General features: G+C 44.7%; 62 protein-coding genes and 1 tRNA gene (2 of these 63 only partly in view). 54 read left to right on the forward strand and 9 right to left on the reverse strand.

Features of this window, described 5'->3' with window-relative positions:
* The 25 genes from HMPREF9389_RS07530 to HMPREF9389_RS07415 form a co-directional block, all read left to right on the forward strand.
* Positions 1 to 858: the 3' portion of a zinc-dependent alcohol dehydrogenase family protein gene (locus tag HMPREF9389_RS07530; RefSeq protein ID WP_002928916.1), read on the forward strand. It extends 204 nt beyond the left edge of the window; only the last 858 of its 1,062 coding nucleotides appear in the window; its start codon lies off the left edge, out of view; its stop codon occupies positions 856 to 858.
* Between the two features lie 138 nt (positions 859 to 996).
* On the forward strand, positions 997 to 1,377 hold the full coding sequence (locus HMPREF9389_RS07525; protein ID WP_002928917.1) for a DUF1033 family protein: 381 nt from the start codon (positions 997 to 999) through the stop codon (positions 1,375 to 1,377).
* Between the two features lie 129 nt (positions 1,378 to 1,506).
* Positions 1,507 to 2,448, forward strand: coding sequence for a competence type IV pilus ATPase ComGA (gene comGA, locus HMPREF9389_RS07520; RefSeq protein ID WP_002928918.1), 942 nt, complete (start codon positions 1,507 to 1,509; stop codon positions 2,446 to 2,448).
* The gene (comGB, locus tag HMPREF9389_RS07515; RefSeq protein ID WP_268869287.1) at positions 2,378 to 3,412 is read left to right on the forward strand and encodes a competence type IV pilus assembly protein ComGB; all 1,035 of its coding nucleotides are present in this window, start codon (positions 2,378 to 2,380) and stop codon (positions 3,410 to 3,412) included. Before comGA ends, comGB begins: the two co-directional genes overlap by 71 nt.
* Complete coding sequence (gene comGC, locus HMPREF9389_RS07510) at positions 3,412 to 3,729, forward strand: competence type IV pilus major pilin ComGC (protein WP_002896769.1); 318 nt, start codon at positions 3,412 to 3,414, stop codon at positions 3,727 to 3,729. Before comGB ends, comGC begins: the two co-directional genes overlap by 1 nt.
* Positions 3,689 to 4,123 carry a competence type IV pilus minor pilin ComGD gene (comGD, locus tag HMPREF9389_RS07505; protein WP_002928920.1) on the forward strand — a complete coding sequence of 145 codons (435 nt, stop codon included), beginning with the start codon at positions 3,689 to 3,691 and terminating at the stop codon, positions 4,121 to 4,123. The genes comGC and comGD overlap by 41 nt, the downstream gene beginning before the upstream one ends.
* Entirely contained in the window at positions 4,089 to 4,382 is a 294-nt protein-coding gene (gene comGE, locus HMPREF9389_RS07500; protein WP_002928921.1) for a competence type IV pilus minor pilin ComGE, read from the forward strand. Before comGD ends, comGE begins: the two co-directional genes overlap by 35 nt.
* On the forward strand, positions 4,366 to 4,803 hold the full coding sequence (gene comGF, locus HMPREF9389_RS07495) for a competence type IV pilus minor pilin ComGF (protein WP_002928922.1): 438 nt from the start codon (positions 4,366 to 4,368) through the stop codon (positions 4,801 to 4,803). Before comGE ends, comGF begins: the two co-directional genes overlap by 17 nt.
* Entirely contained in the window at positions 4,784 to 5,176 is a 393-nt protein-coding gene (comGG, locus tag HMPREF9389_RS07490) for a competence type IV pilus minor pilin ComGG (RefSeq protein ID WP_002928923.1), read from the forward strand. The genes comGF and comGG overlap by 20 nt, the downstream gene beginning before the upstream one ends.
* Before the next feature lie 81 nt (positions 5,177 to 5,257).
* Positions 5,258 to 6,223 carry a class I SAM-dependent methyltransferase gene (locus HMPREF9389_RS07485; protein WP_002928926.1) on the forward strand — a complete coding sequence of 322 codons (966 nt, stop codon included), beginning with the start codon at positions 5,258 to 5,260 and terminating at the stop codon, positions 6,221 to 6,223.
* 36 nt (positions 6,224 to 6,259) lie between these two features.
* Complete coding sequence (locus HMPREF9389_RS07480) at positions 6,260 to 7,453, forward strand: acetate kinase (RefSeq protein ID WP_002928927.1); 1,194 nt, start codon at positions 6,260 to 6,262, stop codon at positions 7,451 to 7,453.
* Between the two features lie 143 nt (positions 7,454 to 7,596).
* Complete coding sequence (locus HMPREF9389_RS07475) at positions 7,597 to 8,346, forward strand: CPBP family intramembrane glutamic endopeptidase (RefSeq protein ID WP_002928929.1); 750 nt, start codon at positions 7,597 to 7,599, stop codon at positions 8,344 to 8,346.
* Positions 8,347 to 8,463: 117 nt separating this feature from the next.
* Positions 8,464 to 9,102 carry a type II CAAX prenyl endopeptidase Rce1 family protein gene (locus HMPREF9389_RS07470; RefSeq protein ID WP_002928930.1) on the forward strand — a complete coding sequence of 213 codons (639 nt, stop codon included), beginning with the start codon at positions 8,464 to 8,466 and terminating at the stop codon, positions 9,100 to 9,102.
* 194 nt (positions 9,103 to 9,296) lie between these two features.
* The gene (gene folP, locus HMPREF9389_RS07465) at positions 9,297 to 10,250 is read left to right on the forward strand and encodes a dihydropteroate synthase (protein WP_002928931.1); all 954 of its coding nucleotides are present in this window, start codon (positions 9,297 to 9,299) and stop codon (positions 10,248 to 10,250) included.
* Position 10,251: 1 nt separating this feature from the next.
* On the forward strand, positions 10,252 to 11,646 hold the full coding sequence (locus tag HMPREF9389_RS07460; protein ID WP_002928934.1) for a bifunctional folylpolyglutamate synthase/dihydrofolate synthase: 1,395 nt from the start codon (positions 10,252 to 10,254) through the stop codon (positions 11,644 to 11,646).
* A complete protein-coding gene (gene folE / locus HMPREF9389_RS07455) occupies positions 11,627 to 12,181 on the forward strand; it encodes a GTP cyclohydrolase I FolE (RefSeq protein ID WP_002896758.1) in 555 nt (184 codons plus the stop codon). Before HMPREF9389_RS07460 ends, folE begins: the two co-directional genes overlap by 20 nt.
* 87 nt (positions 12,182 to 12,268) lie before the next feature.
* Positions 12,269 to 13,081, forward strand: coding sequence for a 2-amino-4-hydroxy-6-hydroxymethyldihydropteridine diphosphokinase (gene folK / locus HMPREF9389_RS07450; RefSeq protein ID WP_002928936.1), 813 nt, complete (start codon positions 12,269 to 12,271; stop codon positions 13,079 to 13,081).
* 94 nt (positions 13,082 to 13,175) lie between these two features.
* Entirely contained in the window at positions 13,176 to 13,883 is a 708-nt protein-coding gene (locus HMPREF9389_RS07445) for an ABC transporter ATP-binding protein (protein WP_002928938.1), read from the forward strand.
* Between the two features lies 1 nt (position 13,884).
* Entirely contained in the window at positions 13,885 to 14,673 is a 789-nt protein-coding gene (locus HMPREF9389_RS07440) for a lantibiotic ABC transporter permease (RefSeq protein ID WP_002928943.1), read from the forward strand.
* Entirely contained in the window at positions 14,673 to 15,395 is a 723-nt protein-coding gene (locus HMPREF9389_RS07435) for a hypothetical protein (RefSeq protein WP_002928944.1), read from the forward strand. Before HMPREF9389_RS07440 ends, HMPREF9389_RS07435 begins: the two co-directional genes overlap by 1 nt.
* A 12-nt stretch (positions 15,396 to 15,407) precedes the next feature.
* Positions 15,408 to 16,106 (forward strand): response regulator transcription factor, encoded by a 699-nt coding sequence (locus HMPREF9389_RS07430; RefSeq protein ID WP_002928945.1) that lies wholly within the window; start codon positions 15,408 to 15,410, stop codon positions 16,104 to 16,106.
* Positions 16,073 to 17,110 (forward strand): sensor histidine kinase, encoded by a 1,038-nt coding sequence (locus tag HMPREF9389_RS07425; protein ID WP_002928947.1) that lies wholly within the window; start codon positions 16,073 to 16,075, stop codon positions 17,108 to 17,110. The genes HMPREF9389_RS07430 and HMPREF9389_RS07425 overlap by 34 nt, the downstream gene beginning before the upstream one ends.
* Positions 17,111 to 17,406: 296 nt before the next feature.
* Complete coding sequence (locus HMPREF9389_RS07420; protein WP_002896748.1) at positions 17,407 to 17,610, forward strand: helix-turn-helix transcriptional regulator; 204 nt, start codon at positions 17,407 to 17,409, stop codon at positions 17,608 to 17,610.
* The gene (locus HMPREF9389_RS12140) at positions 17,607 to 17,771 is read left to right on the forward strand and encodes a hypothetical protein (protein WP_002928949.1); all 165 of its coding nucleotides are present in this window, start codon (positions 17,607 to 17,609) and stop codon (positions 17,769 to 17,771) included. The genes HMPREF9389_RS07420 and HMPREF9389_RS12140 overlap by 4 nt, the downstream gene beginning before the upstream one ends.
* 9 nt (positions 17,772 to 17,780) lie before the next feature.
* A complete protein-coding gene (locus tag HMPREF9389_RS07415; RefSeq protein WP_002928951.1) occupies positions 17,781 to 18,215 on the forward strand; it encodes a hypothetical protein in 435 nt (144 codons plus the stop codon).
* 54 nt (positions 18,216 to 18,269) lie between these two features.
* Here HMPREF9389_RS07415 and HMPREF9389_RS07410 read toward each other — a convergent pair whose 3' ends face one another.
* Both HMPREF9389_RS07410 and pepA read right to left on the reverse strand, forming a co-directional pair.
* Complete coding sequence (locus HMPREF9389_RS07410; protein WP_002928953.1) at positions 18,270 to 19,754, reverse strand: DUF1846 domain-containing protein; 1,485 nt, start codon at positions 19,752 to 19,754, stop codon at positions 18,270 to 18,272.
* 119 nt (positions 19,755 to 19,873) lie between these two features.
* Positions 19,874 to 20,938, reverse strand: a complete 1,065-nt coding sequence (gene pepA / locus HMPREF9389_RS07405; protein WP_002928954.1) for a glutamyl aminopeptidase — start codon at positions 20,936 to 20,938, stop codon at positions 19,874 to 19,876.
* A 170-nt stretch (positions 20,939 to 21,108) separates the two neighbouring features.
* Here pepA and HMPREF9389_RS0111250 point away from each other — a divergent pair, with 170 nt between their 5' ends.
* The 18 genes from HMPREF9389_RS0111250 to HMPREF9389_RS07320 all read left to right on the forward strand — a co-directional run bounded on the left by HMPREF9389_RS0111250 (position 21,109) and on the right by HMPREF9389_RS07320 (position 37,500).
* On the forward strand, positions 21,109 to 21,396 hold the full coding sequence (locus HMPREF9389_RS0111250; protein WP_002903480.1) for a DUF4651 domain-containing protein: 288 nt from the start codon (positions 21,109 to 21,111) through the stop codon (positions 21,394 to 21,396).
* Positions 21,393 to 21,728, forward strand: coding sequence for a thioredoxin family protein (locus HMPREF9389_RS07400; protein WP_002928956.1), 336 nt, complete (start codon positions 21,393 to 21,395; stop codon positions 21,726 to 21,728). The genes HMPREF9389_RS0111250 and HMPREF9389_RS07400 overlap by 4 nt, the downstream gene beginning before the upstream one ends.
* Positions 21,725 to 22,351, forward strand: coding sequence for a YtpR family tRNA-binding protein (gene ytpR, locus HMPREF9389_RS07395; protein ID WP_002928957.1), 627 nt, complete (start codon positions 21,725 to 21,727; stop codon positions 22,349 to 22,351). Before HMPREF9389_RS07400 ends, ytpR begins: the two co-directional genes overlap by 4 nt.
* A gap of 41 nt (positions 22,352 to 22,392) precedes the next feature.
* Positions 22,393 to 23,154 carry an SDR family NAD(P)-dependent oxidoreductase gene (locus HMPREF9389_RS07390; RefSeq protein ID WP_002928958.1) on the forward strand — a complete coding sequence of 254 codons (762 nt, stop codon included), beginning with the start codon at positions 22,393 to 22,395 and terminating at the stop codon, positions 23,152 to 23,154.
* 77 nt (positions 23,155 to 23,231) lie between these two features.
* Positions 23,232 to 23,627 (forward strand): single-stranded DNA-binding protein, encoded by a 396-nt coding sequence (locus tag HMPREF9389_RS07385; RefSeq protein WP_002928959.1) that lies wholly within the window; start codon positions 23,232 to 23,234, stop codon positions 23,625 to 23,627.
* A 281-nt stretch (positions 23,628 to 23,908) separates the two neighbouring features.
* Positions 23,909 to 24,895 (forward strand): substrate-binding domain-containing protein, encoded by a 987-nt coding sequence (locus HMPREF9389_RS07380; protein WP_002928967.1) that lies wholly within the window; start codon positions 23,909 to 23,911, stop codon positions 24,893 to 24,895.
* A complete protein-coding gene (locus HMPREF9389_RS07375) occupies positions 24,895 to 26,208 on the forward strand; it encodes a sensor histidine kinase (RefSeq protein ID WP_002928969.1) in 1,314 nt (437 codons plus the stop codon). Before HMPREF9389_RS07380 ends, HMPREF9389_RS07375 begins: the two co-directional genes overlap by 1 nt.
* Complete coding sequence (locus HMPREF9389_RS07370; protein WP_002896732.1) at positions 26,201 to 26,884, forward strand: response regulator transcription factor; 684 nt, start codon at positions 26,201 to 26,203, stop codon at positions 26,882 to 26,884. Before HMPREF9389_RS07375 ends, HMPREF9389_RS07370 begins: the two co-directional genes overlap by 8 nt.
* Positions 26,881 to 28,164, forward strand: a complete 1,284-nt coding sequence (locus HMPREF9389_RS07365; RefSeq protein WP_002928971.1) for an ABC transporter substrate-binding protein — start codon at positions 26,881 to 26,883, stop codon at positions 28,162 to 28,164. The genes HMPREF9389_RS07370 and HMPREF9389_RS07365 overlap by 4 nt, the downstream gene beginning before the upstream one ends.
* 221 nt (positions 28,165 to 28,385) lie before the next feature.
* Positions 28,386 to 28,823, forward strand: coding sequence for a PTS sugar transporter subunit IIA (locus HMPREF9389_RS07360; protein ID WP_002896730.1), 438 nt, complete (start codon positions 28,386 to 28,388; stop codon positions 28,821 to 28,823).
* Between the two features lie 43 nt (positions 28,824 to 28,866).
* On the forward strand, positions 28,867 to 29,361 hold the full coding sequence (locus HMPREF9389_RS07355) for a PTS system mannose/fructose/N-acetylgalactosamine-transporter subunit IIB (protein ID WP_002896729.1): 495 nt from the start codon (positions 28,867 to 28,869) through the stop codon (positions 29,359 to 29,361).
* 27 nt (positions 29,362 to 29,388) lie between these two features.
* Entirely contained in the window at positions 29,389 to 30,234 is an 846-nt protein-coding gene (locus HMPREF9389_RS07350; RefSeq protein ID WP_002896728.1) for a PTS mannose/fructose/sorbose/N-acetylgalactosamine transporter subunit IIC, read from the forward strand.
* Positions 30,218 to 31,072 (forward strand): PTS system mannose/fructose/sorbose family transporter subunit IID, encoded by an 855-nt coding sequence (locus HMPREF9389_RS07345; protein WP_002896727.1) that lies wholly within the window; start codon positions 30,218 to 30,220, stop codon positions 31,070 to 31,072. Before HMPREF9389_RS07350 ends, HMPREF9389_RS07345 begins: the two co-directional genes overlap by 17 nt.
* A gap of 94 nt (positions 31,073 to 31,166) precedes the next feature.
* Positions 31,167 to 31,457: a hypothetical protein gene (locus HMPREF9389_RS07340; protein ID WP_002928974.1), complete on the forward strand. Its 291-nt coding sequence runs from the start codon at positions 31,167 to 31,169 to the stop codon at positions 31,455 to 31,457.
* A gap of 203 nt (positions 31,458 to 31,660) precedes the next feature.
* Positions 31,661 to 31,942, forward strand: a complete 282-nt coding sequence (gene groES, locus HMPREF9389_RS07335) for a co-chaperone GroES (RefSeq protein WP_002919847.1) — start codon at positions 31,661 to 31,663, stop codon at positions 31,940 to 31,942.
* Between the two features lie 23 nt (positions 31,943 to 31,965).
* Positions 31,966 to 33,588 (forward strand): chaperonin GroEL, encoded by a 1,623-nt coding sequence (gene groL / locus HMPREF9389_RS07330; RefSeq protein ID WP_002928978.1) that lies wholly within the window; start codon positions 31,966 to 31,968, stop codon positions 33,586 to 33,588.
* Between the two features lie 396 nt (positions 33,589 to 33,984).
* Entirely contained in the window at positions 33,985 to 35,835 is a 1,851-nt protein-coding gene (locus tag HMPREF9389_RS07325) for a Cna B-type domain-containing protein (RefSeq protein WP_002928980.1), read from the forward strand.
* Positions 35,836 to 36,417: 582 nt separating this feature from the next.
* On the forward strand, positions 36,418 to 37,500 hold the full coding sequence (locus tag HMPREF9389_RS07320; protein WP_002928981.1) for a hypothetical protein: 1,083 nt from the start codon (positions 36,418 to 36,420) through the stop codon (positions 37,498 to 37,500).
* A gap of 91 nt (positions 37,501 to 37,591) precedes the next feature.
* On the opposite strand, the gene HMPREF9389_RS07315 is transcribed toward HMPREF9389_RS07320, so the two are convergent.
* Positions 37,592 to 37,664, reverse strand: a tRNA-Lys gene (locus tag HMPREF9389_RS07315).
* A 265-nt stretch (positions 37,665 to 37,929) separates the two neighbouring features.
* Positions 37,930 to 39,198 carry a replication-associated recombination protein A gene (locus tag HMPREF9389_RS07310; protein ID WP_002928982.1) on the reverse strand — a complete coding sequence of 423 codons (1,269 nt, stop codon included), beginning with the start codon at positions 39,196 to 39,198 and terminating at the stop codon, positions 37,930 to 37,932.
* Positions 39,199 to 39,285: 87 nt separating this feature from the next.
* On the opposite strand from HMPREF9389_RS07310, the gene HMPREF9389_RS07305 reads away from it, so the two are divergent.
* The 5 genes from HMPREF9389_RS07305 to HMPREF9389_RS07285 all read left to right on the forward strand — a co-directional run bounded on the left by HMPREF9389_RS07305 (position 39,286) and on the right by HMPREF9389_RS07285 (position 42,535).
* Positions 39,286 to 39,756 (forward strand): DUF3013 family protein, encoded by a 471-nt coding sequence (locus HMPREF9389_RS07305; RefSeq protein WP_002928984.1) that lies wholly within the window; start codon positions 39,286 to 39,288, stop codon positions 39,754 to 39,756.
* 9 nt (positions 39,757 to 39,765) lie between these two features.
* Positions 39,766 to 40,218: an NUDIX hydrolase gene (locus HMPREF9389_RS07300; RefSeq protein ID WP_002928985.1), complete on the forward strand. Its 453-nt coding sequence runs from the start codon at positions 39,766 to 39,768 to the stop codon at positions 40,216 to 40,218.
* Positions 40,215 to 40,685, forward strand: coding sequence for a GNAT family N-acetyltransferase (locus tag HMPREF9389_RS07295; RefSeq protein WP_002928986.1), 471 nt, complete (start codon positions 40,215 to 40,217; stop codon positions 40,683 to 40,685). The genes HMPREF9389_RS07300 and HMPREF9389_RS07295 overlap by 4 nt, the downstream gene beginning before the upstream one ends.
* Positions 40,686 to 40,828: 143 nt before the next feature.
* Positions 40,829 to 41,782 carry a 50S ribosomal protein L11 methyltransferase gene (gene prmA, locus HMPREF9389_RS07290; RefSeq protein ID WP_002928987.1) on the forward strand — a complete coding sequence of 318 codons (954 nt, stop codon included), beginning with the start codon at positions 40,829 to 40,831 and terminating at the stop codon, positions 41,780 to 41,782.
* Entirely contained in the window at positions 41,783 to 42,535 is a 753-nt protein-coding gene (locus tag HMPREF9389_RS07285; RefSeq protein WP_002928988.1) for a 16S rRNA (uracil(1498)-N(3))-methyltransferase, read from the forward strand. It abuts the gene before it with no gap.
* A gap of 40 nt (positions 42,536 to 42,575) precedes the next feature.
* Here HMPREF9389_RS07285 and HMPREF9389_RS07280 read toward each other — a convergent pair whose 3' ends face one another.
* On the reverse strand, positions 42,576 to 44,987 hold the full coding sequence (locus tag HMPREF9389_RS07280; RefSeq protein ID WP_002928991.1) for a bifunctional 2',3'-cyclic-nucleotide 2'-phosphodiesterase/3'-nucleotidase: 2,412 nt from the start codon (positions 44,985 to 44,987) through the stop codon (positions 42,576 to 42,578).
* A 250-nt stretch (positions 44,988 to 45,237) separates the two neighbouring features.
* Here HMPREF9389_RS07280 and HMPREF9389_RS07275 point away from each other — a divergent pair, with 250 nt between their 5' ends.
* From HMPREF9389_RS07275 to dtd, 4 genes are all read left to right on the forward strand, one after another.
* Positions 45,238 to 45,897: a hypothetical protein gene (locus HMPREF9389_RS07275; RefSeq protein ID WP_032906321.1), complete on the forward strand. Its 660-nt coding sequence runs from the start codon at positions 45,238 to 45,240 to the stop codon at positions 45,895 to 45,897.
* Positions 45,898 to 46,160: 263 nt separating this feature from the next.
* Positions 46,161 to 46,289 (forward strand): hypothetical protein, encoded by a 129-nt coding sequence (locus HMPREF9389_RS12305; RefSeq protein ID WP_255297029.1) that lies wholly within the window; start codon positions 46,161 to 46,163, stop codon positions 46,287 to 46,289.
* An 84-nt stretch (positions 46,290 to 46,373) separates the two neighbouring features.
* The gene (locus HMPREF9389_RS07270) at positions 46,374 to 48,593 is read left to right on the forward strand and encodes a RelA/SpoT family protein (RefSeq protein WP_002928999.1); all 2,220 of its coding nucleotides are present in this window, start codon (positions 46,374 to 46,376) and stop codon (positions 48,591 to 48,593) included.
* Positions 48,594 to 48,649: 56 nt separating this feature from the next.
* Positions 48,650 to 49,093, forward strand: a complete 444-nt coding sequence (gene dtd / locus HMPREF9389_RS07265; protein WP_002929008.1) for a D-aminoacyl-tRNA deacylase — start codon at positions 48,650 to 48,652, stop codon at positions 49,091 to 49,093.
* Positions 49,094 to 49,339: 246 nt separating this feature from the next.
* Here the strand turns inward: dtd and HMPREF9389_RS07260 are convergent, their stop codons facing one another.
* Positions 49,340 to 50,137 (reverse strand): DUF4037 domain-containing protein, encoded by a 798-nt coding sequence (locus HMPREF9389_RS07260; RefSeq protein WP_002929009.1) that lies wholly within the window; start codon positions 50,135 to 50,137, stop codon positions 49,340 to 49,342.
* Positions 50,138 to 50,635: 498 nt separating this feature from the next.
* On the opposite strand from HMPREF9389_RS07260, the gene HMPREF9389_RS07255 reads away from it, so the two are divergent.
* On the forward strand, positions 50,636 to 51,250 hold the full coding sequence (locus HMPREF9389_RS07255) for a CPBP family intramembrane glutamic endopeptidase (protein WP_002929011.1): 615 nt from the start codon (positions 50,636 to 50,638) through the stop codon (positions 51,248 to 51,250).
* A 113-nt stretch (positions 51,251 to 51,363) separates the two neighbouring features.
* Here HMPREF9389_RS07255 and HMPREF9389_RS07250 read toward each other — a convergent pair whose 3' ends face one another.
* From HMPREF9389_RS07250 to HMPREF9389_RS07240, 3 genes are all read right to left on the reverse strand, one after another.
* Entirely contained in the window at positions 51,364 to 51,789 is a 426-nt protein-coding gene (locus tag HMPREF9389_RS07250; RefSeq protein ID WP_002929013.1) for an EVE domain-containing protein, read from the reverse strand.
* Positions 51,782 to 52,243, reverse strand: a complete 462-nt coding sequence (locus tag HMPREF9389_RS07245; protein ID WP_032906325.1) for a MarR family winged helix-turn-helix transcriptional regulator — start codon at positions 52,241 to 52,243, stop codon at positions 51,782 to 51,784. The genes HMPREF9389_RS07250 and HMPREF9389_RS07245 overlap by 8 nt, the downstream gene beginning before the upstream one ends.
* 105 nt (positions 52,244 to 52,348) lie before the next feature.
* On the reverse strand, positions 52,349 to 52,996 hold the full coding sequence (locus tag HMPREF9389_RS07240; protein ID WP_002929022.1) for a metal-dependent transcriptional regulator: 648 nt from the start codon (positions 52,994 to 52,996) through the stop codon (positions 52,349 to 52,351).
* A gap of 227 nt (positions 52,997 to 53,223) precedes the next feature.
* On the opposite strand from HMPREF9389_RS07240, the gene HMPREF9389_RS0111260 reads away from it, so the two are divergent.
* Positions 53,224 to 55,002, forward strand: partial view of a GBS Bsp-like repeat-containing protein gene (locus tag HMPREF9389_RS0111260; RefSeq protein WP_032906328.1) — the 5' portion only. It continues 177 nt past the right edge of the window; 1,779 of the gene's 1,956 nt are visible here — the first part of the coding sequence; it begins with the start codon at positions 53,224 to 53,226; the stop codon falls past the right edge of the window.

Here is a 55,002-nt window from a genome sequence, read left to right on the forward strand (position 1 = left end):
GTTGGTGACAGTGTAACCAATTTCAAGAAGGGCGATAAAGTTCTGATTTCCTGTGTTTGTGCCTGTGGCAAGTGCTACTATTGCAAGAAGGGCATTTACGCCCATTGTGAAGATGAAGGTGGATGGATTTTCGGGCATTTGATTGACGGAACTCAAGCTGAGTATCTGCGCGTGCCCCATGCGGATAATACTCTCTATTATACTCCAAAAGATTTGTCAGATGAGGCCTTGGTCATGCTGTCAGACATCTTGCCAACAGCTTATGAAATAGGAGTTTTAAAAGGCAAAGTAGAGCCTGGATGTACAGTAGCTATCGTTGGCTCTGGGCCAATCGGTCTCGCGTCTTTACTGACAGCTCAGTTTTATTCTCCGTCAAAGATTATCATGGTTGACATCGATGAGAATCGTTTAGATACGGCCATAGCCTTTGGGGCAACAGATAAGGTAAATTCAGCGGATGCTGAAAAAGCTGTGCAGGCTATCTTTGACTTGACAGATGGACGTGGAGTTGATGTAGCCATTGAAGCAGTAGGAATTCCAGACAGTTTTGATCTTTGTCAGAAAGTCATTGCCGTTGATGGAACCATTGCTAACTGTGGAGTTCATGGCAAACCTGTAGAGTTTGAGTTAGACCGGCTCTGGATTCGAAATATCAATGTGACGACCGGGCTGGTATCTACCAATACTACTCCACAGCTGCTAAAGGCTCTGGAAAGTCATAAGATTGAGCCAGAAAAGCTAGTGACTCATTACTTTAAGTTGAGTGAAATCGAAGAAGCTTTCAAGGTCTTTGGCCAAGCTGCTGACCATCACGCTATTAAGGTCATTATTGAAAACGATCTTTCTCCAGCCCAATAAAAATGTGTATTATTCTTTTGCCTATCCCTTTTAATCTTTGGTTACAAGGGGTTTTTATATTGTTTTCTGATTCTGAGCAAAATAGTTTTGTTCGCCAAAGAATTTATATATAATATACGGTACAAAGAGAGGACGAGTATGTATTGTGTAATTGAGATGTACGGGGACTATGAACCGTGGTGGTTCCTGGATGGCTGGGAAGAAGATGTCGTTGCAAAGAAGCACTTCGATGATTATTATGAAGCCCTTAAATATTATAAAAACCGCTGGCTGCAGATGGAAGAGCAGTCACCTTTGTATAAGAGCCGTAGTGATTTAATGACTATTTTTTGGGATCCGGAGGATCAGCGCTGGTGCGAGGAATGTGATGAAAATGTTCAGCAGTATCACTCGCTGTTTTTGCTGGAGAATGAGTGCAAGATTCCTAAGAGCAAGTACCGGCCAGGCTATACTAAGCAGAACGGTCTTGAAAAGCACCGAGCTTGCTCAGTCAAACTAAAATCCGCTAAGCCTCTTTAAATCGATAGAATATATTTTGCAAATCAGATAATAGAGCAGCAGAAGAGACCTAACTTGTTAAAAGTTAAGTTCCTTCCGCTGTTTTTTCTTTTTCTGGATTTTTTGCGAATAGTAAGATGAGGAGGATATATGGTTCAAGAAATTGCAAAAGAAATGATCAGGCAAGCTCGGCAAGAAGGGGCGCAGGATATTTACCTCATTCCTAAGAGCACTTGCTATGAGCTTTATATGAGAATTGGTGATGAACGTCGCTTTATAAAGACTTATGATTTTGAGCTTCTGTCAGCTGTTATCAGCCACTTTAAGTTTGTCGCAGGTATGAATGTTGGAGAGAAGCGCCGCAGTCAGCTTGGGTCTTGCGATTATGACTGTGAGGAAGCCAAGGTTTCAATCCGGCTGTCAACAGTTGGTGATTATCGTGGTTTTGAAAGTCTGGTCATCCGGCTCTTGCATGATGAAGACAGGGAGCTGCGCTTTTGGTTTGAGCAATTGCCGGAGCTGCGCAAGAAAATTCAGGCTCGCGGCCTCTATCTATTCTCAGGCCCAGTCGGCAGTGGCAAGACGACCTTGATGTACCATTTGGCTCAGCTTAAATTTTCTGGTCAGCAGGTTATGTCGATTGAAGATCCGGTTGAGATTAAGCAAGAGGCTATGCTGCAGCTGCAGCTGAACGAAACCATTGGCATGACTTATGATAGTCTGATTAAGCTGTCTCTGCGACATCGACCGGATCTCTTGATTATCGGGGAAATCCGTGATCGAGAGACAGCTAGGGCAGTGGTTCGGGCAAGTTTGACTGGAGCTACGGTCTTTTCAACGATTCATGCTAAGAGTGTTCGAGGTGTCTATGAGCGGCTTTTGGAATTGGGTGTTAGCGAGGATGAGCTAAGAATGGTGCTGCAAGGTGTTTGTTACCAGCGTTTAATTGGGGGAGGAGGTGTCGTTGATTTTGTCAGTCAAAACTATCAAGAGCACGAAGCCGCAGTCTGGAATCAGCAGATTGATCAGCTTTTTGCAGAAGGACATATCAGTGCTGAGCAAAAGCAGACCGAAAAAATTATCTACGCCTAAGCAGAAAAAGATTATTGAGCTCTTTCATAATCTCTTCAGCAGTGGTTTTCACCTAGCAGAGATTGTAGACTTTCTGAGGCGAAGTGCCTTGCTGGAGGAGGCTTATGTGGCAGAAATGCGGGCAGGATTGTCAGCTGGTCAGTCCTTTTCAGAGATTGTCAGTCGACTGGGATTTTCCGACAGTGTTGTAACCCAGCTGTCCTTATCTGAGCTGCATGGCAATCTGACTCTAAGTCTGGGCAAAATTGAGGCCTATCTGGAAAATCTGTCCAAGGTTAAGAAAAAATTGATAGAGGTAGGAACCTATCCTCTCATGCTGCTGGGCTTTTTGGTTCTTATCATGCTGGGCTTGCGCAACTATCTTCTGCCTCAATTGGACAGCCAGAATCTAGCTACTCGGCTGATTAATCACCTGCCTCAGATCTTTTTGTGGAGCAGCCTTGCTTTAGCTGTCTTGGTTTCAGTGGCTCTCTTTTACTATCGAAAGTCATCCAAGATTCGTTTTTTCAGTAAACTAGCAGCTCTGCCCTTTTTTGGACATTTGGTACAGGCTTACTTGACCGCTTATTATGCTCGTGAATGGGGAAATATGATTGGTCAGGGCTTGGAACTGAGTCAGATTTTTGCGATTATGCAGGAGCAGCCTTCCCAGCTCTTTAAAGAAATCGGAGAAGATATGGCTGCTGCATTACAAGGTGGTCAGGGCTATGCGGACAAGGCAGCAAGTTACCCTTTCTTTAAGAAAGAATTGTCCCTGATGATCGAGTATGGTGAGGTTAAGTCCAAGCTAGGCAGTGAGCTGGAAGTCTATGCTGAAAAGACTTGGGAGGAATTTTTCCTACGTATCAACCGGGCCATGAATTTCATTCAGCCCCTAGTATTTATTTTTGTTGCCTTAGTGATTGTTTTACTTTATGCGGCAATGCTCTTGCCCATTTATCAGAATATGGAGGTTCATTTGTAATGAAAAAACTTAATACCTTAAAAGTTCAAGCATTCACCCTTGTGGAAATGCTGATTGTCTTGCTGGTTATCAGCGTACTCTTGCTGCTCTTTGTGCCTAATCTGACCAAGCAAAAAGATGCTGTTTCAGATACAGGAACTGCAGCGGTGGTCAAGGTGGTAGAAAGCCAGGCGGAGCTGTATGAACTGAAGAATACCAATGAAAAGGCTAGCCTGAGCAAGCTAGTCAGTGCAGGAAATATCAGCCAGAAACAGGCAGATTCTTATAAGGCTTACTATGGAAAACACAGTGGCGAAACTCAAGCGGTTGCCAATTAAGGCTTTTACACTGCTGGAAAGTCTCCTCGTTCTTTTTGTCGTTAGTTTTCTACTACTAGGCTTATCTGGCTCGGTCAGGGCTGGCTTCAATCAGGTTCAAGAGCAACTCTTCTTTTTAGAGTTTGAGAGGCTCTATCAGGAGACGCAGAGCCTAAGCTTGGCTGGGCATGAGAAGATTTCTCTGGAGATTTCAGGACGGCAGATTTCCAATGGCTATCAAGAGCTGGATTTTTCGCAAACTTTGCAGGAACATGAGCAGCAGGTCATTCTGTTTGACCGGGCTGGTGGGAATTCATCACTCAGCAAGATTATTTTTCAGACGGAGGACAGGACAGTTGTTTACCAGCTTTATATGGGCAATGGAAAGTTTAAAAAGACGACAGCTTCAGGCTAGCATTCTGCTGGAAGCTCTGGTGGCTATGGCAGTTTTTGCGGCTATTGCCAGTCTGCTTCTGGGACAGATTAGCCGGTCTCGTAAAGAGCAGCAGATCCTTCTGCAGCAGGAAGAGGTGCTTCGGGTAGCTCGTATGGCCCTGCAAACAGGACAAGAAGAGCTTCATATCAATGGAATTGCTGTGCGTCAGCTTAAGACAGATAAGCAGCTGCTGGTCTATCACGAAGGGGAGGTAGTTATCCGTGTCCAAAAACCTTAAAGTCAAGGCTTTTACCCTCTTGGAGGCCTTAGTAGCCTTGCTGGTTCTCAGTGGCGGGGTGTTAGTCTTTCAGGCCATGACCCAGCTCATATCTTCAGAACTGCATCAGCAGGAGAACAATCAACAGCAAGAGTGGCTTTTGTTTGCCGACCAACTGGAGACGGAGCTTTCGCGAAGTCAATTTGACAAGGTAGAAGACAATAAAATCTACATCAGACAAGATGGCAGGGACTTGGCCTTTGGTAAATCTAAGGGCGATGATTTCCGTAAAACAGATAAGAGCGGTCGCGGCTACCAGCCGATGATTTATGGTTTAGAAGCAGCTGACGTCCGTCAGGACGGTAAGCTTGTCCATCTTCATTTTCGCTTTGAAAAAGGCTTAGAGAGGGAGTTCGTCTATCGTGTGGAAGAAGAAAGTTGAGGCTGGTATTTTACTGTATGCGCTGCTGATGGCTGCAGTCTTTAGCCTGCTCCTGCAGTTTTATCTCAATCGTCAAGTCAGCAGTCAGCGCTTGCGACTTTTCAACAGGGAAAGGACGGAAGCCTATGCAATGGCAGTTCTGACAAAAGCTACAGCCAAGGATGATAGCGGTGAGATGGAGTTTGAGCAAGGAAAGGCGATCTACCGTAAGAAAGGGAAGGAACTGGAAATCAGCAGTCAGTTCAGCAGCGGGCATTCCTATTCTTTTACTTTTAGTACTTCTAAGAAAGATGAGGATAAAGCAAAGGAAGACAAGAAAGCAACTGACAAAAAAGAGAAAGCGATTTCGGACGAAGCTGGTAAGTCGGACTAATATAACTGTAAAATCTTTGTAATTTTATATATCTTGGAATGGGGCCTTATTTTTGGTATGATAGGATAAACGGAGGATTCCATGAATTTTGAAAAGATAGAACAAGCTTATACTCTGATTCTCGAAAACGTCCAGAATATCCAAAACGCTCTGGCGACCAATTTTTACGATGCTCTGATTGAGCAGAACGGCATTTACCTAGATGGGGATACTGATTTACAAGAAGTTCTGACCAACGATGAAAAAATCCGTGCTCTGCATTTGACCAAAGAAGAATGGCGGAGAGCCTATCAGTTTATTCTGATGAAGGCTGCCCAGACGGAGCCCATGCAGGTCAATCATCAGTTCACTCCTGATACAATTGGTTTTCTGATTACTTTCTTATTGGATCAGCTAGCTCACGGAGAGGAAGCTGATGTATTAGAAATCGGCAGTGGAACTGGAAATTTGGCTGAGACTATTCTCAATCATACCCAAAAGAAGATTGACTATCTGGGTCTGGAACTAGATGATTTATTAATTGACCTTTCTGCCAGTATTGCGGAGGTTACGAACTCTAAGGCTCACTTTGCTCAGGGGGATGCAGTTCGGCCTCAGGTTCTGAAAGAGAGTGATATCATTATCAGTGATTTACCGGTCGGTTATTATCCAGACGATAGTATCGCCTCCCGCTATGAGGTGGCTAGTCCGGATGAGCACACTTATGCCCATCATCTTCTAATGGAGCAGTCGCTCAAATATCTGAAGCCAGGTGGTTATGCTATTTTTCTGGCGCCGAATGACCTCTTGACTAGCGCTCAAGCTCCTCTTCTGAAAAAATGGCTCTTGGCCAAGGCTCAGTTTATTGCGATGATAACCTTGCCAGAGTCGATTTTCTCAAGCAGCAAGCATGCCAAAACTCTTTTTGTCTTGAGGAAGCAAGAAGCTAACAACGTTCAGCCTTTTATCTATCCTCTGCGGGATTTGCAGGATCATGATGAAATGTTTAAATTCCGCCAAAGTTTTCAAAACTGGTACAAAGATAGTGAAATTCAAACAAAATTTTGATATAATGATTTTGAAAACGCTTAAAGAGGTGAAGAAATGTCGAAAACAATTTCTATTAATGCAGGAAGCTCAAGCTTAAAATGGCAACTCTATTTGATGCCGGAAGAAAAAGTATTGGCTAAGGGCTTGCTGGAACGGATTGGTCTCAAAGATTCTATTTCAACAGTGAAGTTTGACGGTCGGTCAGAGAAGCAGGTTCTTGATATTGAAGATCACACGCAGGCCGTAAAAATTTTGCTGGATGATTTGAAACGCTTTAATATCATTGAGTCTTATGATGAGATTACCGGTGTGGGCCATCGTGTTGTGGCTGGCGGTGAATACTTTAAGGATTCAGCTCTCGTTGATGAAGAAGTGATTCAAAAGGTAGAGGAGCTGTCTCTTTTAGCTCCATTGCATAATCCGGCTAATGCTGCAGGTATCCGTGCTTTTAGAGAAATTCTGCCAGACATCACCAGCGTGGTAGTCTTTGACACCTCTTTCCATACAACTATGCCGGAAAAAGCTTATCGCTATCCGATTCCTACTAAATACTACACTGAAAATAAGGTTCGCAAGTACGGAGCTCACGGGACCAGCCATGAGTATGTAGCCAAGGAAGCTGCTAAAGTTTTGGGACGTCCGATTGAAGAACTCAAGCTTATCACTTGCCATATCGGTAACGGAGCTTCCATCACAGCAGTTGACAAGGGCGTTTCTGTAGATACCTCTATGGGATTCACACCACTTGGCGGTGTCATGATGGGAACGCGTACAGGGGATATTGACCCAGCTATTATTCCTTACTTGATGCAATACACGGATGACTTTAATACTCCAGAAGATATTAGTCGCGTCTTGAACCGTGAATCTGGCTTGCTTGGCGTTTCTGAGAAGTCTAGTGATATGCGCGATATTCATGAAGCGATGCGGGCAGGTGATGCCAAGGCTCAATTAGCTAACGACATTTTTGTAGACCGGATTCAGAAATATATTGGTCAGTATCTTGCTGTTTTGAATGGAGCTGATGCTATCATCTTTACCGCAGGAATCGGTGAAAATTCTGTAACCATTCGTAGATTGGTTGTTGAAGGTATCTCGTGGTTTGGCTGTAACGTGGATCCAGAAAAGAATGTGTATGGTGCAGAAGGGGTGATTTCCAGTCCTGATGCCAAGGTCAAAGTCTTGGTTATTCCGACTGACGAAGAGTTGGTCATTGCGCGTGATGTTGAACGTTTCAAAAATCAATAAATTAAGAAAATCTAAAAGCTCAGTTTGACTGGGCTTTTTGTATGCGTTAAAAAAGAATTTTCTTGGTTGTTGGCCCTGAAAACATTGAGCGATTCTATCTCATAGTCATTATCTGTATTAGTTCCCACCCCTTGATATTCAAGATGCCTGCAGTTAAGAATTGTCTATACAAAATGAGTAAATTGAGCTATACTAGGAAGGAAAAGGAGGAAGATATGAAAGCAATTCTAAAAAAATTAGAGTACATCCTACTGACTCTGTTTGTCTTATTTCTCAGCCAGATACCATTTATATTTATCCGACAGATGACTGCTTCTGAGAAGAGTTTTTCAGCTGGCCAGACTATCTTTGTGCTGGTGGTATATCTTTTGATTATCTTTTTTGTTTTGCGAATGGCGAAGCAAGAAGAACTGCTGAGCCTTGACTTTAGCTTCTTCAAATGGTCTTCGTTGGGTTGGTTAGCCGTTTCTAATGTTGTCATGATTGGTGTCAACATGTTGGGAGCAATTATTATGCTGCTGGAAGGTCAGGCCATATCCACTGCCAATCAGGATGCCTTGAATGCTTTATTTCAGCATGTACCCAAAATTTTATTAGTGGTAGGAGCTGTGATTCAGGCCCCTATCTTGGAGGAAGTGGTCTTTCGCGGCTTGATTCCTCAGAAGATTTTTACCAAGCATTATGTTTGGGGATTGGTTGTAGGAGTGATTCTTTTCGGTCTTTTTCATAGTCCGACCAACATCGGCAGTTTTGTTATATATGCAGGTATGGGTGCTGTTTTAGCTGCAGTTGCTTACATATTTAAGCGTTTGGAAATGTCTATTTTGGCACACATGCTGAGAAATGGAGTTGCAGTACTCATCATGATACTGACAGGTTTGGTGAACAAGTAAGAAAGCAGAGAATATCTGCTTTTTTTGTCATTTGAGGCACAAATTAGAACATTTGAGGGGATTTCTCCCAGCTTGCTCTTACTTCTTCTATAATGATAAGAGAAGAATGGAGAGAATATGCTGAAATTAGAAAAAATCATTCAATTGTTATTGCTAGCTATGTTGACTCAGACGGGACTGCTCCTCATGATTCATCCAATTCCTCATCGCTTGGTCTTTAGTCAGGCTAATCTGCTTTTTATGGTGGGCTTGCTGGGGTTGCTTTTTTGTTGTGCCTTTTATTTTTCCAGAGAACTGCAGGAAATCAAAGGTTCTCTGCGTCAGTCAAGCAACTATCGACACTTGCTTTTCTTGTATTTTTTGATGATTTTGGTCAATGCTGCGGGGGTTCTTCTGCTGTGTGGCAAGGAGGTACAGTCAGGACAGGCGGTAGAGCAGATGCTGACGGAGAGTTTTCTGTCATCTTCTCTTTTGCTTCTGGGGATTGACATCGCCGTTTTATCCCCTGTAGCACCGAAATTTGTTGGTAGGGACTTCCCTCTTCGCTATCGGAAGAGCTGGGGGATTGCACTAGGTTTGCTCTGCTTTTCTCTTGCGAAAAATCCTCAGGAAACTCTGTGTTTTCTGTCTTATCTGGTTTTTGGACTGGTCTTTGCTCATTTACTCAGGCCTTATTTTCGGCGTTTGGAGCTGTCTATGCTGGCCCATATTCTCCGAAATATGATTATTCTCAGCCTTTTACCCTTTTGCTTTTAGAAAGTGTTTTGTCAAATAGAAGAATTATGGTAAAATGGTAAATGAAACAAGGGGCTAAATAGGGTCTTCTTGTGAAGTCGAGTGCAGTTCATAGGACTGGATGCTGCATCTGCTGAGAGCTTTGCGGTACACTAGATGAGTGTGCCTTTTTTGTTGAAGAGCAGGGCAGCAAATAGAAATGAGATGAAAGTCAAATGGTGAATCTAAAAGCAATTGCTCCAGATGGCCGAACGGGCCTCTGTGGCATTATCAATGCGACGCCGGATTCCTTTTCGGACGGCGGACGCTACAACACGGTTGAGACGGCATTGGCTCAGGCTAGAAAGCTAATTGCTGAGGGAGCTCATATGCTGGATATTGGTGGTGAGTCTACTCGGCCAGGCAGTTATTTTGTAGCTATTCAAGAAGAGATAGAGCGGGTGGTGCCAGTCATTGAAGCTATTCGTCGGGAAAGTGATATTCTGATTTCTGTGGATACTTGGAAGTCGGAAGTGGCTGCAGCGGCTTTGGCTGCGGGTGCAGATATCATCAACGATATTACAGGTCTTTTGGGTGATCAAAAGATGGCAGAGACTGCTGCGAAATATGGTGCGCCAGTCATTGTCATGTTTAATCCAGTGATGGCTCGTCCTCAACATGCCAGTGCAAGGATTTTCCCAGAATTTGGCTTTGCCCCTGCTTTTAGCAAGGAAGAATTGTCTCTTTTTGCAGAGCTGCCGATTGCAGAACTCATGTGGAAGTGTTTTGAGAAATCTTTGAAGGTGGCCGAAAACGCTGGCCTTTCGCGTGAGAATATCATGCTGGATCCAGGGATTGGTTTCGGTTTGACAAAGCGTGAGAATCTTCTCCTTTTGCAGGAGCTGGAAAGTCTCCATCAGGCTGGTTTCCCTATTTTTCTTGGGGTTTCTCGTAAGCGATTTCTCGTTAGTATCTTAGAAGAAAACGGCTTTGAGGTCAATCCTGAGACTCAGGAAGGCTTCGAAAACCGTGATACAGCTTCAGCCCATCTGACTACCCTTGCGGCTAGCAGAGGCGTTGAAGTTGTCAGAGTGCACGAAGTGGCTAAGCACCGGATGGCTGCTGCCGTTGGCGATGCTATTCGTCTAGCACAGCAGACAGAAGATCTCAATCTAGGTCAGTACAAGTAAGATGAAAAAACAAGAATTACCTGATTTAAGCTGGCTGGAAGCCTATCGGACAGCCAGTCCCAATTTTGGCTTGGAGCGGATGGAGCGTTTGCTGGAGCTGCGGGGGAATCCGCATTTGCAGCTACCAGTCATTCATATTGCAGGAACTAATGGCAAGGGTTCAACCATTGCCCATCTGCGCCAACTTTTGGAGGTGCGAGGTCTGTGCGTCGGAACCTTTACCTCTCCTTATCTAGTCAGCTACAATGAGCAGATTGCCATTAATGGCAATGCGATTTCCGACCAAAACCTTCAGCGATTGCTTTCTATTTACCAAGAGCTTTTGGCCCAGCATGCGGCTGACTCTAGTTTACAGGGAGTGACTGAGTTTGAGATTGTAACTGCTCTAGCTTATGATTATTTTGTCCAGCAGCAGGTGGATGTGGCTATTATCGAGGTCGGCATGGGTGGGCTTTTGGACAGTACCAATGTCTGTCAGCCTTTGCTGACTGCAATCACGACAGTCGGTCTGGATCATGTGGCCCTGCTGGGTGACAGTCTAGAGGCTATTGCCCAGCAAAAAGCAGGCATTATCAAGCCTGGAGTTCCCCTTGTGACCGGTAGGTTGGAGCCGGAGGCTCTGGCAGTAGTCGAGCAAAAGGCTGCTGAAAAAGATGCTCCTCACTTTTCTTGGTCTCAAGACTATCAAGTGGAACATCAAGAGTCAGAGGAGGGGGAGTGCTTTTCCTTTTCGAATGCCTATCGGGTCAAAGACTCCTATCAAACAGCTCTGATGGGACTGCATCAGGCGGACAATGCTGGATTGGCTCTGCACTTGTGTGACCTATACTGTCAGCTGCAGTCGCTGCCCTTTTTAACAAAAGAAGAGGTTGAGAGGGCCTTGCTTGCTGCTGTGTGGCCAGGGCGTTTGGAAAGGATATCGGATCAGCCGCTCATCCTTCTGGATGGAGCCCATAATCCCCATGCCCTTCGGCCGCTAGCAGCGACATTGGACCAGCATTATCCGACGTATAGAAAGCACATTTTATTTGCTTGTATCCAAACCAAGGCCTTGGATGATATGGTGGAGCTGTTGCAAAAGATTCCCAAAGCTGCTATAAGCTTGACAGCCTTTGCTGATCCGCGGAGTTTTTCTAAAGAGAGCATGCAAGCCTTGGCTGAGCAGCAAGGTCTGTCTTACAAAGAATGGCCGGATTATTTGGCAGATTATTTTGCTGTAGAGCATGAGTCAGATGAGCTTTTGCTGATTACGGGTTCTCTTTATTTTCTGGCTCAGGTTAGAAAATCAATCCTTGAGAATCGCAAGTTAGATTTGGCCGAGCGTCCTTCTCAGTCAAGTCAATTATCAAAAAATAAAAATGAACATAGGAGCATATATGGACACGAAGAAAATTGAAGCAGCTGTAGCCCAGATTATTGAGGCGGTTGGAGAAGACGGAAGCCGCGAAGGTTTGCAGGAGACGCCACAGCGCATTGCCAAGATGTACCAGGAAATCTTTGCTGGGCTGGGTGAGACGGCTGAGGAGCATCTGGCCAAGTCTTTTGAAATCATTGACAATAATATGGTAGTGGAGAAGGATATTTTCTTTCATTCCATGTGTGAGCATCACTTCCTGCCATTTTACGGGAAGGTTCATATCGCCTATGTGCCTAATGGTCGGGTAGCAGGCTTGTCCAAGCTGGCCCGAACAGTAGAGGTTTATGCCAAGAAACCACAGATTCAAGAGCGATTGACCGTAGAGATTGCTGAAGCCTTGATGGACTATCTGGGTGCTCAGGGGGCCTTGGTCTGGGTGGAAGCTGAGCATATGTGTATGAATATGCGAGGAGTCAGAAAGCCTGGCACTGCAACAGTTACTACAGCGGCGCGTGGCGTTTTAGCGACGGATAAGGACCTAAAAAATGAAGCTTACAAGCTGATGGGACATTGATCTTATCAGTGGTGGAGCGTGTTAGGAAAGGCCAAGTAGTTTTATTAAGGATGAAATGCAGAAACTTGAATCAGAAAGGATAAGAAAATGGATCAACTGCGCATTAAGGATTTGGAAGTGTATGCCTATCACGGTCTGTTTGGAGCAGAGAAGGAGTTGGGCCAGCGTTTTGTGCTGGATCTGATTTTGGACTATGATATGACTCGGGCTGCCAAAACAGGCGACCTAACAGCTTCTATCCACTATGGAGAATTAGCTCAGGATTTGACCCACTGGTGTCAGGAAAGCAAGGAGGACTTGATTGAGACGCTGGCTTACAAGTTGATTGATCGGATTTTTCTGACTCATCCTTTGGTGCAGAAGGTCAGTTTGGAGGTCAAAAAACCTTGGGCACCGGTGCCGCTGCCTTTAGAGACTTGCTCAGTCAAGTTAGTACGTCGAAAGTTGAAAGCCTTTATCGCTCTGGGCAGCAATCAAGGCAACCCAGCTGCCAATTTGGATGCGGCTTTGGAAAAAATGGCAGAACAAAATATAAGAGTTTTGCAAGCATCAAGCCGTATCGAGACAGAGCCTTGGGGTGGCGTTGAGCAGGATCGGTTCCTCAATCAAGTTGTTGAAGTTGAGACTTGGCTCAATCCTGAGGAGTTAATGCAGACGCTCTTGGCCATCGAAGCTGATTTAGGGCGCGTGCGGGAGATCAAATGGGGACCGCGTGTGATTGATCTGGATATTCTTTACATAGGACAAGAAGAGTTTTATAGTCCGGACTTGATTGTTCCTCATCCTTATGTGGCTGAACGAGCTTTTGTCTTGCAATCTCTGGTGGAAATCGCGCCACACTTTGTCGATCCAGTACAGAAAAAAAGCATCCGCCAACTCTGGGATGAGGTTGAAAAATGAGAAAAGAAGCTTGTCGTAAGGCAAGTTTTTTTATTGTCTGAAGTTTCTCTGAACTTACCCCTGTATACTAAAGAAAAATCAAAAGGAGTTCAGTATGGAACATACAGTGAAAATAGAAGGAGTCTGCAAAAAGCATGGCAGCAAGCAGATTTTAGAAGATATTTCTTTTACAGCTAGAAGCGGTCGGATTACAGCCTTTCTGGGTCCAAATGGTGCTGGTAAAAGCTCGACCTTGAGGATTCTCTTGGGGTTAGATCGAGCAACAGTAGGGACTGCAACTTTTGATGGGCGAACTTATCAGTTAATGACTTATCCGCTCAGAACGGTAGGTGCAGCCTTTGACGGCATTGGCGGTCTGCCAAATCGAAAGGTCTATGACCACTTGAGAATTATTGCGGCGAGTAATGCTATTCCCAAGTCTCGGATTGATGAGGTTTTGGAGATGACTGGAATCGCTCATAAGAGGAAGGACTTCTTGTCAAGCCTGTCTCTGGGGGAAGGTCAACGGTTGGGTTTAGCAGCAGCTTTGCTGGGTGATCCTCAGTTTCTTATATTAGATGAGCCGACTAATGGACTAGATCCAAGTGGGATTAAGTGGTTTAGAAAGTTCATCCGTCGGCAGGCTGATTTAGGGAAAACGGTACTTCTATCTTCTCATATCCTATCAGAGGTACAAATGGTGACAGATGATGTAGTCTTGATTCATCATGGGCGAATTATTGAGCAGGGACGATTGGAAGAGGTGCTGCAAGATTCAGACAGTCTAGAAGATCTCTTCTTTGATTTGACAGAGGAGGTTTAAGATGAAAGAAACGATGTCCTTATTGTATTCAGAATGGTTGAAAATCCGCTCAACCAAGGCTTTCAAAGTGAGTCTGGCCTTTATGTTGCTATTGGTGCCTGTCGTATCCTGGCTGGAGGGCCGACAGTATTTGTCTATTGGCTTGGATGCCACACCTGAGACGGTTCCCGGTCTGGCAGAAGCCATTGACCCGCTGGAATATCTGGGTCTCAACGGAGCCTCTATGGCGGGCATGGTTTTGGTCATCTTAGCTGGAATTTTGGGAGCTATGGAATTTCAGTCTCATAGCTTGAGAACTAGCCTCTTGACCTGTAATAACCGCCTGAAGTTGCTTGTGGGTAAACTCATGACCTTTACTTGCTTTTCTCTTGCCACTAGCTTTTTATCAATTTACTTTAGTTATATGGCCATGCATCTGGCTTTAGGAAAGGAGGGGCTTGATCCGATTCTGCTCAATCAGGCGGCTTGGAGTCTGATTTTGTGGAAAACCTTATCTCTGACCTTATTGGGAATCCTTTCGTTTTTGTTAGGTTTATTGGCTCGGACCATGCTAGTACCTCTGCTTTTTCTCGTACCCCAAATCTATAATCTGGGAAACTACCTGGCAGCTCACACGAGTTGGGGAGCTTATTTGCCACAGCCAGCAGGAGAGTTGTTTACTGCAACGCCAACTTCCCAATATGCCAACAATCCCTTGCAAGGGCTGTTGATACTAGGCGCATGGTTACTAGTCATCGGCGGTATGACCTCTCTGCGCTTTTTGAAGACGGATTTAGGAGGGCGCTACTGATGATCAAAGCTCTGCTTAGAAGTGAATGGATTAAGTTCCGTTCTTACTATCTCGCTCTTGGTGCAGCCTTGGTGGCTCTGGGAGTCGTTCCATTTTTTCTGATGAATCTTGACTACAGTCAAACAGCAGTTGGCCAAACAAAGGCTCTGAGTGAGGCTTTGCATGCCCTCTATCTGGCACAGCCTGTCATCGTCATCTTTACTTCCCTCTATTTTGCCCAGGAGTTTGTCAAATCAGGGATGCGAACGAATTTTCTAACCGTATCAAATAGAAAGGCTTGGTTGGCTGGGAAATTCCTTTTTCTGGCCTTGCTGCTCTTGGTTCTCTATAGTGTCATTATAAGTAGCTGTTTCTTTGTTATGCTGGCTCGATTTGACCTAAGCTTTAGTTGGTCCTTACTGGGGAAATTCCTCTATTACAGCTCTTTTGGTCTTCTCAGCAATATTTTTCTGGCTTTTTTAACTGCTGGCCTCGCTTTGCTATTTCAATCTTGGGTTGTGCCGGTGTCGGTGCTCTTTCCTCTCTTGATTGGCCTCAGCCGTTTATTGGCAACTTTTATCAAGGAAGCAAAATACCTGCCCGATCTGGCTACGCTAAATCTTTTTGAGTATGAAGGATTTCAGCATTCAATAGATCTCTCAGGGCTGGGAATACAGCTTTTATGGTTAGCTTTGGTTTGGAGCTCTGCTATATTCTTAACCTTGAAACGAGATGTTCGCTAGAGGTATGCTATAATGGAAATTATGAGACAGTATCGTATTTTGGTGGTTGATGACGACCGGAGCATTTTGAAGTTGGTGAAAAACGTCCTAGAGCTCGATGCTTATGATGTGACGACGCTTGATCGGATAGAAGACCTAGAGCTGACGCATTTTGTCGGATATGACTTGATTCTGCTGGATGTGATGATGGAGCCTGTTAATGGTTTTGAGCTGTGTTCCTACATTCGTCCTCATCTTTCGTGTCCAATCATCTTTCTGACGGCTAAGGAATTGGAGGCGGACAAGGTGGAAGGGCTCTTTCGCGGAGCAGATGACTATATTGTCAAGCCTTTTGGAACCAAAGAATTGCTGGCGCGTGTCAGAGCTCATCTTAGGCGGGAGGAAAGACGTGAGGAGCGATATTCTGAAATTGCTTCTTGTCAATTTTATCCAGAGCGCTATGAAGTTGCCTGTTTTGGTAAAGTCTTGAAATTTTCAGAGCGAGAGTTTAAGTTGCTACATTTACTAGCTAGCAATCCCAAGCAGACCTTTTCAGTTGAACGCCTGCATACCTTGCTTTACCCAGAAAGCTCAGAAACACAGCTTCGCTCCATCTCAGAATACGTATATCAGATTCGCCAAAAATGCAAACAAGAAGGGCTGCAATCAATCGCAACAGTGAGAGGAGTAGGCTATAGATGGCAATTAGAACCCGAAATTTCAAAAGCCTAGTCTGGACAACCAGTTTAAAAATCGTCTTTTTCCATGTTTTGATTTTTGTGCTTATAGGCTACGAATTTACGCAAGGAAGTAATCACGTTCTTTTCACCTTGTTCTTTTGGGCAGGGAGCTTGCTGCTGATTACTTTTTATCATATTTTGAAATTGCTCCGAAAAATCGATAGGGAAATAAAAATGCTAAAGAGCGAGAAGCTTTTAGAAGAAAATCAAAGTCAGCTTTTTCGGATTGAGGAAATGCTAGAAGTCTACAGCGATTTACGGAGCAGCCACCAAGAAAATGCTCGTCTTTTAGAAAGAGAGCTGCAGCATAATCAGGAGTTGATTTTACAGCTATCAGCGACATCGCACGATTTGAAGACGCCCCTAACTGTGATTAAGGGGAATGCTGAGCTCTTGGAATTGGCGCAGTTGGGTCAGCCACAGGCAGACTATGCTACTGAGATTTTGCAGGCTAGTCACAAAATGGAAGAGTATTGTGGCTCTTTGATTGATTATGCTAAGACCTTTCAGATTGATTTTAATCAGTTCAGTCAGCTTTCCTTAGAGGACTTTTTGGCTTATCTCCAGGACGATTGGGCACTGTTCAGCAAACAGGAAAGCTATCGTTTTTATCTCCAAGAAGATTGTGCTCTTAGTCTGATTTTGTCGATTCATTTGGACTATCTCAAACGGGCTTTGCTCAATATTTTACTGAATGCGCTTGAACATGCTGACCAGGATCAAAAGGAAGTCAAGCTGACGGTATCAGTTCAGCAGGACCAGTTGGTTTTTGCTATCTGGAACAACGGCCCTTCATTTTCAGAGGAGATGCTGCTGGGAGCGGAACGGCTCTTTTACCAGAGTGACCAAAGCCGCAATTCAGCTAATCCCCATCATGGTATCGGCTTAGCCTTTTCTAAGCAGGTAGCTCTCTTGCACGGTGGTCGTCTGACCCTGCTCAATCCAGACCAAGGAGGAGCCTGTGTCGAGTTGACTGTAGCTTTAAAAGGCAAATAACAAAGGAAATCAATAAAGATGATAAAAGAGAGTGGGACAGAAATCGGTAATTCGTTAGAATTCGATTTCGTCGTCCCGCCTCCGCACAGTTGAGTAGGGCTGTAAAAGCTGATGAAATCAGCGTAATAGAGCCCACTCAACCACTGCGTCTTGCTCGACAATCCAAAGACAATTGAGAGGCTAGGACTTTTGTCCCAGCCTCTTTTTTGCCGCTTTCTTCTTGACAAAAGATGTAAAGGAGACTATACTATATTTGAAAAGTAAAGTTTGTTTTACATTATGAAAAGGAGGCAGCCTTGGAAAATCGAATTCAAGAATTACGAAAAAGAAAAAAGCTCAGCCAGGAGGAGTTGGCTGAGAAGCTAGAGGTCACGAGACAAACGATTATTTCTTTGGAAAAGGGGCGCTACAATGCTTCGCTGCTTTTGGCTCATAAGATTGCATCCTTTTTCAATTTAAGGATTGAAGAAGTTTTTCTCTTTGAGGAGGATGAATCATGAAATGGACTTATTTGTGTAAATGGCTATTGGCTATTTTGGTGGTGGTTGGCTTATCTTATTTCCATTTCACCACCAATTTTATCCCTAAGGAAATCCTGCCTTTTGTGGGAATTATTCTAATTGTAGTGATCTTGAAAATTTTTCAAGCGTATGAAAAATAGGAGGCTGATATGGAAACACTAACGAAACAAGAATTTCGGAAAAAACTTCAAAGGAAAGTTATCGTGGGGCGTATCTTAATCTTTATCATCTTGCTAGGACTGGCCTGGAGCCATTTTCATTCTCTGGATGATCAGCAGGAAGGAGTCATGGTCGGCATACTGCTGGGGCTTTCTTTGATGACCATTCGGTATAATCTGGCCTTAAGACGGGAAGAAAATTTTGATAAGCTCTACATTCAGGTGACTGATGAGCGCAATCGCATGATTGACGAAAAGACTCGTACTTTGCTTTTCAATATCCTTTTGCTGCTGGCAGCGTGCTTGAGTGTCCTGTCCATGATTTTCCCAATCATCTTAAGTCTCAATCAGTTTCTGACCTTGAACATTATTCTGGTTTTGGGGCTTTACTATCTTTTGCGCTTTCTCTTGTCTAAGCGTTATTAACAAAAAAAGCTGGCAGAGCCAGCTTCCTCAACAAGCTTTTAACAGAGCTTGTTTTTATTTTCTATAGAGTCGATCATACTGGTAAACGGGGTCCATGGTTACATGGATGCCCAACTTACGCAGGACGTTTTTGTCTTCATCTGTCAGAGTGACAGTGGAGTGGGCCTCGCTGCCCTTGAGATTGCCGAGTTGTTGCATGGCATTTGCCGCATCTTGATTTTCCATGGCCGTGATAGCTAGAGCAATCAAGATTTCATTGGAGTGAAGACGCGGATTGCGGCTGCCCAGATGATTGATTTTCAGGCCTTGGATTGGCTTGACATACTCAGGCTCAATCAGCTTGGTCTCTTTGGCAATATTGGCTAATTTCTTAATGGCATTAATCAATACAGCTGCCGTAGGACCAAATAGTTCAGAGGTTTTACCGGTTACGATTTCACCGCTTGGCAATTCCAAGGCCAGAGCTGGCTCGCCAGTGCTTTCAGCCTTGGCCCGCGCAGCAACTGTTACCTTACGATCCAGCGGTGTAATGCCCAAGTCGTTCATCAAGAGTTCGATTTTCTTGACAGCAGATTCAGAAACGCGCTCTGCCTTGAAGTCCAGAATAGTCTGGTAGTAGCGGCGGATGATTTCCTGTTGAGATGCCTCGATAGCTGCATCGTTATCTACAATGGCAAAACCGACCATGTTAACGCCCATGTCCGTTGGGGATGCATAAGGTGATTTTCCAAGGATGCGCTCTAGCATACGTTTGAGTACTGGGAAAATTTCAATATCACGGTTGTAGTTGACTGTGGTTTTTCCGTAGGTTTGCAGGTGGAAAGGATCAATCATGTTGACATCGTCGAGGTCTGCCGTCGCTGCCTCATAGGCTAAATTGACCGGATGGTGCAAGGGCAGATTCCAAACTGGGAAGGTTTCAAACTTGGCGTAGCCTGATTTGATGCCATTGATTTGGTCGTGATACATATTGGATAGGCAAGTAGCCAATTTACCAGAACCAGGACCAGGTGCGGTAACAACGACTAGATTACGGCTGGTTTTGATGTAGTCGTTTTTCCCCATACCTTCAGGTGAGATGATATGGTCCATGTCGGTCGGATAGCCCTTGATCGGGTAGTGGATGTAGGAGGCGATGCCATTCTTTTCCAGCTGGCTGCGGAAAAGGTCAGCTGCTGGCTGGCCGGAATACTGGGTGATGACCACTGATCCCACGTAAATATCCAGTTCATTAAAGGTATCAATCAGCCGCAGAACTTCCTGGTCATAGGAAATACCCAAATCGCCACGTGCCTTAGAGTGCTCAATGTTGTTGGCGTTGATAGCAATGACAATCTCAACTTGGTCTTTGAGCTCTTTAAGCAGTCTGATTTTATTGTCCGGCTCATAACCTGGCAGGACACGGGCAGCATGGAAGTCTTCCAGCATTTTACCACCGAATTCCATGTAAAGTTTGCCCTCAAATTGATTGATGCGCTCCAAGATATGGTCGCGCTGCAGGTTTAAGTATTGTTCTGAATCAAAAGCAATTTTTTTCATGTATATTTTCACCTCTGCTAAGCATTATAACAAAATTTTCTTCAAATTGGAAAGTTGAAAGGGAAAGCATCAGACAAAAGAGATAGCAGCCCGAATGAAGAACGGACTGCCTTTTGAAATTAATAGTTGGTAATCGTGTCCACCGTTGAGCGATCCAGCTTTTTGACCAAAGCTTGCAGGAAAGCTTGGGCTTGCAAGAAATCGTCCATGGCATAGAGAGTTTGGTGAGAATGAATGTAGCGGGCGCAGACACCAATGGTAGTAGATGGTACGCCGCCGCTTTGGAGATGGGCAGCCCCAGCATCCGTTCCTCCCTTGCCGCAGTAGTATTGGTACTTGATGCCAGCTTCCTCAGCAGTTGTCAAGAGGAAGTCCTTCATAGCTGGCAGCATGAGATGACCAGGATCAAAGAAGCGAATCAACGTTCCGTCGCCGATGGCCCCTTGACCGCCGTAGATGTCGCCCGCTGGGGAGCAGTCCACAGCCAGAAAGACCTCGGGAGCAAATTTTGTCGTTGAAGCATGGGCACCACGCAGGCCAACCTCTTCTTGAACATTAGCACCGACATAGAGTTGGTTGCCTAGTTGTTGACCAGACAAGGCTTGAGCCAATTCGCTGACCATAAGGACGCCGTAGCGGTTGTCCCAGGCTTTGGAGATGATATTTTTACCGTTAGCTGTGAGAATAGCAGAGCTGTCTGGCACGATTGTGTCTCCTGGACGGATACCGTAGCTTTCAGCTTCGGCCTTGTCCGCAAAGCCACCGTCAAAGACAATGTCCGCAATCTGCGGCATGACCGGTCCGCCAGATCCGCGCGTCAGATGAGGAGGGACAGAGCCTGAGATAAGAGGGATTTCCCGACCTTCACGGGTGAAGAGTTTGAAGCGTTGGCTGCTAACGACCAGAGGATTCCAGCCACCGATTTCCACCACGCGGAAGGTCCCGTCAGCTTTGATCTCGCTGACCATAAAGCCAACCTCGTCCATGTGGGCCGCTACCAATACACGGGGAGCATTTTCAGCTTCTGCATGGCGTACCCCAAAGATGCCGCCTAGACCGTCGGTGACGACCTCATCGACATGGGGAGTGATCTTTTCCCGCAGGTAGCTGCGAACAGGTGCCTCGTGACCCGAAATAGCAGAAAGCTCTGTTACTTCCTTGATTTTTGAAAATAATGTTGTCATAAACTTACCTTCTTTCTGCCCCCTATTTTATCACTTTTTGCGGTAAATGAGTAGGGAAATCTTATAGCTTGCCTGAATCAACAGGAACGCCCATTCAAGAATCCAGCTTATCCAAGGAAAATCTGGAATATTGTTTGTCGCCTCTGCTCTTTTGTGTTAAAATATTCTACATGAAAGCTAAAAAAATCATTTTAACCACAACCGCCCTTTTGGGGGCTGGAGCGCTGGCTTTTGGGGCAGCCAAAGTCGTACAGGAACAGAAAAGACTGCGTAATCGGGAGGAAATCGTCGAGCTTGTGCGAGATTTCTTTTCCAGTCAGGGTACTATTTCCTGTCTCTATGTCAAGCTCTACGAGTCCACGGATGACCGCTTGGTTGGCGGTCTGGTTTTAGAGGACGACCGTCATTTTGCTTTTGTCTATGAAAATGGTCAGCTAAGCTACGAGGAAGAAGCATGATTTTTCCTGTAAATATAGAGGAATTGGCTTCTTATGTCAATGATGGGGAGAAGACTGTCTTCTTTTTCACGGCTGACTGGTGCGGAGATTGCCGCTTTATCAAGCCTTTTCTGCCAGAGATAGAAGCGGAAAATCCTGACTATCGCTTTATCCAAGTGGACCGTGATGCCTATCTGGAACTGGCCAAAGAGTGGGACGTTTACGGGATTCCCAGCTTAGTAGTGCTGGAAAAGGGACAGGAGATTGGCCGGCTGGTCAATCGTGAACGCAAGACCAAGGGTCAACTCAATGAATTTTTAGCTAGTATAAGAGAAAAAGGGAGCGTAAAATGATTTTTACCTATAATAAAGAATATGTCGGTGATGTGCTGATGATTATTGTTGCGGACAATCAAGGAGCTAAACTGGCGGCTGAGCGCAAGGGACGGCTAGCGCGTGTTTACCGTGAAGACAATGGCCAGATAGTAGCTTGGAATATTTTTGAGCAGTCAGACCTTTTTGAAATTGCAGAGCGCGGACAGGTCTTTTTGACAGATGAGCAAGTGGCCATTCTCAATCAGGAGTTGAGCAAGGCAGGCTTCCCAGCGGACTTGGTTAATGACAGCCAACCGAAGTTTGTGGTTGGAGAAATCGTTGATATGGTAGCTCATCCAGACAGTGACCACCTTAATATCTGCCAAGTTGCAGTCGCAAGTGATAAGACTGTTCAAATCGTGGCCGGTGCTCCTAATGCCAAAGTCGGCCTCAAAACGATTGTGGCTCTGCCAGGTGCCATGATGCCTAAAGGAAATTTGATTTTTCCTGGAGAACTTCGAGGCGAAAAGAGTTTTGGCATGATGTGCAGCCCACGGGAACTTCAGCTGCCTAATGCGCCTCAAAAACGTGGGGTTATTGAATTATCAGATGACCAGGTTGTTGGAACTCCATTCGACCCAGCTAAACACTGGACTGCCTAGGAAGTTGTCAGTATCTTATACACCAGATAGGAGGGAATAAGATGGCGAAAAATGTTGTGATTACAGGAGCGACATCAGGAATTGGTGAAGCGATTGCGCGTGCTTATATGGAAATGGGTGAGAATGTCGTTCTAACAGGGAGACGGACAGACAGACTAGAAGCCCTCAAGTCGGAGTTTGCAGAAACTTTTCCAAATCAAACGGTTTGGACTTTCCCACTGGATGTGACGGATATGGCCATGGTGAAGACCGTCTGTTCCGATATTCTAGAAACGATTGCTCAGATAGATATCTTGGTCAATAACGCTGGACTGGCTTTAGGACTGGCTCCCTATCAGGACTATGATGAGTTGGATATGCTGACTATGCTAGATACCAATGTCAAGGGTTTGATGGCGGTTACTCGCTGTTTCTTGCCTTCCATGGTAGCAGTCAATCAAGGTCATATTATCAATATGGGATCAACAGCAGGAATCTACGCCTATGCGGGTGCAGCGGTCTATTCAGCCACCAAGGCTGCCGTCAAGACTTTTTCAGATGGGCTTCGAATCGATACCATCGCAACAGACATCAAGGTGACAACCATTCAACCGGGGATTGTTGAAACAGATTTTTCTGCAGTACGTTTTCATGGTGACAAAGAGCGGGCTGCGACGGTTTATCAGGGAATCGAAGCCTTGCAAGCTCAAGATATCGCAGATGCAGTGGTCTATGTGACCGGTCAACCTCCTCGTGTGCAGATTACAGATATGACCATTATGGCCAATCAACAGGCGACAGGATTTATGGTTCATAAAAAGTAAAAAATTTTCATCGAAAAGTTACAAATTTCTGTAACTTTTTTTGATTTCCTGCGAATAAATAGATAGGAGGAAAGAATATGTATAATAAAGTAATTGTAATCGGCCGGCTGACGGCTACGCCTGAACTTCACAAGACTGCGAATGAAAAATCTGTGGCCCGCGCAACGGTCGCGGTTAATCGCCCTTATAAATCTCAGAGCGGTGAGCGTGAGGCGGATTTTGTAAACGTGGTTGTCTGGGGGCGTCTAGCTGAGACTTTAGCCAGCTATGCAAGCAAGGGCAGCTTGATTTCTCTAGATGGTGAGTTGCGGACTCGTCGCTATGAAAAGGAGGGGGCCACTCATTATGTGACAGAGGTGCTTTGTCATAGCTTCCAGCTGCTGGAAAGTCGGGCTCAGCGCGCTCTGCGTGAAAATAACAGCGGAGCTGATTTGGCAGATTTAGTATTGGAAGAAGAGGAACTTCCCTTTTAAGCAAGAAGCAAAGAGTGGGAAATGACCCAGCTCTAAAAAAATCATTATTCAGTTTTGCAGGATGCAAGCTCTGTTTGACTGAAAGTCTCTTTCTATCAAGCTTTTAAAAGTTTAATTATGATTGTCGAGGTGGGACCAAGAATCAAAAATCAATGATTTTTTAGATTCTCTTTCGCCTCTTTTATTATAGCCATTTCTGGAAAGATTTTGCTTTTTGCCGGCTTTGTAATATAATAATCCTATATGTTTCATAAAGGTGCTTGCGGCATAGGGGGTGAAAAATGGTATCAGCTAAAGTCAAAAAACGGATACAGCATTATCAGAAAAAGGCTCTCTGGCCGCTTTTCATTCTGCTTATCTTGGGTTTGCTTTTTGTTTATTTCAAGGGCGTTCTGCCAGATGAGAAGCAGGTCAAGATTGGGGTGACCTACATGACCATGAACAATGACTTTTACAAGACCTTAAATGCGGAACTGGAGAAGAAAACCAACCAGCAGGGCAGCCGACTTTACGTTCGGGATCCTGAGCTGGATGAGGGCAAGCAGAGCCAGCAGATTGACTTTTTTGTCCGAGAAAAGGTTGATGTCATTGTTATCAATCCAGTGAAAAGCAATAGTCCCAGTATCATTTCCTCTCTTCAAAAGGCCAAGAAAGCTGGGATTAAAATCATCGTAGTGGATGCGCCTATCAGTCAGGATGTAAAAGTGGATACGACCATTGTGTCTGATAACTACCAAGCAGGCGTCCTGATTGCCCAGGACATGATGAAGCGCCGGCCTTCTGCTAATATTCTCCTTCTAGAGCACCGCAATGCCGTCTCTGCCATGGACCGGATTCAGGGATTTATTGATACGATTGAAAAACAGCCTAGCTACAAGATTATTTCCCAGAAAGAAACACTAGGCCAGACAGAGGAAACCATGCCACAGGTCAAAGGGGCTCTAGACGAGGGTCTGGACTTTAATGTAGTTATGGCGCTCAATGATCGAGCAGCCATCGGGGCCTTGGCTGCTATTAAAAATCAGGGTCTTGATAAGAAAATCTCAATCTATGGCGTGGATGGTTCACCAGATATCAAAAACTTTCTGGCTACGACTAGCGATATTGAGGGAACCGTGGCCCAATCCCCCATTCAGATGGGACGCAAGGTGGCGCAGGTAATTGAGCTGATGCAGGAGGGGAAATCCTACGACAGACAATACCTGATTCCAGTTCACTTAGTCAACAGAGATAATATCAGTCAATACACAGTTACAGGGTGGCAATAATGAGACCTCAAAAAAGTATATTTTACAGCAAAATAGCCCTGATGGTCATCAATCTGGTTGCCATTGTCTATAATGCATCCATCTATCTCTTTGCGACCAACTATGTAGCGGCTAAGGGCTTCAGTCACTCGCTTTTGGAGCGTTTGGATGCTATTCCGGGATCTCCCAGCTTGATTTTCTGGGTATCAATTAGCCTCTATGGCAGTCTGCTTTTGGTCATGTACTATCGCGAGCGCCATCCCAATCAGCTGTCCGTCTATGACAAGGCGACTATTATTGAAATCCTGCTCATGCTGGTCATCTTTTCCGTCTTGCATTCGTCCTACAATGGCTTGATTCTCTTGGTGTTTGCGGATATTTTCTATGGCTCTAAGGAGTTCAATGCTTCCAAGGACAAGAAGTACTGGTTTTCTTTCATTATTTTGAGCTTTGGCATGCTGCTCTTGTCCAACTATGACCTCATGTCGCTCTTTATCAAGCTGCCTTCTCTAGATACCTATATTCGGTTTTACCCAGAGTCTGTCCGGCTGTTACTGCTTTTTGGTAAGAATTTCCTCTATTCTTTAAATATCGTCGTTTTTATGATTTCCTTGCTCTTCTATATCTTGTCGGCTATTACGGAGCGTCATCGGATTGAGGAAGAGCTGCGCATGGCTTCTCAGGCCAATCGCGAGTTGAACTCTTACCTTGCTTTGTCTGAGAAAATAGCAGAAGACCGAGAACGGAAGCGTATTGCCAGAGAGATTCACGATACATTGGGCCATGCCCTGACAGGAATTTCAGCGGGTATTGATGCGGTCAAGGTCTTGGTTGATATTGATACCAATCGGGCTAAGGAGCAGCTCAATAATGTCTCAGTCGTCGTTCGAGATGGTATCCGTGACGTCCGAGGCTCGCTCAATAAGATGCGGCCGGGAGCTCTGGAAAATAACACTTTGAAGGAAGCACTGATTAAGATTATCCGTGAGTATGAAGCCATCTCCAATTTGGAGATTCATCTCCGCTACGAATGGGATAATATTGACTTGGATATTGCCAAGGAAGACATTGTCTTCCGGGTGATTCAGGAGTCTATTACCAACTCTGTCCGCCATGGGCATGCCAAGACTATCTGGATTGAGCTGCTGGAGGAAGAGTCCTATGTAATGACCATTCAGGATGATGGTGTTGGCTTTGATGAACTCCACTATGGCTATGGCCTCAAGCAGATGCAGGAGCGCCTAATGATTATTGGTGGAAGCGTCCGCTTTGAAAATCGGGACGGTTTCTACACGCATATCGAAATCCCAAAAATAGGAGGAAGACATGATTAAGGTTTTAATAGCAGACGATCAGGCCTTGATTCGCGAGTCTCTGCAAATCATTCTGTCTGCCCACGCAGATATTGAGGTAGTCGGGACAGTCGGAGACGGCAAGGAAGTGCTGGAAAAGCTTCATCGGGTACGTCCAGATGTGATTTTGATGGATATTCGCATGCCAGTCATGGACGGTGTTCTCTGTACTAAGGCTGTCAAAGAGCAGTATCCAGATGTTAAGATTATCATTCTGACGACCTTTGATGACGATGAATTTATCTTCTCTGCTCTCAAATACGGTGCGTCTGGTTATATTCTCAAAGGGGTTTCGACAGAAGAGCTTCACGAAGCCATTCAGACAGTCTATCGGGGCGGAGCCATGATCAATCCCAATATTGCCACCAAGGTCTTCAAAATCTTTTCACAGATGGCCCAGTCCAACTTTGCTATCACAGTGACGGAGGAAAATATAGAGGACATGAGCCGGACGGAGTGGAAGATTATCCAGCAGATTGGCTTTGGGATTTCTAATAAAGAAATTGCAGCCAAGCTTTTTCTATCAGAAGGGACAGTCCGAAATTACCTGTCAGGTATCCTAGCCAAGCTCAACTTGCGCGACCGAACCCAGCTGGCTATCTGGGCTGTGCAGACCGGAGTCACCCAGAGAGATTTTAGTAAGGAAAGCGACAAATGAAGTGGAGACTAAGACATTTGGCCCTACTGGTTGTCCTAATCATATCTGTTGCTCTGGCTTTTGTATTTTGGGCTTCAGCTCAGGAAAAAGTCCTTCGTATCGGTGTCTATGCTGGCTCTAGCTGGGATGTACCTAACAGCCGTGAAAACAAGGTCTTGGACAGCCTGATTAAAAAATTTGAAAAGACGCATCCTCATGTCAAGGTCGTCTACGAAAGCGGTATTCCCAAGGATGATTATGCTGACTGGCTGGCAGAGCAAGTCTTGAAAGGTGAGCAGCCAGATCTCTTTATGGTACCGGAAAACGACTTTAGCATGTTGGCTTCGACTGGCGCGCTTAAATCCTTGGATACCCTCCTAACGGATGATGAACGGACAGCCTTTTATCCGGTGGCTTATGAAGCTGGGCAATATCAGGGAGTCAGCTACGCTCTCCCAGTTGAGAGCAATCCCATCATGATGTGTGTCAATAAAGACTTGCTTGAAAAAGAAGGAATTAGCATTCCTGAGTCAGGCTGGACCCTGGCGGATTTCTATGAGATTTGCAAGAAAGTAACCAAGGATACCAATGGCGATGGTGTGGTGGATCAGTACGGTATTACGGATTACACTTGGCAGCAGGCTCTGGTAGCTTACGGCGGCCATCTTACCGATAAATCCGGTATCAATGTAGACAGCTCAGAGATGCACCAAGCCTTGGCCTTTATGAGCAAGCTAGACATGCTCAGCCAGCACTATAAGGTGACTTCTAATGACTTTGATGAGGGACGGGTGGCCTTCTATCCTATGAGTCTGGCCCAGTATCGAACCTACAAGCCTTACCCTTACCATGTTGCCAAGTATTCTAGCTTTTCTTGGACCTGTATCCCCATGCCAACAGCCAATAGCCAGGTGATGGGAACACAGGTCAAGACGTCGCTCTTTGCCATGTCTTCCAATAGTAAGCAAGAGAAGCTGGCTTGGGAATTTATGCTCTTGCTGTCACAGGATAAAGAAAGCCAGCAGGCCTTGTTTGAAAAATCACAGGGGACCTCAGTCTTACCATCTGTGGTGAAAAGTCAACAGGCTAGAGAAATCTTACAGGCAGATGATTTTGGCTTGGATTCCTTGACTTCTGAGAGGTTAGACCACATGATGAATCGCTCCATCATTGACATCAGTCTTGAAGTAGACCGTCATACAATGGACCGGATGGACTATCTGATTCAAAATGCTATGCAGAATCAAGAGATTGACAGTGCCTTGCCAAGCATTCAAAGAGAAATAGAAAGCGGAAAATAATCTGCTTTCTTTTTTTGTTGCTAATTAAGTCAGAAAAAAGTACAGCTGCCTAGACCAATATGACAATTGTCATATTTTTCCTAACAAATGTCATCTGGGCAAAGTGACATTTGACAATATGAAATCGGTTACAAACCTTGTACAATGAAATCATCAATAAATCCTTCGTCATCTAAAGCCTGACTTGGCTAAGAAGTCGAAGGATAAAGGAGGCAGGAAAGATGAAATACCTTGTACTGGTCAGCCATGGGGGACTGGCTGCAGGCGTGCAGAGTTCCTTGAAGATGTTTGCCGGAGACAAGACGGACCAGGTGATTGCGGTTGGTCTTCAGGAAGGCAAGTCAGTTGATGATTTTGCAGTTGATTTTACTCAGGCCTTGGCTGGCTTAAGCGCTGATGACAGTGTCTTAGTTCTGGCTGATATTGTAGGAGGCAGTCCTCTGACAACAGCAGCTAGCGTCTTAGCTGACATGGGTAAGCTCGACTCAGCAGTTATCTTGGGCGGTTTGAACTTGACCATGGGACTGACTGGCTTGGTTATGAAAGATATCTTAGACGGAAAAGAGCTGGCTCAGGCTATCCTTTCCGAGGCTACAGCTGCTTTGCAGGAATTTGAAGTCGTAAGTGATGCAGCTGACGAAGATGAAGACGACATTTAGTGCTTCCACTACACATTATAAAAGATAAAAGGAGATTTTAAAGATGACAGTATCATTTGTACGGATTGACGACCGCATGATCCACGGTCAAACAGTCACTCGCTGGGCTAAGGAATACCCTTGTGATGGCCTGATTGCAGTTAATAATGCTGCGGCGGGAAACAAGGTTTTGATTCAGGCCTACAAGGGAGCTTCTGATAAGAAGACTTTTGTTTGGACCAAGGAAGCCTTCAAGGAAAAATCAGGCAAGGTCACAGAGTCAGACAGCCGCTATTTCCTCATTACGAAAAATCCCGTGGACATGAAGGAAATCTTAGTGGACCAAGGTTTTGTACCTGGGGATGTTAAGGAAATTATCGTAGGTCCTGCTAATGACCGTCCGGGAGCTGTTAAGCTGGGCAACAACCAGTCCATCACCCAGGAAGAGGCAGAAGCGATTGAAGCGATCGAAAAAGCAGGCTACAAAGTCAAATTCCAGCTCTTACCAGATGTTTCTATCGGTTATTGGAGCGATTTCAAGTCTAAATTTGGTTTTTAATTACAATAATGAAAAGGAGAGTCTATTATGACAATTTCTTGGCTGCAAGCCGCTTTACTGGGTCTTTTCGCTAGTTTAGCTTCTATGCCTGGTATGGGTGGTTCTAGTATTGGTAACTACACTTTGGGACGTCCTCTGGTTGGAGGCTTGATTAGTGGGCTGATTCTCGGAGATTTAAAAACAGGGATTATGGTTGGGGTAGCCCTTCAGGTCCTCTATATCGCTCTGGTAACACCAGGTGGCACAGTTTCCGCTGACGTGCGGGCGATCTCTTACATTGGGATTCCTCTCGCAATCTTGTTTGTTCACTCTAAAGGAATCACGTCTGAATCTGCTATCGCTGCAGCAGCTGCCCCAATCGGAGCAGCCGTTGGTACCATCGGTACAGTTCTCTTCTATGGAACAGCCACTACAAACTTGCTTTGGCAGCACATTGGCTGGAAAGCTGTTGAAAAAGGCGAATTCAAAAAGCTTTACGCTGTTGACTGGGTCTATCCTTGGATTTCCCACTTTGTCTTCTCTTTCCTTCCAACCATGATCATCACGAAGTTTGGTCCCAATATGGTTGAACTGATGAAAACCCACCTGCCAATGGATGGCTTCATCATGAAATCCCTCTTTACAGTCGGAGCTCTTCTCCCATGTGTCGGTATTGCCATTCTCTTGAAGCAAATCGTTACCAAGGCTGCTGACTTTATTCCATTCTTTGTGGGCTTCACCTTGGCTAAATCACTTGGTCTTAATTTGGTTGCCAGTGCGGTTGTTTCATTGATTTTTGCAGTAATTTATTATGAATTGGAAGTAATCAAATCAGCTCGTGTGACTGCGCCAGCTGGTGGGGCTGACTTTGATGACGATGAGGAGGATATCTAAGATGGCTGAAAGAAAGAAAATAACTAAAAAGACTTTAGCGAAATCATTCCACCATTGGTACTATGGTCATTTGACTTGCTTCTCCCAAGAGCACATGCAGACTTTCGGCTACTTGACCTCTATGCTGCCAATCGTGGAAGAACTCTACAAAGACAAGGCAGAGCAGAAAGAAGCTATGCAGACCTATACGGCTTTCTTCAATACAGAACCTCAGCTTGGAGCTTTGGTAGTGGGGATTACAGCTGGTTTGGAAGAAGCGCGTGCCAATGGTGACGCTGTTGATGGCGAAACTATCAATGGTATGCGTGCCGGTCTCATGGGACCTATTGCGGGTATCGGTGACTCTTTGGTGGTTGGAACTTTGATTCCGGTTCTGCTAGGGATTGCCCTTGGTCTCTCGAAAGGTGGAAATCCTATCGGGGCTCTCTTTTACATCCTTGTCTGGAATGTTCTCATCTATGGCGGTATGCGCTTTGCCTACTTCAAAGGCTATGAATTAGGGGACAAGGCGGTAGAGTTCCTTGTAGGACCTAAAGGACAGGCGCTTCGTAAGGCAATCAGTGTCATTGGTGGTATGGTTATCGGGGCAGTTGCTGCAACTTGGGTCTCTGTAACGACTTCATTAGAGCTGAAAAATGCTGATGGCGAAGCCTTCCTGAAGCTGCAAGAAAAGATTGACGGTGTTTATCCAGGGCTCTTAACAGCTGGCTTTATCACTCTTTGCTGGTGGCTGATGGCTAAGAAAAAAGTATCACCAAACCTTGTTATGCTCCTCTTGGTTGTCATTGCTTTGATTGGTGTAGCGCTTGGCATCTTTGACCCTCAACTTAAATACTAATTCTCGCTCAATTTTAGGCTGGCAGTAAGTCCGATTTGCAGCTAGTCTAATACAAATTTGTTTGAGCAGAGTAAAAGAAAGAACGGAGAAGATCATGACAGAACAAGAATTGATTCAAGGCTATGAAACAGAAATTCACTACCAGAAGCATATGATTGAAAATCTAGGACGCTGGTTCAGTCTCTTCTTTGCCATTGCCAGCATCGGTCTTGTTCTGATTTATCTCTTTCATGAGACCAATCTCCTAGCGCTGATTGCAGGAATCGTCCTAGCTCTACTAGGGATCTTATCTATGCTCGTATTTGGCTATGGCATCTATAGAGGGCGCCTAAATCTGCAAAAAGTGATTGATGATTTTGAAGCAAAACTAAAACTTGCAAGATAGACATTCCCCCTAAAGACAAGTCTGAGAGGATTTTAGCTCGGACTTGTTTTTTTGAGTTTAGGACCAAGCGAAGAAAAAATAAAATTTTTCTTTCATCTAGCTGGTTTTTTTCTTGACTATTTCTGACCAAGTGATAAAATAATAACTATAGATTAGCACTCGATAGTTTAGAGTGCTAAAAATTCAATCTTTGGAGGAAAACTATGTTAAAACCATTAGGAGACCGTGTGGTCTTAAAAGTAGAAGAAAAAGAGCAGAAAGTCGGCGGATTTGTCATTGCAGGCAATGGCCAAGCAGCGACTAAGACAGCAGAAGTTGTCGCAGTCGGTCAAGGCATTCGTACTTTGAACGGTGAGCTGGTAGCCCTGAGCGTTAAGGAAGGGGACAAGGTTCTCGTAGAAAGCCATGCAGGCGTGGAAGTCAAGGACGGAGATGAAGCTTATCTCTTAGTCAGTGAAGCCAATATTCTAGCAGTTGTCGAGTAAGATTAGAAGAGAGGAATGATAAAATGGCAAAAGATATTAAATTTTCAGCAGATGCAAGAAGCAGTATGGTTCGTGGAGTTGACATCTTGGCGAATACTGTCAAGGTAACTTTGGGTCCTAAAGGCCGCAATGTCGTTTTGGAAAAATCCTTTGGCTCACCCCTTATTACCAATGACGGTGTAACCATTGCCAAGGAAATCGAACTAGAAGACCATTTTGAAAATATGGGCGCTAAGCTGGTGTCAGAAGTAGCTTCAAAAACCAACGATATCGCTGGTGACGGAACAACAACAGCAACTGTTTTGACACAGGCTATTGTTCGCGAAGGGATTAAAAATGTTACAGCTGGTGCTAATCCAATTGGTATCCGCCGCGGGATTGAAGCAGCCGTTGCAACAGCTGTTGAAGCCCTGAAATCTAACTCAGTACCAGTTTCTAACAAGGAAGCTATTGCTCAGGTTGCTGCCGTATCTTCTCGCAGCGAGAAAGTCGGTGAATATATCTCTGAAGCTATGGAAAAAGTTGGAAATGACGGTGTCATTACTATCGAAGAGTCCAAAGGAATGGAAACTGAGCTGGATGTAGTTGAGGGAATGCAGTTTGACCGCGGCTACCTGTCTCAATATATGGTAACTGACAATGAAAAAATGGTAGCCGAACTGGACAATCCTTACATCCTGATTACAGACAAGAAAATTTCTAACATTCAGGAAATCCTGCCACTACTGGAAAATATTTTGAAAACCAATCGTCCGCTTTTGATTGTTGCAGATGATGTAGACGGAGAAGCTCTGCCAACGCTAGTTCTTAACAAGATTCGCGGAACCTTTAATGTCGTGGCTGTCAAGGCACCAGGCTTTGGCGATCGTCGTAAGGCTATGTTGGAAGACATTGCTATCTTGACGGGAGGTACAGTGATTACAGATGATCTTGGCCTAGAGCTCAAAGATGCTACGATTGAAGCGCTTGGACAAGCTTCTAAAGTCACTGTTGATAAGGATAGCACTGTGATTGTGGAAGGTTCTGGCAATCCAGAAGCCATTGCTAACCGTGTGGCAGTTATTAAGTCACAGATTGAAAGCAGCACTTCTGAGTTTGACCGTGAAAAACTGCAAGAGCGCCTGGCTAAATTGTCCGGTGGTGTAGCTGTGATTAAGGTTGGAGCTGCAACTGAAACAGAACTCAAAGAAATGAAACTCCGCATCGAAGATGCCCTTAATGCAACTCGTGCAGCGGTAGAAGAAGGAATCGTATCCGGTGGTGGTACGGCCTATATCAACGTACTGGACGCTGTCGCAGGTCTTGAGTTGGCAGGGGATGAAGCGACAGGCCGCAATATTGTTCTCCGTGCTCTGGAAGAGCCAGTTCGTCAAATTGCCCTGAATGCAGGTTTTGAAGGCTCAATCGTCATTGACCGTCTGAAAAACTCTGAAGCTGGTACAGGCTTTAATGCAGCAACTGGTGAATGGGTTAATATGATTGAGGCTGGAATCATTGACCCAGTTAAGGTAACCCGTTCAGCCTTGCAAAATGCCGCTTCTGTTGCTAGTCTTATCTTGACAACTGAAGCAGTAGTGGCTAATCAACCAGAACCAGCAAGCCCAGCTCCAGCTATGGATCCAGGCATGATGGGCGGTATGATGTAGACCACAGTCACAAAACGCTAAATGATAAAAATAGAAAATTGCCCCAGTCTGATGGTGACTGGGGCAATTTTTTGTTAATCTTTCTATATCGTCTAGATACGTTTGAAGGATTTGCTCTTAGCTTTTTAAATTATCTTTATAAATATACTTTGAAATTTCAGCAAAACCCGGAAATAATTGTAGTTTTCATATATAAAAATAGGCAAAAACTTAAATATATTAGAAGAAGTTGACAATTTGTATACTAATTCCGAACTTTGTACAAAAATACGGTCTAATATTTGACTTATATAAAATCCTATGATAGGCTAATATATGTAGTACACCAGAAAAGTAAGCTGGATTTAATCTAATTTCAACATTTCTGGTAAAAAAGTAATATTGGAGGGATTGTTTATGAAAAAAATATCTCATACTATTGCACGCTTTTTCTCAGTGGCCTTTGTGCTCCTCTTTAGCCTGTTTTCTAGCAGTCAATCTGCCAGAGCTAACACGGTAGATGATGTTATCACATCAATCAATGTCTACAATCAGAAGGGTGAAGAGCTGACTGACGGCCTTTCCCCTTGGGAAAAATTTCAAATTGACGCAAACTTTGCCTTCAATTACGGCAAGGTTCAGCCAGGAGATACTACTACCATTGGACTTCCTGTTGAGTTTGCCTTGGAGGGAGCTGATTTTGAAGTCAAAGATGATGACGGCAATCTCGTAGCGACAGCTGTGGTTGATGCAAGCTCTAAGCAGCTTACACTGACTTATACAGACTATGTCCTGACTCGCTCTCATATTGAAGGAAAAGTTCACCTGTTAGCACGCGTTGATCATACAGTAGTCAGAGATAAAGGCTCAATTCCTCTGAAACTTATCGTTGGCAAGAAGATTATCGAGTATGGGAAAATTGACTACAAAGGTCTTCCTGGCCAAGCAACTCCTTATACTTTCATAAAATACGGCTGGAATAATGCGGATAATATCAAGAGCATTACTTACAGCCTGAATATCAACCAACAAAATCAAGAACTGGATAATGTTGTTGTTTCGGATACTCTGGGCTTTAATACCGGAGAAATTGATCTCAACAGCTTCCAAATCCTTAAAGGCTCATGGGTTGTTGACCCAGCTGATAACTCTTACCGACTAAGTCAGCAGCGCGAGGATGTGACAGGAAACTACACGATTAATCTTGCGGCTGACAAGCGCTCCTTTACCATTAACATGGGACATATCGGTGCTAATGAAGGCTTCTATGTCCGCTACCGTGTTAATTTCCCAACAATTCCGGCTGACGGAACAGTCTTCCCGAATGATGCTATCTTGCGAGCAGATAATATTGAAGAGCAAAAATCTTCGGTTGCTGTCCGCTACCAACGTGCAAACGGCTATGCACATGGGGATATCTATGGTGTACAGGTGACTAAGAAAGATGAAGCTGGTAAACCTTTGGCAGGTGCTGAATTTACATTGTACGATGAGGACGGTGTAACAATTGTTCAAAAAGCAACTAGCGATGCTAACGGGATTGCTTCTTTCAGCAACTTGATTAAAGAGCATTATCTGATTAAGGAAACCAAGGCACCAGCAGGCTACCAACTGTCAGATGAAGAGATTCAGGTCAATGCTGCTCAGCTCAAGAATTATGGTTCTGGTATTATTTACAAAGACTTTACCAACCGTCAGGCCTTGATTACCGCTTCAGGTACCAAGACTTGGAATGACGACAATGATAAAGATGGCAAACGTCCAGACAAGATTACGGTTCGTCTCTATGCTAATGGTGTTGAAGTCGCTTCTAAGGAAGTCGGTCCAAATGCGCAGGGCGAGTGGAAGTATGACTTTACTGACTTGCCAGCGACCGGCGCAGATGGAAAAGATATTGTCTACTCCGTTACTGAAGACCGTGTTTATGGTTATACAGCTACTGTTGATGGTATGAACATTACCAATACACCAGTTCCAGGAGTTCCGCAACCGCCGAAACCTAGCTCGGACAATAGCTCTAAGAGCAGCAGCAGTAGTTCTTCTAGCTCAAGTAGTAGTAGCACGACTTCTAGCTCAAGCAGCAGTACAGGAAGCACTGATGTGATTATCGAATCAGATAATGGTAGTGGCGGAGGAAATGCCTATAATGTTGTAACTAAGAAGGGTCTTCCTAAGACTGGTGAGAATGCCAGCTGGATCATGATTGCTGCTGGAGTAGCTCTAGTAGGCTTGGTAGGCTTCATTGCCTTCCGTGCGAAGAAGAAATAAATTTCATCTCTGTTCCCTTAAGGGACAGAGATTTTTTATCGGCAAAATCTAGACCAGCAACAGTCTTTTTTAGAAAGTAGGAACAAGCAAGCTTTGTTTTACAATCGGTCATTATCTTGTATTCTTTTATTAATCAATCCTATGATATTCCGTAATATAGTTGTTTTAAAATAAAAAGCAACTAAGATGTTTCCTAGAACAGATTAGTTGCTCAGAACTACGGGGAAGGTCGCTTGGATTTGTAAGCGTGAAGCACATCAAAACTTGATATATATAATCTTTCCTAATTCCTAAACCAAAAAAATTATAAGACATCCTTAGGAATATGCTCGGTGTGTGATCATCTTTATCAAGTTTTCGTCAAACTTATTTTACTTCAGTCTTCTCTCGTAGTTTTTGCTATGCAATGCCCCCTCCTTTCTTGTGTCAAAAGGAAGGGGATTTTTTTGTGTGGAAATGATATAGAGGATTATATGTATGCGTTTTCATTTATCTTCTTTTCTGTTATACTTGTACTAGAAACCTGAGGAAAAGATTCACTCAATTTGAGGAACAATCATTTGGAATAAGGAGATATAAAAAATGTCAGAGGAGCTATTGAAAGAGACTGTTATTGAACTAAGTATTGCGGATAATTGGGAAGAGGCAAAAATGGAGTGGACAAAAGCAGAACTTGTAAAAATTGATGCTGATAGAAAGCAAAGTTGTTTATGCGGTCATAAAAGCCTCAAGAAAGTATTTTCTATTACTAGGAATGATGGCTCTGGGATAGAGCTTTCTCCAATCGGTTCTTCCTGTATTGAAAAGTTTGAAAATGAAGAACTAACTAAAAGTATAAAGAGGGCAGAAAAAACTTATAAATTAAAGAAGAATCTAAAGTTTGAAGATCTTCGTGAAGTGATGGATGAAGAGATGTTGGAAGATTTTTATAGTAGGGGGTATTTTAAAGAGGATAAAGAAAATGAGTTTAATCCATGGAACGATTATATTCTTTTTAAAATGGCTTTAAGCAGAAAAAATGAGGAACGTCAGTTGGCTTATAATAAGATTGAGCGTATCATTTATGTCATAAATGATTATCTTCATCCAGAACTCAATGAAATATTTGATATTGAAAGTTACAAAGAAAAACTGAAACAGTGGAGAGAGGAGGCGAAGCAAGAGAAGCTGGAAGCTGAGAAGGCGAATAGAATTGCTAGACAGAAAGAAGAAGAGAGGCTTGCTCGGTTGCAGGAAAAAGAGGAAATTGAACGGCAAAATAAGTTAGAAGAGGAAAGGAAATTAGAGGAGGAGCTAAAACAGCTAAAACGGAAGAACCTTTATGAAAGATATGAAGAATTGAAGAACTGGCTACAAGAACAAGGGGACAGTATAAGAAGCGAATATGGAGAAAAGCTGAGTAATTTAACAGATCTTGCTGAAAAAGTAAAGGTATTAAAGGATCTAAAACAATCAGAATTGAAGCAATCCCAAGAAGAAGCAAAGAAAGATGCCGCTTTATTACCAGAAGTGATGGAGATGAGGAAAAAAGTAAGTGCTCTATATTCAGTCACTCCCAGAGCTAGGAGATGCTTGGAATATCTAGATGCTAATGTACATACAAATAAAGGACACTTGATCTATATGACAAGATTTTTAAAAGAGATAGAGGAAGGGAAGCTGTGATGTACATTTTAAAATCGAGAAAGATTCAAATAAACAATAAAAGTACAAACAAAAAAGCCTGAGCTATCAGGCTTTTTCCTCTATATTTCTATGCCCCCTGCAGGGATCGAACCTGCGACCCACGGATTAAGAGTCCGCTGCTCTGCCAGCTGAGCTAAGGAGGCAATAGAAAAAGCTGTATTGGTGCCGGACCTTCACGATTTGTATTGAACCCGCGCAATTAAGCAGGTGGGCAACTCGCTCTAACTGAAGCTGCTTCCGCGTGACACGGCTTGCATGCTGTTAGAAGTCTTTTGTTTCCCTAATAATACAAAAAATAGTCGGTCAACACTTAAGTGTGAAGTCGTACACCACAGCGTTTCTATAATTATAATACCATAAATTTTGAAAAATTCAAGAGAAAAATGTGATTTTTTGCAAACGATGTCATCATTTTTTTAAGTCATCAATCTTATCCTTGGTCATTCCAAGGGCTCGCTCGTATTTGCCATTCTCATTAGGAGTGAAATAATTGGCGTCTTTTATCTTGTCGGGCAGATAGTCCTGCTTGACCCAATTGCCAGGATAGGAGTGAGGGTAGAGATAGTCCTGTGCGTTGCCCAATTCCTTGCTGCCGGCATAGTGACCGTCTCGTAAGTGTCGAGGGATAGGCAGATTTCCATTCTTTCGCAGGTCAGCTAAGGCCTTGTCCATAGCCAGATAGGCTGAGTTGGACTTGGGCGATAGGGCCAAGTCAATGACAATATTGGCAATGAGGATCCGGGCTTCAGGAAAACCAATCCGCTGGGCAGCCTCCAGAGCTGTGACAGTGTGGACTTGGGCGTCAGGATTTGCCAGACCAATATCTTCGTAAGCGATAACGGTCAAGCGTCGAGCTAGGCTAGGCAGGTCTCTTGCCTCAACGAGACGAGCTGCGTAGTGAAGACTGGCATTGACATCGGAGCCACGGATGGACTTCTGCAGGGCAGAGAGGACATCGTAATGGCCGTCCCCGTCCTTATCCATGGTGATGTAGCTCTTTTGCAGGCTGTTCTCCATCACATCGAGCGTGATATGGCGGATGCCCTTGTCATCTTCAGGGGTAGAGAGTACGGCTAGGTCCAGCGAGTTATAGGCGGAGCGCAGGTCTCCGTTGGTAGAGATGGCAATGAAGTCTAGAGCTTCATCATCTAGCTCCACTGGGAAATCAAATCCTCGTTCCTTATCCGTCAAGGCTAGCTGAATGGCTATCCGGATGTCGTCGTTGCTGAGGGGCTCAAGCTCAAATATCTGAACCCGGCTTCGAATAGCAGGGGTGACAGAAAAGAAAGGATTTTCTGTCGTTGCTCCAATCATGATGACCAGACCGCTTTCTAATAGGGGCAGTAGGAAGTCTTGCTTGGTCTTGTCCAAACGGTGAATTTCATCTAGCAGGAGCACCAGTCCGCCGGAAAATTTAGCCTCCTCAGCGATCTCCTGCAGGCGCTTCTTGCTATCTACGGTGGCGTTAAAGGTCCGAAAGGCAAACTTAGTTGTGCCGGCAATAGCCGAGGCGATAGAGGTCTTGCCGATGCCGGGTGGTCCGTAGAGGATCATCGAGGACAGGCGGTTAGCTTCAACCATGCGACGTATGATTTTTCCGGATCCGACCAGATGTTGCTGGCCGATAATCTGATCAATGTCAGTAGGCCGCATGCGCAGGGCGAGGTTTTCTGGCATAAGATTTCCTTTCTGCAAGTGTTTTTCTTGGCTTTTTGTGTTACTATTGTAGATAGTAATATTTTATCACAATGAAAAGAGGAAATCATGGCTAAGTACGGTTTTTTGGAGATATTGGACGAGGAAATGGGGAAGAGCTTTCCTTTTGACTATGAGATAAACTGGGATAAGAAAAATCACGCAGTGGAAGTAGCCTTTCTCCTTGAGGTTCAAAATCCAGGCGGGATTGAGACCGTTGATGCTGAGGGCAATGCCTCGGCTGAGGATATTTACTTTGAGGAAGCCGTGCTTTTCTATAATCCAATTAAGTCTCGTTTTGAGGCTGAGGACTATCTGGCAGCCCTGCCCTATGAGCCTAAAAAGGGGCTGTCACGGGAGTTTCTTGCTTATTTCGTGGATTTTCTAACCCAAACAGCTGAGTCTGGTCTCGATGCACTCATGGACTTCTTAGCGGATCCAGAGGCAGCAGAGTTTGAGATGGCTTGGAATGCTGAGGCTTTTGAAAATGGCAGAGTAGATGTGATTGAGACGGATTTCTATTCATATCCGAGGTATTAGGAGGCGCTTATGGCAAATGCAGAAGGACTAGATTTACTGCACAAACAGATGGAATTTTCTGGCTGCAAGATTGCCTTGCTCTGTGATGACAAGTTGCTGACTATCTTGCGAGATGATATTTCAACCATTCCTTGGCCCAATATGTGGGAGTTGCCGGGCGGTGGCCGCGAGGCCGAGGAAACACCTTTCGAATGTGTTCAAAGAGAGGTTTTCGAAGAGCTTGGTTTGAAGCTTGAAGAAGCTGCTATTGTCTGGGTTAAGGAATATCAAGGAATGCTTGATTCAGACAAAACCTCTATTTTTATGGCGGGAACCATCACTCAGGAAGATTTTGCCAGTATTGCCTTTGGTGATGAGGGTCAGACTTATCAGATGATGGATGTGAGCCAGTTCTTATCAGATAAAAAGGTTATTCCGCAGTTGCAGGCCAGGTTGAGAGATTATTTGGAGGTGCGAGCATGATTCATATTGAGCGAGCAGGAGCAGAGGATTTAGAGACCATTATTGCCATTCAGCGAGCGAGTTTTAAGGCTGTTTATGAGAAATATCAGGATCAATACGACCCCTATCTGGAGGAGCGAGAGCGGATTCGCTGGAAGCTAGTTGAGCGGCCCAATAGTTTTTATTATTTTGTTAAAGACGCCGAGAAGATTCTTGGTTTTATACGCTTGAATACAAATGACGAACAGACAGCAGGCTGGATTGGGACAGTGGCGATTTTGCCGCAGTACCAGAACAAAGGATATGGCTCTGAGGGGCTTGGTCTGATAGAGGAGAAATTCTCCACCGTTATGCAATGGGATTTGTGCACGGTTTTCCAAGATAAAGGTATGGTAGCTTTTTATGAGAAAAACGGCTATCATCAGACCCATACGGAGCCTGAAAAAGAGGGCATGGATATGGTTTACATGACGAAGACAATGAAATAAACAAAGAAAGGATTGTTCAGTTAAATTTCTAAACTGAACCCGCCCTAAACACTGTGCTAAAAAGATAAGGTTCTCTTAGACGCAAGCGTCGTCAGAGAATTTCCTATTTTGGCTTTGTGTTATACGGGCTTGGTATTTTAAACATGGACACTTGGCAGGAATTAACGATTGAAGTGAAGCGTGAGGCGGAGGAAGCGGCCTCAAATATTCTGATTGAGCTGGGCAGTCAGGGTGTGGCTATTGATGACAGCGCAGATTATCTGGGACAGGCCGACCAGTACGGTGAGCTTTTTCCAGAAGTTGAGCAGAATGAGCGGGTCCGGATTATCGGCTATTATCCGAATTCGGTGGATATAGAGGCTGTTGCAGCCCAGGCCAATGAGCGTCTGGCTGAGCTGGATGGCTTCGGCTTGGAGACGGGAGATATTCAGCTGACTCGGCAGGAACTGGCTGAGGAAGATTGGGCGGACAATTGGAAGAAGTACTTTGAGCCGGCTCGTATCACCCATGACTTGACCATTGTGCCCTCATGGACGGACTATGAGGCGACAGCTGGTGAGAAGATTATCAAGCTGGATCCTGGCATGGCCTTTGGTACGGGCACTCACCCGACGACCAAGATGAGCCTCTTTGCGTTGGAGCAGGTCTTGCGGGGCGGTGAAACGGTGCTGGATGTAGGCACAGGAAGTGGCGTTCTCTCCATTGCCAGCTCTCTCTTGGGAGCCAAGGATATCTATGCCTATGACTTGGACGAGGTAGCTGTTCGCGTGGCGCAGGAAAATATTGAGCTCAATCCAGGTATGGAGAACATTCATGTAGCGCCAGGAGATCTTCTCCGAGGCGTAGAAATCGAGGCGGATGTTATTGTTGCAAATATCTTGGCCGATATTCTCATCCATCTGACTGAGGATGCCTATCGTTTGGTCAAGGATGAGGGCTATCTGATTATGAGTGGGATTATTTCTGAGAAGTGGGAAATGGTGCGCGAGTCTGCGGAAGCGGCAGGATTTTTCCTAGAAACGCATATGATTCAGGGCGAATGGAATGCCTGTGTCTTTAAGAAAACGCAGGACATTTCAGGCGTGATAGGTGGTTAGATGCAGCAGTATTTTATAAAAGGAAGTCCTCAGTCCCCTCTGGTGGTCACGGATAAGGACACGGCCAAACACATGTTTTCAGTCATGCGGCTCAAAGCGGGCGACCAAGTCACATTAGTCTTTGATGATGGCGTGAAACGGCTGGTTCAGGTATTGGACCCCAGCCAGCAGAGTTTGGAAATCTTGGAGGAGCTAGCAGACAATACCGAGCTGCCGGTTCAAGTGACCATTGCATCGGGTTTTCCCAAGGGCGATAAGTTAGAGTTTATCACCCAGAAGGTAACGGAGCTAGGTGCTTGTGCTCTCTGGGCTTTCCCAGCGGACTGGTCGGTGGCCAAGTGGGATGGCAAAAAGCTGGCTAAAAAGAGTGAAAAACTGGAAAAAATTGCCCAGGGAGCAGCAGAGCAGAGCAAGCGCAATCTAATTCCAGAGGTGCGGCTCTTTGATAAAAAGGCAGATTTTCTAGCGGCCTTGGCAGACTTTGACCGCATCATCGTGGCCTATGAAGAATCAGCCAAAGAAGGAGAAACTGCAGCTCTAGTTCGGGCTCTGTCAGGCTTGGAATCCGGCGCAAAAGTACTCTTTATCTTCGGACCGGAGGGAGGTCTATCGCCAGATGAAATAGTAGCCTTTGGCCAAGCAGGGGCTGTATCAGCAGGTCTAGGCCCACGTATTCTGCGTGCTGAAACAGCTCCGCTCTATGCCTTGACAGCAGTCAGCGTTTTGTTGGAGTTGGGAAATGATAGTCTTTGAAAAATAAAATCAGCAGCCAAAGTGGCTGCTGATTTTTTAATTATTGTCTTTCTCGTTTTTTGAAGGCGAAGATTCCTGCAAGTCCAGTCATGACAAGTCCCAAGAGTCCGAGCGATGACGTCTTTTCTCCGGTTGCTGGGAGGCTTTGTACTCCTGTCTGTCTGTGAGACGCTTGCTTGTTTGTGCTAGGGTCAACAGCAGTCAAGACAGGGAAGTCTACTCTGCTATGCTGCAGGTTGGCTGCTTCGACTGAGATAGTCGGAGAGCTTGGCTGCTCGATAGGCACCGCTTCTGTTTTCGGAGCGACGTAGACGAATTTGTATTCGCCGAATCCTTCTTGGGTAGAAGCTGCTAGATAGACGATGTCTCCGTCAGTACCAATCAAGTTCTTGGCCTTATCAGCTGTCAGGAAGCGCAGGTCCAGTCCCTTAATGGTATCAGCGAAATGCCAGTTTTGATCTGCACTTGGATTGATATTTTTGACAGCCAAGATATAGTTGATGATGGCTTGGCGGTTTTCCAGATTGAGCAGACGGTTGAGGCTGGCTTCTCGAACACCAGGGAAGTTACCGTTAGACCGGTAGTTGTTGGTCACGACGATAAATTCCTGATTAGGGTCAATCTCCTTGCCTTGGTATTTCAGATTACGGACCCGGCTGGCATTTGGGTTTGCTAGTTTGCCTTCGCGGTCGTATTTGTTAGGCTGGGTGATGTCAAACTCATAGGTAACACCGTCGATAACATCAAAGTTATAAGTCCGGTAGTCAGTATTGACCAGATTTTGCGGTTGGCTATTGTTTGGGTCAATGGTATTGAATTGGCCAGCTGACATTTCCAACCATTCTTTGAGCTGGGCACCGTTGACCTTGAGGATAGCAGTCACATTGTCATAGAGATAGAGATCTGCTACATTCTTGATGGCAATAGGACCAGCTGGAATGTCTGTATAGGCCGTTGCATCCCCACGGGTTCCTGCCTTGAAAGGCGCTGCTGCAGACAGAATAGGAAGGTTGGCTTCAGGCGTGCCAGCCAGCTCTTGCTTAGCATACCAAAGCTGGGCATTGTTGACGATCTGAACGGATGGATCGTCCTTGACCAGAGCGAAGTAGCTGGTAATCGGTGCAGTCGTGGTGCCGACTTGCTGGCGGACGTAGTTGATAGTACCTTCGTGAGATTCTTTGGCAATGTCAATGACGCGCTGATCTGCTACATTAGACTTGGTCTCCACCTTGCGGATGGAGCCTTTGCTGTCAGTGACTTTCCATTTGCCGTCGGTATAGTTTAGCTTGAGGTCGATGACGCCCAGATGGTCGCCGTATTTTCCAGCCATAGTTACTGGAGTGCCATTGATTTTCCCGTTGACACCGTCTACGCCAGGATATTTTTCGTAGAAGCCAGTTCCGTTTCCGCTTGGAAATTCTGCGTGGGAGTGGCCGGTTACAACAGCATCCACACCTGGCAAGCTAGCGATTTGATAGCCTTCATTTTCCTCGCCTTTTTCATACTTGTCATCTCCGATACCAGAGTGAGAAAGCACTAAAGTGATATCTGCACCTGCCTTGCGCATCTCAGGAATAATATCTCGAATAGCCTCAACAGAATCGCGAACGACTACTTTTCCTTCTAGGTTTGCCTTATCCCAGTTGAGGATTTGTGGCGGGACAATACCAGTGACACCAATCTTGACAGTCGTCAAGCGGCCCTGAGTATCCGTAAAGGTTTTTTCGATGATTTTGTAAGGCTGATAAATGAATTTACCAGTCGCTGGATCTAGCACATTGGCATTGACAAGAGGCATGCCTGCTGTCTCAATTACGCGGTTCAGATAGTCCAGACCGTAGTTGAACTCATGGTTGCCTAGCGTACCAGCTTCAAAGCCCAGAGCTTGCAGGGCAGCGTACATAGGGTGCTGCTCGCCTTTCTCCACAGGATCCACAATGGCCTTGTAAGTTCCAAGCGGCGTTCCTTGGATGGTGTCGCCATTATCTACCAAGAGGACGTTTGGATTTTCTTTCTTGGCCTTTTCAATCAGAACTGCTGTTTTAGCCAGTCCCAAGGTCTCCACTGGCTTGTCCTGATAGTAGTCGTAGTTGACCAAGTTGGTATGGAGGTCGGTCGTTGCCAAGATACGCACATCAACAGTCTGTCCCTCCACGGGCTTAGTATCCTCAGTAGCCGCTACATTTCGAGCCATAGCCATCAGAGCATCAGTATTTCCACTGGCATTTTCTGGGGAAATAGCAGAGCTAGGATCCGTGCTCTCTTTTGTCGCAGTAGCTTCAGTAGGACTTGCAGCAGTCGTTGGTTTTGTTTCCGCTGCGCTGCTTTCTACTGGAGCAGGATTAGCAGTGACTGCTGGAGTATTCTCATCAGCCTGAACAGCATTTACAGTTGCCGCAAGTGCAGCTGCGCTCAAAAGCGCAACCGTTTTTTGAAGGGATGATTTGGACATAATATCTCCTTTGTTAAAATGAATTTCGGACTTATATTATACTATATTAAAACGCTCTCATCAAGAAGAAATTTCCAGTTTAGAGCTTTCATAATTTCTAATATTGGTTTGAAAATGCTGAATGAAGACATCAGCGGATAAGTGAATAATCGGATGGAGGTAGAATAAAATAGAGTTTTAAAAAATTATGGTACACTATACAGTGACTGAAATAAGTACTTTATTAAGTATAATAAACAAGGAGAATATCATGAAAAAGCGGATTTTTCTCAAAATATTACTTTTAGGGGGAGTGATGATAGGATTAATAGGATGTGGAGAAAAGAGGAGCAGCCGAGATTGGATTGAGAATCAGGTAGCTGAAGTGAGTCGCGTCTATCCCACTGAAAATCTATTTGATTTGTTTAAGCAATTTCCGGATGGGTTTAAAGTAGAGCAAGTGTATATCAAACGTGGGACTTATCTTATCGAAATAACTTTACAAGGGGATAGTAGCAATCACACAATTTCTGGAGTGCTAACCAAGACACGGGCTTCTGATGATATTACTGAAAAACCAGAAGAAACAATAAGAGTTGATTATATAGATGGGAAATTTATCTTTTCTGATGAGGTCAAAGCGAAAGAATTATGGCCTTTTAATGGATTTTTATTTCAAAAGTTTACGATTAATCAGTCTTTTCTATCTTCTTTATCTATGAAATCCAAAAATTATAATGGCAACAACGGGGCGTTTGATATTGATTATTCGGTTCAAAATCAAACTATCAATCAGTATTTTCACAAAAACGAAAGAGAACAAGCAACTTTAGGTTTTGGAAGCTCAAACCGAAACGACGATTATTACTATTATTCAGTAACTGTCAACTACGACAATGTTTATTCATTTAGAGAAACCGTGTCAAATTAAGAGGAGATAAAATGGTGGAAAAATTTGCTAACATTGGTATTTCTACTTTTGATACTTCAAATTTAGCATGTTATCTACTTTGATAAAATCATTATTTAGAGCCACTGCTTCACTGTCTTGTATCCGTTTTCGTATTTTGGTATAATAGTGATGAGCTCACTTGGGTAAGTCGGAAAGGAAAATAAAACGGAAAAAATCAGACTGCCTAAGCTGGGAAGCGTATCTGCATTTTGCCTGATAAGGAGAGGAGGTTCGCCATGACTATGTCTGCCTTATTTGAGTTGTTTGTCGCCCTTTTAGGTGTGACATCTACTTGCTACCTTGTCTACGCTTATTGTCAATTTATCAAAGAAGAAGTTCATCACTTTCTTCACCACAACCCGCCCGTTTAAGGCGGGTTTTTATATGAACCGTCTTCTAGGTTTTCATATTGGGTTAAAAGTGATAAAATAGTAGGCAGGAATTGGAGAGACGAGATGCCAAAAGAAGTGAATTTGACGGGCGATCAGGTATTGGCCCTTACGAGAAAATATCTGGCTGCGGAGGATGTGGCCTTTATACAGAAAGCTTTGATCTATGCGATTGACTGTCACAGTGGGCAGTTTCGCAGGTCAGGTGAGCCTTATATTGTGCATCCTATTCAGGTGGCAGGGATTTTGGCCACGCTCAAGCTAGATGCAGTAACGGTTGCCTGCGGTTTTCTCCATGATGTGGTAGAGGATACCCGTGCGACGCTGGATGATTTGGAAAGAGAGTTTGGGACGGATGTGCGCGTGATTGTTGATGGCGTTACCAAGCTGGGTAAGGTCAAGTACAAATCCCACGAGGAGCAGCTGGCGGAAAACCATCGCAAGATGCTCATGGCCATGTCGGAGGATATCCGGGTTATTTTGGTCAAGCTGGCAGACCGTCTCCACAATATGCGGACGCTCAAGCACCTGCGCAAGGATAAGCAGGAGCGGATTTCCCGAGAAACAATGGAAATCTACGCACCCTTGGCTCACCGCCTGGGGATTTCCAGTGTCAAGTGGGAACTGGAGGATTTGTCTTTCCGTTATCTTAATGAAGTGGAATTTTACAAAATTTCCCACATGATGAAGGAGAAGCGTCGGGAGCGTGAAGCTCTGGTAGAAGAGGTAGTTCAGAAGATTGAGACCTATGCTGGCGAGCGCAATCTGCACGGTAAGATTTATGGCCGGCCCAAGCATATCTACTCGATCTATCGCAAGATGCAGGACAAGAAGAAGCGTTTTGATGAGATTTATGATCTGATTGCTATTCGCTGTATCTTGGATACTCAAAGTGATGTTTATGCCATGCTGGGCTATATTCATGAGCTTTGGCGTCCTATGCCAGGGCGGTTCAAGGATTATATTGCCAACCGCAAGGCCAATGGCTACCAGTCTATCCATACGACCGTTTATGGACCCAAGGGTCCGATTGAGTTTCAGATTCGGACCAAGGAAATGCATGAGGTCGCTGAGTATGGGGTTGCGGCTCACTGGGCTTATAAAAAAGGTGTTAAAGGACAGGTAGACAGCAAAGAATCAGCCATCGGGATGAACTGGATCAAGGAGCTGATGGAGCTGCAGGACCAGTCTAACGATGCCAAGGACTTCGTTGACTCGGTCAAGGAGAGCTATCTGGCTGAGGAAATCTACGTCTTCACACCAGATGGAGCAGTGCGCTCTCTGCCTAAGGACTCGGGCCCGATTGACTTTGCCTATGAGATCCACACCAAGGTCGGTGAGAAAGCCACAGGAGCCAAGGTCAATGGCCGCATGGTGCCTCTGACAACCAAGCTTAGGACAGGTGATCAGGTGGAAATCATCACCAACGCTAACTCCTTCGGACCGAGCCGCGACTGGCTCAATATTGTCAAGACCAGCAAGGCCAGAAATAAAATCCGTCAATTCTTTAAAAATCAAGACAAGGAGCTGTCTATCTCAAAAGGGCGGGAGCTCTTGCAGGCTCAATTCCAGGAGCATGGCTATGTAGCTAATAAGTACATGGACAAGAAGCACATGGAAGAAGTGCTGCAGAAGACCAGTTATAAGACTGAAGAGGCGCTTTTTGCGGCGATTGGCTTCGGTGAGATTGGTGCCATTAGTATTTTCAACCGTTTGACAGAAAAAGAGCGCCGTGAGGAAGAACGGGCCAAGGCCAGAGCAGAAGCGGAGGAATTGGTCAAGGGCGGCGAAGTCAAGGTCGAAAACAAAAAAGACACTCTCAAGGTCAAGCACGAAGGCGGTGTAGTCATTCAGGGGGCGTCTGGTCTCCTCATCCGGATTGCCAAATGCTGTAACCCTGTACCGGGTGATGATATTGTTGGCTATATTACCAAAGGACGTGGTGTAGCCATTCACCGGCAGGACTGCATGAATCTCAAGGCCCAGGAAAATTACGAGCAGCGGCTTATTGATGTGGAATGGGAAGACAACAACACGACCAAAGAGTATACGGCCCACATCGATATTTACGGTCTCAACCGCTCTGGCCTCCTCAATGATGTGTTGCAAGTTCTGTCTAATACCACCAAGAATATCTCAACAGTCAACGCCCAGCCGACCAAGGATATGAAATTTGCTAATATCCACGTTTCTTTTGGCATTGCGAATCTGTCCATGCTGACGACGGTGGTGGATAAGATCAAGAGCGTGCCAGAGGTCTACTCGGTCAAGCGGACCAATGGTTGATCTATTTCGGAAATCATTATCTAGCTATAAGTTACCGTTAAATCAAAGGAAAAGATATGAAAATAGTGATTCAGCGCGTAAAACGTGCTCAGGTCAGCATTGACCAGCAGCTGCACAGCAGTATTGGACAAGGTCTCCTGCTCCTAGTAGGCGTAGGCCCTGACGATAGTCAGGAGGATATGGATTATGCAGTCAGAAAGATTGTCAATATGCGGATTTTTTCCGATGTTGAGCGCAAGATGAACCTGTCTATCAAGGACATTGCTGGAGAGATTTTGTCAATTTCCCAGTTCACTCTGCATGCAGATACCAAAAAGGGTAATCGGCCAGCCTTTGTCAAGGCTGCTCCGCCAGAGATGGCTAGCAATTTTTATGATGCCTTTAATCTTGCCTTGCAGCAGGAGGTGCCGACTCGGATGGGGATTTTTGGGGCAGACATGCAGGTGGAACTAGTTAATGATGGTCCAGTGACCATTATCTTGGATACGAAGAATCGGTGAGAAGACAAGAAGCATGAAAAGAGGCTGGGACAAAATTCCTAGCCTCTCAATTGTCTTTGGATTGTCGAGCAAGACGCAGTGGTTGAGTGGGCTCTACTACGCTGATTTCATCAGCTTTTACAGCCCTACTCAACTGTGCGGAGGTGGGACGACGAAATCGAATTCTAACGAATTACCGATTTCTGTCCCACTCTCTATTTTTTTTGAGCTTCTGCAGCAATGAGGCTGAGGCCTCAGGTTGCATTTCTAAAAACTATCAATAATTTCTTGAGGAATGGCTTCTTTGATGGTCGCCACTAGCTGATTGATAATCATTCTCGCTTCAGCGGGCTCTGTGTAGAGTTTTTGAAAATAGGTCTGTATATTTTCTTCAAAATGTTGAGGCAATAGCGTGCAGTTGGTTTTTGCAAACTCCAGTATTCTCTTTTCTCCAGGGTGAGTCTGTTCGTTTAGGGCGAAGAGCAAGTCAAAATAGGAAGCAAAAAATTCACTGCTACGGTGATTGATACTGAGCAAGTCCTGACGCTTGAGCGCTTTTTCTATTTGTTTGGAGAAAGCTGGCATGGCTTGATCGAGTAGGAGGAGCTGCTTCTTAATAATATTCTTTTTCAGCTTAGCTGGATAAGGACGTCTGTACTTGTTCTGAAGTGCTTCATAGCGACCATTTCGGTCGTAGATGATTTTGCTGTGGAGCAGATTGTGCCACATACAGGTGGTATAGGCATTCTGGGCTTGGTGGTCTAGGACTACAGTCTGTAGGTCTTTATCAAAGCTGTCCAGTGTACGGTAAATGAGCTCAATTTCGATTTTGCTCTTCAGCACACAGTCATCCTCTAGTTCCCAAAACTGATTGCCGATTTCCATGTAGGAGCAGTACTTGCTGAGGATATCGCGTCGGGTCGTGGGAGCAATGGAATCTGTCAAGTAGATATAAACATCATAGTCTGAGTCTTTGTCAAAATGCTGTCCAGCACGAGAGCCACCGAGAACAATAGCTTCCACTTGATCTAGCTGGGCAAATTCTTTAAAAAGTTGTTGTGGCATAATTTTTCCTTACTAATTTTTGACATTATTTTAGCAAAATGTAAGCGGGTTGGCAAGAAGGAAAAAAGCTTTTGGCATGGTTTCGAGCCTGTAAAATTAAGACCCCGAGGGGTAGGAAGTGGATGAGCAGGAGTTGGGAGTATTGGACTAAAAAGAAAATCATCTAGGATAGATAGGCTGAAAATTTGACTTTGTGTGATAAAATTTTAGGACTTTTTTCTTTCTTTAACTCATTGTCAGTTTTCTATTTTTTTAAACTCATGGCCTTATTTTTATCTGCAACTTTTCTTAGATTTTGAGATAAGTTTTTAAAGATTTTTTTGACATCATTTAGTCCAAAAATGAGAAGTATATCAAGCAAGTGAAAGTGGCAATAATAGTTGATTTGTTTATGTTTATGATTTCTTTCATTCTTTAGAAATATTTTAGAATTACTTTATAAATTCTTGAAGTTTGTCTTGTATAATCATATTAAAGAAAAGAAAGGAGTCTCTTACCATGGGATATCTAGTTCAACAGATACTGAATGCTCTGATTCAAATTGCTTTGTTTGCGTTTCTTCCTTTTGTTTGGTGGTTGATAAGGGCTAGAAGAAAAAGTCCATTTTTAGAATGGCTTGGCTTAAAACCGCTAAAAGATACTGGCAGCCGGAAGATCTGGCTGTGGATTTTGTTGGGTTCGCTATTTTTCCTGTCCCTTTCGTTTTTGCTACTATATACGACTGTAAAAAGTCTTAAGACAGCGACTTCAAACTTTTCAGGCCTCGGCTTTCAAGCCTTGCCAGCTATTCTGATTTATGGTCTGTTTCAAACTGCTCTGCCAGAAGAACTGCTATTCAGAGGTTTTCTTTTAAAGAGATTGGCTAGCCGCTTACCCTTTGTAGTGGCCAATAGCATACAAGCTACTCTTTTTGGTCTGATCCATGGCCTGATGTTTATAACAATACTCTCTTGGCATCAAATCCTGCTCATCATTTTGTGTACGGGTGGCATCGCGGCTTATCTGGGCTTTGTCAATGAAAAGAAATCCGATGGCTCCATTTTAGCCAGCTGGATCATGCATGCCCTAGCAAATGTAGTTGTGGGTAGTTTATCGGCATTTATGCTGATTTAATAAATTGAGATTTTTACTGCAAATCAAAAAGTTCCGTTTTTCCTTGAGAATCGGAACTTTAGATTTGATGACAGGTGGGCAAAGAGTTCGGTGTAAGTCAAACAAAGCTGTTTCTACTGATTTGCAGGGCTGTCCAGTTTCATTTGCTCAAAAACATAAAGGAAGAAGTCTTTCGAAACTTCAAAATGTCCGTATCTTATCTGAGAAGCATATTGGCGCCACTGAGGATGTTGTCGGACTTGCTCAATGGGGCAGTCTCTGACAGGTTGGTAGTAGCTGACGTCTCGCCGAAATGGGACAAAGCCTTCAAACATCTCTACTTGGTAGGCAGTGTCATCTAGAATCTTGCCAACTGTTGTAAAGGCTTGCAGCTTTTCTTGACTATTTAACCGATACTTGGGGCTGTAGTAGAGAAGATAGTCCCCCTTTTTCATTCGGTTCAATGGTGCTTTCTTTCCATGGCAGACTTGGCAAAATCCACCTTCTACACCTCTTAGTACATGTTCTTTTGATACGACACCAATCCAAAATCTAGTCATTTTCTGCCTCCAGTTTGATTAAGAGTTTATTTAATATTTCTGTTTTATCTTCTAATTTTCCAAAGAATGCCTGATCAATGCCTTCTACCAGAGGAAGGGCTTGGTTGACCTTTTGCAGCCCCGTATCCGTTAGAAGTATGATGTTGGCGCGGCTGTCCTTGGGATGGACTTCCCGCATTATCAAACCTTTCTTGACCAAGAGGCGGATGATTTGGGATACGGTCATAACATCCATGTCAGAAAATCGGGCAATATCGGTCTGACTCACCCAATCTTGCTGACGCAGAATCGCTGCAAGAGTGGTCAGAACGACAAATTGGGGATGGGTCAAATCAATCGTTCTCAGTTTGTTTTTTATCAGCCCATGCCACTTGTGGTAGGTACGGATAAAGAGCAGACCGGTTGATTTTTTGTATTCATCCTTATAGATGGAGTTAAACTGCGATTTTTCCATTAGCTTTCCCTTTAGATGTTTTGTAAGCATACTTATTATAATCTGACATCTTATTTTTGTCAATAAAAACCCAGTTTAGACTAAAAAGTCCGAACTGGGTTCTGTTTATAGTTTTTCTACATAAATCTGCTGGGCAATCATAGGATTGATTTGGATTTCTTGGGTTTCTGTCTTGAGAAGATAGACCTGAGCGAAAGAATCGTATTGGATGAAGGTGATGGTTTGGCCGATTTGCAGATTGTATTTTTCCAAGTATTTGAGCAAGTCAAAGTCGTCATGCACCCGTTTGATGATATAGTCGCCAGGGGCAGAAGCCTCTTCCAGAGTCAGTTGGTTTTCTTCGTCCAGAAGCTCTCCCTTGGCTGGGATGGTGCCTCCGTGAGGACAGGTCTTGGGGTACTGGAGCATGGCATCTAGACGCTCAACGAAGCGCTCAGAAACAGTATGCTCTAGGACTTCGGCTTCCTCATGGATTTCATCAGTCGAGTAGCCGAGATGGTTGACCAGAAAGACCTCGATCAGTCGGTGCTTACGGTAGAGGTCAGAAACTAGCCTTAGCCCCAAATCAGTCAGCAGGTAGCCGGCTTTTTTATCCTTAACCAGAAGTTCTTCCGCCAGCATTTTTTTCATCATTTCCGTCACAGCCGGAGGTGAAACCTGCATGAGCTGGGCGATTTCTTTATTGGTGATTTTTTTGTGGCGGCTGCCAATCTCATAGATACACTTGAGATAGTCTTCTTTATTTGGGGTCATCTTGCATCCTCGCTGAACTTTCTATCATTAGTATAACAAAAATCGCTGCAAGAATACAGTGTAGAAGCCCTTCATTGGCCTTTGGATTTTCTTGATTTACTTGTAATCGTTTTACGATTATTATATAATCAAATCGTACGATTTAAAAAATAAAAAAGTAAAAAATTTTTAGCTGGTTTGCAAAAATTTGGCTTGCTTTTTACTTTTTGCAAAAGGAGAATTCTATTATGAAAAAAAGGCGAATGATGGCGTCTCGAGCAGAGAAGTTTACTCGTTTTGGTATTCGCAAATGCAGTCTGGGAGCAGTCTCAGTAGCGATTGCGACTGGTCTGGCCTTTCTTGGAAGTGGAGCAGTGCAGGCAGATCAGCTAGCATCTAGTCAGACAGCTGACAGTGTCGCTGTCAGCCAGGCTGTGGAGAACCAAGCTAGCACAGCTGCAACTCCAACTGTGACAGAAACCAGTCTGTCAAGCATGGATAAGGCTGCACCAGCACCGGAGGCTGTTAGTCCTGACGCTAGTCAGGTACCTGCGTCTTCCGATACCAGTGCTCAGTCTACTTCTTCTGATCCTGTAGAAAATGCTCGGCCGAAAAGTGATACTGCAGCTTCGACAGAAAATCAACCTGCTGTGGTTGAGAACTCAGAAAAAAATGATGCTTCTAATCAGCCAGCACAACCAGCTTCTGATACAGAGCGCCCCTTGGCGGCAGCAGAGGTCAAAAAGCCACAGGGAAAAATCACCATTCAGAATAACAACCCGCAGACAGGTGAATTTGATATTGTCGTGTCCGATATTGTCGCCCCAGACGGTCTGAAGTCTGTTAGTCTTCCAACCTGGTCCACCGCTAACGACCAAGACGATGTGCAGTGGTACACGGCCGAAAGACGCGCTGATGGGACCTATTTCAAGCATGTCAGCTACCGCAATCATAAGAACTCTCTTGGTGAGTATAATGTTCACCTCTATTTTGTGAATGATGCAGGCCAACTGCAGGGTGCAGGCTCAGCTAAGACGGTGGTTACTCGCGCGCAGCCTCAAGGCAAGATCGCCATTCAGAACAACAATCCACAGACAGGTGAATTTGATATTGTCGTGTCCGATATTGTCGCCCCAGACGGTCTGAAGTCTGTTTATCTGCCGACTTGGTCCAGCAAGGATGACCAAGACGATGTGCAGTGGTATATCGCTGAGCGCCAAGCTGACGGTACCTATAAAAAGCATGTCCGAGCTCAGGATCATAAGTTTTCAGTAGGTGAGTACAAGGTTCATCTTTACTATTTGAACGAGGATGGCCAGATGCAAGGTGCAGGTGGCGAGAAGCTGATGGTTTCTGTAGCACCTGAAAACATCCGTGCGACTGGAAAAATCAATATCCAAAACAATAATGCTCGAACAGGAACTTTTGATGTGGTTGTGACAAATGTCTCCAATCCAGGCGGAATTCAAGCAGTCTATCTGCCAACTTGGTCCACAGATAAGGATCAGGATGATGTCAAGTGGTATTTAGCTCAAAGGCAGGCGAATGGCACCTATAAGATCACAGTCCGAGCTAGTGACCATAAGCTTTCTACCGGCGAGTACAAGATTCATCTTTACTATAAGCAGGACAATGGTCAGCTCATCGCTGTAGATGCTGCGACCACTCAGGTCTCTAAAGCTGTTTACAATACTCCTTATTACTCCCAGCGCGATGGCCGTTGGGGTGGCAGGAAGTATGGTCCTTACAGCATGGATGCGACAGGATGCGTGCCGACAACGCTAGCCATGGTTATTTCTGGTATTACTGGTACAGAAGTGCTTCCGACAACCGTTGCGGATTACCTATATAATAATACCAATGAATTTAATAAAGATGGATTTGGTACTAGCAGCCGTGGTATTGTCCGAGCTGCCCAGCACTGGGATCTGACGACTGAGACCCTGTTTACAGCTTCTGCAGTCAAAGAAGTACTTTCGCAGGGGCATCATGTCCTAGGTGCCGTTGGTACCAGCATCTTTGCCCAT

The organism is Streptococcus sanguinis SK355 (genome assembly GCF_000212855.1).
GTDB lineage: Bacteria > Bacillota > Bacilli > Lactobacillales > Streptococcaceae > Streptococcus > Streptococcus sanguinis_A.

Bases quoted from the DNA above. Each gene is read 5' to 3' on its own strand.
- HMPREF9389_RS07260 (WP_002929009.1), bottom strand. From the start codon at position 50,137: ATGCCACAACAACTTTTTAAAGAATTTGCCCAGCTAGATCAAGTGGAA.
- HMPREF9389_RS07435 (WP_002928944.1), top strand. From the start codon at position 14,673: ATGATCAAAGCTCTGCTTAGAAGTGAATGGATTAAGTTCCGTTCTTAC.
- HMPREF9389_RS07295 (WP_002928986.1), top strand. From the start codon at position 40,215: ATGATTCATATTGAGCGAGCAGGAGCAGAGGATTTAGAGACCATTATT.
- comGC (WP_002896769.1), top strand. From the start codon at position 3,412: ATGAAAAAACTTAATACCTTAAAAGTTCAAGCATTCACCCTTGTGGAA.
- HMPREF9389_RS07440 (WP_002928943.1), top strand. From the start codon at position 13,885: ATGAAAGAAACGATGTCCTTATTGTATTCAGAATGGTTGAAAATCCGC.
- HMPREF9389_RS07365 (WP_002928971.1), top strand. From the start codon at position 26,881: ATGAAGTGGAGACTAAGACATTTGGCCCTACTGGTTGTCCTAATCATA.
- HMPREF9389_RS07245 (WP_032906325.1), bottom strand. From the start codon at position 52,243: ATGGAAAAATCGCAGTTTAACTCCATCTATAAGGATGAATACAAAAAA.
- HMPREF9389_RS07425 (WP_002928947.1), top strand. From the start codon at position 16,073: ATGGCAATTAGAACCCGAAATTTCAAAAGCCTAGTCTGGACAACCAGT.
- groES (WP_002919847.1), top strand. From the start codon at position 31,661: ATGTTAAAACCATTAGGAGACCGTGTGGTCTTAAAAGTAGAAGAAAAA.
- prmA (WP_002928987.1), top strand. From the start codon at position 40,829: ATGGACACTTGGCAGGAATTAACGATTGAAGTGAAGCGTGAGGCGGAG.
- comGD (WP_002928920.1), top strand. From the start codon at position 3,689: ATGGAAAACACAGTGGCGAAACTCAAGCGGTTGCCAATTAAGGCTTTT.
- HMPREF9389_RS07445 (WP_002928938.1), top strand. From the start codon at position 13,176: ATGGAACATACAGTGAAAATAGAAGGAGTCTGCAAAAAGCATGGCAGC.
- HMPREF9389_RS07280 (WP_002928991.1), bottom strand. From the start codon at position 44,987: ATGTCCAAATCATCCCTTCAAAAAACGGTTGCGCTTTTGAGCGCAGCT.
- HMPREF9389_RS07470 (WP_002928930.1), top strand. From the start codon at position 8,464: ATGCTGAAATTAGAAAAAATCATTCAATTGTTATTGCTAGCTATGTTG.
- HMPREF9389_RS07475 (WP_002928929.1), top strand. From the start codon at position 7,597: ATGCCTGCAGTTAAGAATTGTCTATACAAAATGAGTAAATTGAGCTAT.
- comGE (WP_002928921.1), top strand. From the start codon at position 4,089: ATGGAAAGTTTAAAAAGACGACAGCTTCAGGCTAGCATTCTGCTGGAA.
- HMPREF9389_RS07300 (WP_002928985.1), top strand. From the start codon at position 39,766: ATGGCAAATGCAGAAGGACTAGATTTACTGCACAAACAGATGGAATTT.
- HMPREF9389_RS07375 (WP_002928969.1), top strand. From the start codon at position 24,895: ATGAGACCTCAAAAAAGTATATTTTACAGCAAAATAGCCCTGATGGTC.
- HMPREF9389_RS07270 (WP_002928999.1), top strand. From the start codon at position 46,374: ATGCCAAAAGAAGTGAATTTGACGGGCGATCAGGTATTGGCCCTTACG.
- folK (WP_002928936.1), top strand. From the start codon at position 12,269: ATGGATCAACTGCGCATTAAGGATTTGGAAGTGTATGCCTATCACGGT.
- ytpR (WP_002928957.1), top strand. From the start codon at position 21,725: ATGATTTTTACCTATAATAAAGAATATGTCGGTGATGTGCTGATGATT.
- HMPREF9389_RS07410 (WP_002928953.1), bottom strand. From the start codon at position 19,754: ATGAAAAAAATTGCTTTTGATTCAGAACAATACTTAAACCTGCAGCGC.
- HMPREF9389_RS07415 (WP_002928951.1), top strand. From the start codon at position 17,781: ATGGAAACACTAACGAAACAAGAATTTCGGAAAAAACTTCAAAGGAAA.
- HMPREF9389_RS07480 (WP_002928927.1), top strand. From the start codon at position 6,260: ATGTCGAAAACAATTTCTATTAATGCAGGAAGCTCAAGCTTAAAATGG.
- HMPREF9389_RS07370 (WP_002896732.1), top strand. From the start codon at position 26,201: ATGATTAAGGTTTTAATAGCAGACGATCAGGCCTTGATTCGCGAGTCT.
- HMPREF9389_RS07310 (WP_002928982.1), bottom strand. From the start codon at position 39,198: ATGCCAGAAAACCTCGCCCTGCGCATGCGGCCTACTGACATTGATCAG.
- HMPREF9389_RS07360 (WP_002896730.1), top strand. From the start codon at position 28,386: ATGAAATACCTTGTACTGGTCAGCCATGGGGGACTGGCTGCAGGCGTG.
- comGA (WP_002928918.1), top strand. From the start codon at position 1,507: ATGGTTCAAGAAATTGCAAAAGAAATGATCAGGCAAGCTCGGCAAGAA.
- HMPREF9389_RS12140 (WP_002928949.1), top strand. From the start codon at position 17,607: ATGAAATGGACTTATTTGTGTAAATGGCTATTGGCTATTTTGGTGGTG.
- folE (WP_002896758.1), top strand. From the start codon at position 11,627: ATGGACACGAAGAAAATTGAAGCAGCTGTAGCCCAGATTATTGAGGCG.
- HMPREF9389_RS07285 (WP_002928988.1), top strand. From the start codon at position 41,783: ATGCAGCAGTATTTTATAAAAGGAAGTCCTCAGTCCCCTCTGGTGGTC.
- dtd (WP_002929008.1), top strand. From the start codon at position 48,650: ATGAAAATAGTGATTCAGCGCGTAAAACGTGCTCAGGTCAGCATTGAC.
- HMPREF9389_RS07325 (WP_002928980.1), top strand. From the start codon at position 33,985: ATGAAAAAAATATCTCATACTATTGCACGCTTTTTCTCAGTGGCCTTT.
- HMPREF9389_RS07305 (WP_002928984.1), top strand. From the start codon at position 39,286: ATGGCTAAGTACGGTTTTTTGGAGATATTGGACGAGGAAATGGGGAAG.
- HMPREF9389_RS07275 (WP_032906321.1), top strand. From the start codon at position 45,238: ATGAAAAAGCGGATTTTTCTCAAAATATTACTTTTAGGGGGAGTGATG.
- HMPREF9389_RS07525 (WP_002928917.1), top strand. From the start codon at position 997: ATGTATTGTGTAATTGAGATGTACGGGGACTATGAACCGTGGTGGTTC.
- folP (WP_002928931.1), top strand. From the start codon at position 9,297: ATGGTGAATCTAAAAGCAATTGCTCCAGATGGCCGAACGGGCCTCTGT.
- HMPREF9389_RS07320 (WP_002928981.1), top strand. From the start codon at position 36,418: ATGTCAGAGGAGCTATTGAAAGAGACTGTTATTGAACTAAGTATTGCG.
- HMPREF9389_RS07430 (WP_002928945.1), top strand. From the start codon at position 15,408: ATGGAAATTATGAGACAGTATCGTATTTTGGTGGTTGATGACGACCGG.
- HMPREF9389_RS0111250 (WP_002903480.1), top strand. From the start codon at position 21,109: ATGAAAGCTAAAAAAATCATTTTAACCACAACCGCCCTTTTGGGGGCT.
- HMPREF9389_RS12305 (WP_255297029.1), top strand. From the start codon at position 46,161: ATGTCTGCCTTATTTGAGTTGTTTGTCGCCCTTTTAGGTGTGACATCT.
- HMPREF9389_RS07485 (WP_002928926.1), top strand. From the start codon at position 5,258: ATGAATTTTGAAAAGATAGAACAAGCTTATACTCTGATTCTCGAAAAC.
- HMPREF9389_RS07255 (WP_002929011.1), top strand. From the start codon at position 50,636: ATGGGATATCTAGTTCAACAGATACTGAATGCTCTGATTCAAATTGCT.
- pepA (WP_002928954.1), bottom strand. From the start codon at position 20,938: ATGACAACATTATTTTCAAAAATCAAGGAAGTAACAGAGCTTTCTGCT.
- HMPREF9389_RS07350 (WP_002896728.1), top strand. From the start codon at position 29,389: ATGACAATTTCTTGGCTGCAAGCCGCTTTACTGGGTCTTTTCGCTAGT.
- HMPREF9389_RS07385 (WP_002928959.1), top strand. From the start codon at position 23,232: ATGTATAATAAAGTAATTGTAATCGGCCGGCTGACGGCTACGCCTGAA.
- HMPREF9389_RS07355 (WP_002896729.1), top strand. From the start codon at position 28,867: ATGACAGTATCATTTGTACGGATTGACGACCGCATGATCCACGGTCAA.
- HMPREF9389_RS07345 (WP_002896727.1), top strand. From the start codon at position 30,218: ATGAGGAGGATATCTAAGATGGCTGAAAGAAAGAAAATAACTAAAAAG.
- HMPREF9389_RS07380 (WP_002928967.1), top strand. From the start codon at position 23,909: ATGGTATCAGCTAAAGTCAAAAAACGGATACAGCATTATCAGAAAAAG.
- groL (WP_002928978.1), top strand. From the start codon at position 31,966: ATGGCAAAAGATATTAAATTTTCAGCAGATGCAAGAAGCAGTATGGTT.
- HMPREF9389_RS07400 (WP_002928956.1), top strand. From the start codon at position 21,393: ATGATTTTTCCTGTAAATATAGAGGAATTGGCTTCTTATGTCAATGAT.
- HMPREF9389_RS07240 (WP_002929022.1), bottom strand. From the start codon at position 52,996: ATGACCCCAAATAAAGAAGACTATCTCAAGTGTATCTATGAGATTGGC.
- HMPREF9389_RS07460 (WP_002928934.1), top strand. From the start codon at position 10,252: ATGAAAAAACAAGAATTACCTGATTTAAGCTGGCTGGAAGCCTATCGG.
- HMPREF9389_RS07390 (WP_002928958.1), top strand. From the start codon at position 22,393: ATGGCGAAAAATGTTGTGATTACAGGAGCGACATCAGGAATTGGTGAA.
- HMPREF9389_RS07340 (WP_002928974.1), top strand. From the start codon at position 31,167: ATGACAGAACAAGAATTGATTCAAGGCTATGAAACAGAAATTCACTAC.
- HMPREF9389_RS07250 (WP_002929013.1), bottom strand. From the start codon at position 51,789: ATGACTAGATTTTGGATTGGTGTCGTATCAAAAGAACATGTACTAAGA.